The sequence below is a fragment of the Streptomyces griseoflavus genome (assembly GCF_014649995.1).
Classification (GTDB): domain Bacteria; phylum Actinomycetota; class Actinomycetes; order Streptomycetales; family Streptomycetaceae; genus Streptomyces; species Streptomyces griseoflavus.
In genome coordinates, this window is record NZ_BMUC01000025.1 from 1,822 (window position 1) to 58,201 (window position 56,380).

At 73.3% G+C, this 56,380-nt stretch carries 51 protein-coding genes and 1 pseudogene (1 of these 52 cut by a window edge); 28 read left to right on the forward strand and 24 right to left on the reverse strand.

Going from position 1 to position 56,380, the window contains the following annotated elements:
* Together IE172_RS35005 and IE172_RS32705 are read left to right on the forward strand one after the other, a co-directional pair.
* Positions 1–488, forward strand: a pseudogene (locus IE172_RS35005) (3-hydroxyacyl-CoA dehydrogenase); the annotation flags it as partial.
* A gap of 83 nt (positions 489–571) precedes the next feature.
* On the forward strand, positions 572–2,395 hold the full coding sequence (locus IE172_RS32705) for an AMP-dependent synthetase/ligase (RefSeq protein WP_190100988.1): 1,824 nt from the start codon (positions 572–574) through the stop codon (positions 2,393–2,395).
* Positions 2,396–2,465: 70 nt separating this feature from the next.
* Here IE172_RS32705 and IE172_RS32710 read toward each other — a convergent pair whose 3' ends face one another.
* Complete coding sequence (locus IE172_RS32710) at positions 2,466–3,605, reverse strand: acyl-CoA dehydrogenase family protein (RefSeq protein WP_190100989.1); 1,140 nt, start codon at positions 3,603–3,605, stop codon at positions 2,466–2,468.
* Positions 3,606–3,692: 87 nt separating this feature from the next.
* Here IE172_RS32710 and IE172_RS32715 point away from each other — a divergent pair, with 87 nt between their 5' ends.
* Positions 3,693–4,319, forward strand: coding sequence for a TetR/AcrR family transcriptional regulator (locus IE172_RS32715; RefSeq protein WP_190100990.1), 627 nt, complete (start codon positions 3,693–3,695; stop codon positions 4,317–4,319).
* 50 nt (positions 4,320–4,369) lie between these two features.
* On the opposite strand, the gene IE172_RS32720 is transcribed toward IE172_RS32715, so the two are convergent.
* Both IE172_RS32720 and IE172_RS32725 read right to left on the reverse strand, forming a co-directional pair.
* Positions 4,370–5,866: an aldehyde dehydrogenase family protein gene (locus IE172_RS32720; protein ID WP_190100991.1), complete on the reverse strand. Its 1,497-nt coding sequence runs from the start codon at positions 5,864–5,866 to the stop codon at positions 4,370–4,372.
* Entirely contained in the window at positions 5,863–6,756 is an 894-nt protein-coding gene (locus IE172_RS32725) for an oxygenase MpaB family protein (RefSeq protein WP_190100992.1), read from the reverse strand. The genes IE172_RS32720 and IE172_RS32725 overlap by 4 nt, the downstream gene beginning before the upstream one ends.
* Positions 6,757–6,967: 211 nt before the next feature.
* Here IE172_RS32725 and IE172_RS32730 point away from each other — a divergent pair, with 211 nt between their 5' ends.
* A complete protein-coding gene (locus IE172_RS32730) occupies positions 6,968–7,849 on the forward strand; it encodes an oxygenase MpaB family protein (protein ID WP_190100993.1) in 882 nt (293 codons plus the stop codon).
* Positions 7,850–7,877: 28 nt separating this feature from the next.
* Here IE172_RS32730 and IE172_RS32735 read toward each other — a convergent pair whose 3' ends face one another.
* The 5 genes from IE172_RS32735 to IE172_RS32750 form a co-directional block, all read right to left on the reverse strand.
* Entirely contained in the window at positions 7,878–8,756 is an 879-nt protein-coding gene (locus IE172_RS32735; RefSeq protein WP_190100994.1) for a pyridoxamine 5'-phosphate oxidase family protein, read from the reverse strand.
* 22 nt (positions 8,757–8,778) lie between these two features.
* Positions 8,779–8,913: a hypothetical protein gene (locus tag IE172_RS35200; protein WP_268253497.1), complete on the reverse strand. Its 135-nt coding sequence runs from the start codon at positions 8,911–8,913 to the stop codon at positions 8,779–8,781.
* On the reverse strand, positions 8,910–9,194 hold the full coding sequence (locus IE172_RS32740; protein ID WP_190100995.1) for a DUF1876 domain-containing protein: 285 nt from the start codon (positions 9,192–9,194) through the stop codon (positions 8,910–8,912). The genes IE172_RS35200 and IE172_RS32740 overlap by 4 nt, the downstream gene beginning before the upstream one ends.
* A 341-nt stretch (positions 9,195–9,535) precedes the next feature.
* Positions 9,536–9,790 carry a LapA family protein gene (locus IE172_RS32745; protein WP_229886686.1) on the reverse strand — a complete coding sequence of 85 codons (255 nt, stop codon included), beginning with the start codon at positions 9,788–9,790 and terminating at the stop codon, positions 9,536–9,538.
* A 114-nt stretch (positions 9,791–9,904) separates the two neighbouring features.
* Entirely contained in the window at positions 9,905–10,192 is a 288-nt protein-coding gene (locus IE172_RS32750; protein WP_190100996.1) for a metal-sensitive transcriptional regulator, read from the reverse strand.
* A gap of 87 nt (positions 10,193–10,279) precedes the next feature.
* Between IE172_RS32750 and IE172_RS32755 the strand changes: the two genes are divergently transcribed.
* Positions 10,280–10,867, forward strand: a complete 588-nt coding sequence (locus tag IE172_RS32755) for a rhodanese-like domain-containing protein (protein WP_190101042.1) — start codon at positions 10,280–10,282, stop codon at positions 10,865–10,867.
* A 78-nt stretch (positions 10,868–10,945) separates the two neighbouring features.
* On the opposite strand, the gene IE172_RS32760 is transcribed toward IE172_RS32755, so the two are convergent.
* Entirely contained in the window at positions 10,946–11,632 is a 687-nt protein-coding gene (locus tag IE172_RS32760) for a DUF4389 domain-containing protein (RefSeq protein ID WP_190100997.1), read from the reverse strand.
* A 475-nt stretch (positions 11,633–12,107) separates the two neighbouring features.
* On the opposite strand from IE172_RS32760, the gene IE172_RS32765 reads away from it, so the two are divergent.
* Both IE172_RS32765 and IE172_RS32770 read left to right on the forward strand, forming a co-directional pair.
* On the forward strand, positions 12,108–12,605 hold the full coding sequence (locus tag IE172_RS32765) for a flavodoxin domain-containing protein (RefSeq protein ID WP_190100998.1): 498 nt from the start codon (positions 12,108–12,110) through the stop codon (positions 12,603–12,605).
* Positions 12,606–12,770: 165 nt separating this feature from the next.
* Positions 12,771–13,673 (forward strand): universal stress protein, encoded by a 903-nt coding sequence (locus IE172_RS32770; RefSeq protein WP_190100999.1) that lies wholly within the window; start codon positions 12,771–12,773, stop codon positions 13,671–13,673.
* Positions 13,674–14,109: 436 nt separating this feature from the next.
* Here IE172_RS32770 and IE172_RS32775 read toward each other — a convergent pair whose 3' ends face one another.
* Positions 14,110–16,062, reverse strand: a complete 1,953-nt coding sequence (locus tag IE172_RS32775; RefSeq protein WP_190101000.1) for a PAS domain S-box protein — start codon at positions 16,060–16,062, stop codon at positions 14,110–14,112.
* Between the two features lie 369 nt (positions 16,063–16,431).
* On the opposite strand from IE172_RS32775, the gene IE172_RS32780 reads away from it, so the two are divergent.
* The gene (locus tag IE172_RS32780; protein ID WP_190101001.1) at positions 16,432–17,631 is read left to right on the forward strand and encodes an oxygenase MpaB family protein; all 1,200 of its coding nucleotides are present in this window, start codon (positions 16,432–16,434) and stop codon (positions 17,629–17,631) included.
* 152 nt (positions 17,632–17,783) lie between these two features.
* On the opposite strand, the gene IE172_RS32785 is transcribed toward IE172_RS32780, so the two are convergent.
* From IE172_RS32785 to IE172_RS32805, 5 genes are all read right to left on the reverse strand, one after another.
* Positions 17,784–18,980, reverse strand: coding sequence for a TetR/AcrR family transcriptional regulator (locus IE172_RS32785; RefSeq protein ID WP_190101043.1), 1,197 nt, complete (start codon positions 18,978–18,980; stop codon positions 17,784–17,786).
* 99 nt (positions 18,981–19,079) lie between these two features.
* Positions 19,080–20,174, reverse strand: a complete 1,095-nt coding sequence (locus IE172_RS32790; protein ID WP_190101002.1) for an NAD(P)-dependent alcohol dehydrogenase — start codon at positions 20,172–20,174, stop codon at positions 19,080–19,082.
* A complete protein-coding gene (locus IE172_RS32795) occupies positions 20,171–20,674 on the reverse strand; it encodes a DUF4334 domain-containing protein (protein WP_190101003.1) in 504 nt (167 codons plus the stop codon). Before IE172_RS32795 ends, IE172_RS32790 begins: the two co-directional genes overlap by 4 nt.
* 208 nt (positions 20,675–20,882) lie before the next feature.
* Positions 20,883–21,455, reverse strand: coding sequence for a DUF6328 family protein (locus tag IE172_RS32800; RefSeq protein ID WP_190101004.1), 573 nt, complete (start codon positions 21,453–21,455; stop codon positions 20,883–20,885).
* Positions 21,456–21,513: 58 nt separating this feature from the next.
* On the reverse strand, positions 21,514–21,822 hold the full coding sequence (locus tag IE172_RS32805; RefSeq protein WP_190101005.1) for a hypothetical protein: 309 nt from the start codon (positions 21,820–21,822) through the stop codon (positions 21,514–21,516).
* 139 nt (positions 21,823–21,961) lie between these two features.
* Here IE172_RS32805 and IE172_RS32810 point away from each other — a divergent pair, with 139 nt between their 5' ends.
* The 4 genes from IE172_RS32810 (at position 21,962) to IE172_RS32825 (ending at position 26,279) form a co-directional block, all read left to right on the forward strand.
* On the forward strand, positions 21,962–23,380 hold the full coding sequence (locus IE172_RS32810; RefSeq protein ID WP_190101006.1) for a DEAD/DEAH box helicase: 1,419 nt from the start codon (positions 21,962–21,964) through the stop codon (positions 23,378–23,380).
* 130 nt (positions 23,381–23,510) lie between these two features.
* Entirely contained in the window at positions 23,511–23,753 is a 243-nt protein-coding gene (locus IE172_RS32815; RefSeq protein WP_190101007.1) for a DUF5302 domain-containing protein, read from the forward strand.
* Positions 23,754–24,088: 335 nt separating this feature from the next.
* Complete coding sequence (locus IE172_RS32820; protein WP_190101008.1) at positions 24,089–25,123, forward strand: DUF6215 domain-containing protein; 1,035 nt, start codon at positions 24,089–24,091, stop codon at positions 25,121–25,123.
* A 196-nt stretch (positions 25,124–25,319) separates the two neighbouring features.
* A complete protein-coding gene (locus IE172_RS32825) occupies positions 25,320–26,279 on the forward strand; it encodes a DUF5996 family protein (protein WP_190101009.1) in 960 nt (319 codons plus the stop codon).
* A gap of 19 nt (positions 26,280–26,298) precedes the next feature.
* On the opposite strand, the gene IE172_RS32830 is transcribed toward IE172_RS32825, so the two are convergent.
* On the reverse strand, positions 26,299–26,688 hold the full coding sequence (locus IE172_RS32830) for an ArsR/SmtB family transcription factor (protein ID WP_190101010.1): 390 nt from the start codon (positions 26,686–26,688) through the stop codon (positions 26,299–26,301).
* 94 nt (positions 26,689–26,782) lie between these two features.
* On the opposite strand from IE172_RS32830, the gene IE172_RS32835 reads away from it, so the two are divergent.
* Both IE172_RS32835 and IE172_RS32840 read left to right on the forward strand, forming a co-directional pair.
* Positions 26,783–28,762, forward strand: a complete 1,980-nt coding sequence (locus IE172_RS32835) for a heavy metal translocating P-type ATPase (protein ID WP_190101011.1) — start codon at positions 26,783–26,785, stop codon at positions 28,760–28,762.
* Positions 28,759–29,046: a hypothetical protein gene (locus tag IE172_RS32840; RefSeq protein WP_190101012.1), complete on the forward strand. Its 288-nt coding sequence runs from the start codon at positions 28,759–28,761 to the stop codon at positions 29,044–29,046. Before IE172_RS32835 ends, IE172_RS32840 begins: the two co-directional genes overlap by 4 nt.
* Position 29,047: 1 nt before the next feature.
* Here IE172_RS32840 and IE172_RS32845 read toward each other — a convergent pair whose 3' ends face one another.
* Positions 29,048–30,244 carry a YncE family protein gene (locus IE172_RS32845; protein WP_190101013.1) on the reverse strand — a complete coding sequence of 399 codons (1,197 nt, stop codon included), beginning with the start codon at positions 30,242–30,244 and terminating at the stop codon, positions 29,048–29,050.
* 86 nt (positions 30,245–30,330) lie between these two features.
* On the opposite strand from IE172_RS32845, the gene IE172_RS32850 reads away from it, so the two are divergent.
* From IE172_RS32850 to IE172_RS32895, 11 genes are all read left to right on the forward strand, one after another.
* Positions 30,331–31,308, forward strand: coding sequence for an ABC transporter substrate-binding protein (locus IE172_RS32850; RefSeq protein ID WP_190101014.1), 978 nt, complete (start codon positions 30,331–30,333; stop codon positions 31,306–31,308).
* Positions 31,309–31,400: 92 nt separating this feature from the next.
* A complete protein-coding gene (locus tag IE172_RS32855; protein WP_229886689.1) occupies positions 31,401–32,546 on the forward strand; it encodes a FecCD family ABC transporter permease in 1,146 nt (381 codons plus the stop codon).
* On the forward strand, positions 32,543–33,550 hold the full coding sequence (locus IE172_RS32860; RefSeq protein WP_190101015.1) for a FecCD family ABC transporter permease: 1,008 nt from the start codon (positions 32,543–32,545) through the stop codon (positions 33,548–33,550). The genes IE172_RS32855 and IE172_RS32860 overlap by 4 nt, the downstream gene beginning before the upstream one ends.
* A 20-nt stretch (positions 33,551–33,570) precedes the next feature.
* Entirely contained in the window at positions 33,571–34,392 is an 822-nt protein-coding gene (locus tag IE172_RS32865; protein ID WP_190101016.1) for an ABC transporter ATP-binding protein, read from the forward strand.
* A 58-nt stretch (positions 34,393–34,450) separates the two neighbouring features.
* Positions 34,451–34,564 carry a streptamidine family RiPP gene (gene amiA / locus IE172_RS35205; protein ID WP_241270818.1) on the forward strand — a complete coding sequence of 38 codons (114 nt, stop codon included), beginning with the start codon at positions 34,451–34,453 and terminating at the stop codon, positions 34,562–34,564.
* A gap of 91 nt (positions 34,565–34,655) precedes the next feature.
* Entirely contained in the window at positions 34,656–35,510 is an 855-nt protein-coding gene (locus tag IE172_RS32870) for a hypothetical protein (protein ID WP_190101017.1), read from the forward strand.
* Complete coding sequence (locus tag IE172_RS32875; RefSeq protein WP_190101018.1) at positions 35,507–36,988, forward strand: CocE/NonD family hydrolase; 1,482 nt, start codon at positions 35,507–35,509, stop codon at positions 36,986–36,988. Before IE172_RS32870 ends, IE172_RS32875 begins: the two co-directional genes overlap by 4 nt.
* Positions 36,985–38,364, forward strand: a complete 1,380-nt coding sequence (locus IE172_RS32880) for a YcaO-like family protein (RefSeq protein WP_190101019.1) — start codon at positions 36,985–36,987, stop codon at positions 38,362–38,364. The genes IE172_RS32875 and IE172_RS32880 overlap by 4 nt, the downstream gene beginning before the upstream one ends.
* Positions 38,365–38,372: 8 nt before the next feature.
* Positions 38,373–39,527, forward strand: a complete 1,155-nt coding sequence (locus tag IE172_RS32885) for a nitroreductase family protein (RefSeq protein ID WP_229886691.1) — start codon at positions 38,373–38,375, stop codon at positions 39,525–39,527.
* Positions 39,524–41,263 carry an ABC transporter ATP-binding protein/permease gene (locus IE172_RS32890; protein ID WP_190101021.1) on the forward strand — a complete coding sequence of 580 codons (1,740 nt, stop codon included), beginning with the start codon at positions 39,524–39,526 and terminating at the stop codon, positions 41,261–41,263. Before IE172_RS32885 ends, IE172_RS32890 begins: the two co-directional genes overlap by 4 nt.
* Positions 41,260–43,029, forward strand: coding sequence for an ABC transporter ATP-binding protein (locus IE172_RS32895; RefSeq protein WP_190101022.1), 1,770 nt, complete (start codon positions 41,260–41,262; stop codon positions 43,027–43,029). Before IE172_RS32890 ends, IE172_RS32895 begins: the two co-directional genes overlap by 4 nt.
* A gap of 109 nt (positions 43,030–43,138) precedes the next feature.
* On the opposite strand, the gene IE172_RS32900 is transcribed toward IE172_RS32895, so the two are convergent.
* From IE172_RS32900 to IE172_RS32930, 7 genes are all read right to left on the reverse strand, one after another.
* Positions 43,139–45,319 (reverse strand): alpha-galactosidase, encoded by a 2,181-nt coding sequence (locus IE172_RS32900; RefSeq protein ID WP_190101023.1) that lies wholly within the window; start codon positions 45,317–45,319, stop codon positions 43,139–43,141.
* Positions 45,316–46,161 carry a DeoR/GlpR family DNA-binding transcription regulator gene (locus IE172_RS32905; protein WP_190101024.1) on the reverse strand — a complete coding sequence of 282 codons (846 nt, stop codon included), beginning with the start codon at positions 46,159–46,161 and terminating at the stop codon, positions 45,316–45,318. The genes IE172_RS32900 and IE172_RS32905 overlap by 4 nt, the downstream gene beginning before the upstream one ends.
* Positions 46,162–46,165: 4 nt before the next feature.
* Complete coding sequence (locus IE172_RS32910; protein ID WP_229886693.1) at positions 46,166–48,220, reverse strand: beta-galactosidase; 2,055 nt, start codon at positions 48,218–48,220, stop codon at positions 46,166–46,168.
* Complete coding sequence (locus IE172_RS32915; RefSeq protein ID WP_190101025.1) at positions 48,217–49,128, reverse strand: carbohydrate ABC transporter permease; 912 nt, start codon at positions 49,126–49,128, stop codon at positions 48,217–48,219. The genes IE172_RS32910 and IE172_RS32915 overlap by 4 nt, the downstream gene beginning before the upstream one ends.
* The gene (locus IE172_RS32920; protein ID WP_190101026.1) at positions 49,125–50,072 is read right to left on the reverse strand and encodes a carbohydrate ABC transporter permease; all 948 of its coding nucleotides are present in this window, start codon (positions 50,070–50,072) and stop codon (positions 49,125–49,127) included. Before IE172_RS32920 ends, IE172_RS32915 begins: the two co-directional genes overlap by 4 nt.
* A gap of 79 nt (positions 50,073–50,151) precedes the next feature.
* Positions 50,152–51,516, reverse strand: a complete 1,365-nt coding sequence (locus tag IE172_RS32925; RefSeq protein WP_190101027.1) for an ABC transporter substrate-binding protein — start codon at positions 51,514–51,516, stop codon at positions 50,152–50,154.
* 406 nt (positions 51,517–51,922) lie between these two features.
* Positions 51,923–53,389 carry a non-reducing end alpha-L-arabinofuranosidase family hydrolase gene (locus tag IE172_RS32930; protein WP_190101028.1) on the reverse strand — a complete coding sequence of 489 codons (1,467 nt, stop codon included), beginning with the start codon at positions 53,387–53,389 and terminating at the stop codon, positions 51,923–51,925.
* Between the two features lie 460 nt (positions 53,390–53,849).
* Here IE172_RS32930 and IE172_RS32935 point away from each other — a divergent pair, with 460 nt between their 5' ends.
* The 3 genes from IE172_RS32935 to IE172_RS32945 form a co-directional block, all read left to right on the forward strand.
* Positions 53,850–55,280, forward strand: coding sequence for an endo-1,4-beta-xylanase (locus tag IE172_RS32935; protein ID WP_190101029.1), 1,431 nt, complete (start codon positions 53,850–53,852; stop codon positions 55,278–55,280).
* A gap of 178 nt (positions 55,281–55,458) precedes the next feature.
* Positions 55,459–55,815, forward strand: coding sequence for a hypothetical protein (locus IE172_RS32940; RefSeq protein ID WP_190101030.1), 357 nt, complete (start codon positions 55,459–55,461; stop codon positions 55,813–55,815).
* Positions 55,816–55,827: 12 nt separating this feature from the next.
* Positions 55,828–56,380 carry the 5' end (the start) of a glycoside hydrolase family 43 protein gene (locus IE172_RS32945; RefSeq protein WP_190101031.1) on the forward strand. 977 nt of this gene lie beyond the right edge of the window, so only the first 553 of its 1,530 coding nucleotides appear in the window; its start codon is at positions 55,828–55,830; the stop codon falls past the right edge of the window.

The window sequence follows — 56,380 nt, forward strand, 5'->3', positions numbered from 1 at the left end:
AGGCCGTCGAGGAGGCCGGCGGCACCTGGACCGCCCACCCCGCCGAGGCCGTCATCGACCGGATGATCGACGAATTCGGCCGCCCCGGCCGCAGCGGCGGCGCCGGCTTCTACGAGTACGACGCGGACGGCCGCCGCATCCGCCTCTGGCCCGGACTGCGCGAGCACTTCACCGACCCGGGGCTGCGCGGATGCGACCTGACGGAACTCAGGGAACGGATGCTGTTCGTCGAAGCCCTCGACTCCGTGCGCTGCCTGGAGGAGGGCGTCCTGGTCTCCGTGGCGGACGCCAACATCGGCTCGATCCTCGGCATCGGCTTCCCGGCCTGGACCGGCGGCGTCCTGCAGTACATCAACGGCTACGAGGACGGCCTGCCCGGTTTCGTCGCCCGCGCGCGTGAACTCGCCACCCGGCACGGCGACCGCTTCACCCCGCCCCCGCTGCTGCTCCGCAAGGCCGAGCGCGGCGAGACCTTCACCGACGACTGACACACCCGCGCCCGCGCACGCCCCACGCCCCCACGCACTCGCCCCGCCACCCCCCGCTTCGCCCAGCCCGCCAGGAGGCCGTCATGACACCAGCCCCGCGCACCGACGGGGAACCAGCGACACCGCCCACGCTGCCGCTGCTCGTGGAACACAACGCCCGCACCCACCCGGACCTGCCCGCCCTGTCCTGGCGCACACCGGACGGCACGGGATGGACCACGCTCGACTGGGCGGGGGTCGAGGAGCACACCACCCTGCTCGCCGCCGGATACGCGGCCCTGGGCGTCGGCCGCGGCGACCACGTGCTGCTGATGATGGCCAACCGCTCCGAGCACTGGCTGTCCGACCTCGCCCTGGTCCGCCTCGGCGCCGTGCCCGTCAGCGTCTACGGCACCTCGGCACCCGAGCAGATCCGCCACATCGCCCGCAACTGCCGTGCCGCCCTGGCCGTCGTGGAGGGCGCCGCACAGGCCGGGGTGTGGGCGCCGCTGCTGGACGACACGGCCACCCCGCTGGCCCGGCTCGTCGTCGTGAAACCCGGTGAGGAAGGACCCCACCTGCCCTACGCGGCCCTGACCCGCGCACCCGTCCCGGAGTCGTTCGAGAAGTCCCTGGACACGGCCGGCCCCGACGACCCGCTGACCGTCGTCTACACCTCGGGCACCACCGGCGAACCCAAAGGGGTGGTCCTCACCCACCGGCAGGTGCTCGCCAACGCCGTCGCGCTGGACGCGGCGGTGGAACTGCCGCCGCACGTCGAGCACATCTGCTACCTGCCGTTCGCCCACATCGCCGAGCGCATGCTGGGCATCTACCTGCCCTGTCACCGTGCCTCGCACGTCTACCTGTGCGCCGACCCCACCGCCGTCGCCCAGGCGGTGCGCGAGGTGCGGCCCCGGCAGTTCTTCGGCGTGCCGAGGATCTGGGAGAAACTGGCCGTCGCCGTACGGGCCGGCCTGGACCTGCTGCCCGAGGAGCGGCGGCGGGGCGTGGACGAGGCCATGGAGGTGGCCCGCGAGCACGTCGGCTACCGGGAGCGGGGGGAGACCCCGCCGGCCGAACTGGAGGCGTCCTACGCCCAGGTGCGGGAGAAGGTGCTCCAGCCGGTGCTGGCCGCCGGCGGCCTCGACCGGGTGACGTGGACCGCCAGCGCCTCCGCGCCCATGCCGCTCGACGTGGTGCGGTTCTGGTCCGGTCTCGGTGTCGTGATCATGGACGCGTGGGGTCTGACCGAGACGACCGGCGTGGCCACCACCAACAGCCCGCGCACCGGTTTCCGGCTCGGTTCGGTCGGCCGGCCCGTCTCCTCCGTCGAGGTCCGGATCGCCGAGGACGGCGAGATCCTGGTGCGGGGCGACTCCGTCTTCTCCGGATACCTCCAGCCGGACGGCTCCGTGCGGTCGGCGCTGGACGAGGACGGCTGGCTCGCCACGGGGGACATCGGCCGGATCGACGACGACGGCTATGTGTGGCTCACCGACCGCAAGAAGGAGATGATCATCACCTCGACCGGGAAGAACGTCTCCCCGGCGCTGGTCGAGAACACCCTCAAGGAACACCCCCTGATCGGGCAGGCGCTGGTGCACGGCGACAACCGGTCCTACCTGGTCGCCCTGCTGGTGCTCGACCCGGAGGCCGCGCCCGCCTGGGCGGCCGCCCGGGGCGTCGACGCCGGGAACGGGGACCTGGCCGCCCTGGCCGCCCACCCCGCCGTGCGCGAGGAGGTCGACCGCGCGGTCGCCGCGGCCAACACCCGGCTCAACCGGACCGAACAGGTCAAGCGCTACCGGCTGCTGGCCCGCGAGTGGGGGCCGGCGACGGGGGAACTCACCCCCTCCCTGAAGATGCGCCGCCGCGTCATCCGCGACCGGCACGCGACCGAACTGGCGGACCTGTACGCCGACTAGGAGGACGCGCCCCTCGCGCCGACGGCCGGCCCGCGCGTTCCGCGGGCCGGCCGTCGCCGTCGTCCCCCCTCTACAGTCCGTAGCTCCGGCCGATGATGTCGCGCTGGATCTCGCTGGTCCCGCCGTAGACGGTGGAGACCACCGCGGCCCGCAGGTGCCGCTCCATCCCGTACTCGGTGGCGTAGCCGTAACCACCCATCATCTGCATGCACTCCAGGGCGACGCGCTTGGCCGTCTCGGTGGCCTTGAGCTTGGCCATCGACGCCTCCCGGGGGAACAGGCGGTCCGGTTCGGCGTCGCAGTCCGCCGCCACCTCGCGCACCAGCAGCCGGGTGCACTCGATCTCCGTCGCGAGGTCGGCGACCCGGTGCCGCAGCGCCTGGAAGCTTCCCACGGGCCGCCCGAACTGCTCCCGTTCGCCGATGTAGGCGACCGCGTCGTCGAACGCCCTGCGCGCCAGGCCCAGCATGTTGGCGGCCAGGAACAGCCGCTCGTGGTTCAACCCGGCCATCAACTGCCGCCATCCCGCGTCCACTTCACCCACCACCGCGTCGGCGGGCAGCCGGACGCCGGTGAAGAACACGTCGTTGACCTCCCTGCCGCCCATGGTCTCGATGCCGCGGACCTCCACCCCGGCGGTGTCCGCCGGCACGTGGAACATGGTCAGACCCTTGTGCTTGTCGGCGCCCGTACGGGCCACCAGCAGGATGCTGTCGGCGATGTGGGCGTTGGAGATCCAGGTCTTCTGGCCGTCGACCAGCCAGCCGCCGTCCGGCAGCCGCTCGGCGCGGCAGCGCAACGCGCCCACGTCGGATCCGGCGCCGGGTTCCGACATGGCGATGGCGAGCACGCTGCCGCGCGCCACACCGCCGAGCACCTCCCGCCGCTGCCGTTCGGAACCGAACCCCTCGTACGCCTTGGCGGTGATGACCGTGGTGACGAAGCCGCCCGCGGGGACCATCCCGTAGGAGGTCTCCTCCAGGAACACGCACGCGTCGCCCAGGCCGCCGCCCGCGCCGCCGTACTCCTCCGGCAGGCACACCCCGAGCCAGCCGAGTTCGGCGAGCATGCCGTAGACCTTCGGGTTGTGCGGCTCCCGGCCGTCCTGGGTCAGCGCGGCGCGCTGCTCCCGGGTCCCGCACTCACGCCGGGCGAAGTCCCGGACGGCGGCGGCGAAGTCCGACTGTTCCGCGGTGAGACGACTTCCCATGGTGCCTCCGAACACGAGGGGATACATGTGTATGGATAATGTTTCACTGTTTCTCGCTGGAGGTGGGCCGGTACCGTGAAAGACACCATGAAGACTTCTGGAGACGAATCCCCGCTCGCCCGTGCCCTCGCCCGGCCGGAGACGGAGGAACGGCTGGCGCGGCAGATTCTCGACGCCGCCCTGGAGCAGTTCACGATCTTCGGCCTGCGCCGCTCGTCGGTGGACGACGTCGCCAGACGGGCCGGGGTGTCGCGGGTGACGGTGTACCGGCGCTTCCAGAACAAGGACGGACTGGTCGAGGCGTGTCTGCTGCGCGAGGTCAGCCGCTTCTTCCGTGAACTGGACGACGCGGTCGCCCCGTTGCCCGCCATGCGGGACAGGGTTGTCGAGGGCTTCGTGGTCGCCCTGCGCCACACCAGGGCCCATCCCCTCTTCGGGGGCCTGCTGCGGCTGGAGCCCGAGGTGGTCCTGCCGTACCTGACGGTCGGCGGCGGCCCCGCCCTCACCGTCACCACCGACTATCTGACGTCCCACCTGCGGCGGGCCCAGCACAGCGAGGGCCGCCCGGACGCCGACCCGCGGCCGGTGGCGGAACTGATGGTGCGGGTCGCCGTCTCCTTCCTCCTCAACCCGGCCGGCTGCATCGAGCTGGACGACGAGGAGCAGTCCCGGGCCTTCGCCCGTCGCTACCTCGCCCCGCTGCTCGACGCCTGACCGGTGCCCGCGGGCCCGCACCGTGTCGCGCGGACCCGCCCGGCGGGTCCTCAGCGCCGGGTGTGCAGCCATCGCATGAGCGCCACCGCGCGGGCCTTCGCCGCGGGCGGGGTGGTGAACGACGTCAGGTCGACCGGTGGAGCGAACCGCCGGACCGTGACCGACTGGGGCGCGGTGAACGCCCGCAGCCCCTCCGCACCGTGGACACGGCCGAACCCGGAATCGCCCGATCCGCCGAACGGCAGGGCCGGTACGGCGGCGAAGCCCAGCACCGCGTTGACCGACACCGCGCCCGCCCGCAGCCGGGCCGCGATCGCCGCGCCGGTGCGGCGGCTGCCGCAGAACACCGCCGCGCCCAGCGCGTAACGGGAGGCGTTGGCGCGGCGCACCGCCTCGTCGACGTCCGCCACGGCGTTGATCGCCACGGTCGGACCGAAGGTCTCCTCGGTCATCGCGGGGGAGTCCTCCGGTACGTCGACCAGGACCACCGGCGCGACGAACGGCCCGTCCGGCGTCTCCACCGGGCCCAGTGGCGCCCCGGCTCCGGCCGCCACGGCGGCATCGACGTGCCGGCGCACCACCTCGTCCTGACCCGGCATCGTCATCGGGCCGTACGCCGCGTCCGGACCGCTCCCCGGCCGCAGCGCACGGGCCCGCTCCACCACCCGGCCGACCAGTTCCGCGTGCACCGTACGGACCGCGTAGACCCGCTCCACACCCGCGCACGTCTGGCCCGCGTTGCCCAGGGCGCCCCACACGATCGCGTCGGCGGCGGCGTCCAGGTCCGCGTCCGCGGTGACGAGGACGGCGTCCTTGCCACCGCACTCGGCGAGGAACGGGGTGAGCGAGCGGGCGCACTCCTCCATCACCTTGCGCGCGGTCCCCGGCGAACCGGTGAAGGCGAGCTTGTCGACCCCGGACGCGGCCAGCGCGGCGCCCGTCTCCGCCGCACCGGTGACCACGGTGAACAGGCCCGCGAAGTCGGGCACCGCCCGGTCGAAGAGGGCGGCGAGCAGCACCCCGGTGCCCGGGGCGTACTCGGACGGCTTGAACACCACCGCGTTGCCGGCCGCCAGGGCGTATCCGATGGAGCCCATCGGCGTGTAGACCGGGTAGTTCCACGGGCCGATCACCCCGACCACGCCGAGCGGCCGGTGGACCACCGACGCCGCCTGGTTCGCCGCGGGCAGCCCGGTGCGCACCCGTCGCCGGCGCAGGACCCGCCCGGCGTTGCGCGCCGCCCACGCCAAGTGCTCCAGGGTCAGCAGCAGTTCCAGCTCGGCGTCCCGCAGGGGCTTGCCGGTCTCCGCCGAGACGGACCGGGCCACCTCGTCGAGCTCCTCCGCCAACGTCCGCTTCCAGGCGAGCAGATGGGCGCGCCGGCGAGCGGCCGGAAGCGCCGCCCAGCGCGCCCCGGCCGCTCGTCCCCGGTCGACCGCCGCCGCGACGTCCCGCGGTCCGTGCACCGGATGGGCGGCGATCGTGGCTCCGGTGGCCGGTTCCCGGGTCGTGAACGTCGCCGTCGGCGAGTGGGTGGTGTCGGTCATCGTTTCTCCAGCGGTGAGGTCTCGTCGGCGAGCGGTTCGGCCGGCCTGCCGTGCGCCCAGTGCGGGCCCAGGTCGTCCAAGGTCCAGCCGAACGGATAGCTGCGGGGCCGGTGCCGGTACCCCCACCACGCGGGCCGGGCCGGCATGAGGCGCACCAGGGCGGCCCGGGCGCGCAGCACACGGTGGGCGGCGGCGCGCAGCGGACGGGGCTGCGGGTCGAACCCGAGGGCCGCGAGCAGCGGTTCGTCGAGCACGGCCAGCGTGAACCGCACGGCGAGCGGACGCAGCGGCCGCGGATACCAGGCGGCCATGACCCGCAACGTGGCCGCCGCCACCCGGCGGTTGGCGGGATCGTGGGCGTACATCTCCTTCTCGTAGGAGTCCAGGAGCCGTTCGAAGCCGGCGTAGTCGGCCGGCATGCCGGTGATGCCCATCATCGTGCCCATCCGCCGCCCCACCAGGGCGAGGCTCTCGGTCTCCTGCCAGGACAGGGGGCGCCAGCCGTAGCGGTCGATCCACCGCTTCGGCCCGACCACCGTGGTGGCCAGCACGTACAGGTAGTCCTCGTTCGGTATGCGGTAGCGGCCGTGGATCCGGTTGAGGTGCCGGGCGGTGGCCCGCCCGCGCGGCGAGTCCATGCCGTCGCGGATCATCTCGTGGGCGAACAGGATGGTGTCGTCGTACCGCTTCTGCCCGGCGCGCTCGAACTCCTGGGTGCGGTCGAGCAGCCGGGAGATGCGGGGGACGCCGAAGTCGCGCAGGAACGCGGCGGAGACGCCCTGGAGGTAGTCCCAGGGGAACTCGTACCGGGTGAGCAGCGCGAAGATCTCCTCGTGATCCTGTTGCGGGTCCATGGTCCGGATCCGGCGGAGCCGGGTGTAGCGGCCCATCGGTAGTGCCTCCTCATCGGTACGGGGGTGCGCCGGCGGAGGTCCTGGCGGCGGACGGCGGGGCCGGCTTGGCGTCGCCGCCCCGGCCGACGGACGATGGGAGGGGAGGCACGCCGTTCCCCGCTGTCGTCGAGAGTCGAAGATACAAAAACTATTGACTTGTTTCACGGAGGCGTCAATAGTCCGGACACGACGGAGAAACGGAGGCCCCATGACCCGCACACCGCACCCCTCCGACGCTCCGGCACCCGGTCCGGACACCGACCGCGACGAACCCGTCCCGTTCGCGCCGGGCGCCATCCTCTGGGACATCGCCGGTGACGTCCGGCTGCTCCTCTCCCTGCCCACCGCGCTCGTCCTCCAGGTCGCCCACCCGGCGGTAGGAGCCGGCGTGGACGAGCACTCCGTCTTCCGCACCGACCCCTGGGGCCGGGCCGCGCGCTCGCTGGACTCACTCCAACTCTGGGTCTACGGAGGCGAACAGGCGCTGGAGGAGGGCCGCAGGCTCCGCAGACTGCACCGGACCATCAGCGGCACCGACACCCGGGGGCGCGCCTACCACGCGCTGACCCCCGCCTACTACGCCTGGGTGCACGCCACCGCCTACCCCGTCTTCCTGCGGGCGGCCCAGTACTTCTCCCGCCCGTTCGACGAGACCGGCGAACGCCGCCTCTACGGCGAACTCCTCGACCTCGGACGCATCCTCGGCATCAAGCGGCGCGACATGCCGGCGACCCCGGAGGAGTTCTGGCCGTACTTCGACACGATGATCCGGGACGAACTGGAACGGACGGCCGTCGTCGGTGAACTGCTCGACCCGCGCAGGCCCGTCCCGCCGCCGGCCGGCGCGGGGCCGCTGCTGCGCCGCGGCTGGCCGGTGATCCGCCCGCCGCTGGGCCGGCTGCACGTCTTCGTCACGACCGGACTGCTGCCACCCGCCGCCCGGGACCGCCTGGGCCTGACGTGGACGGCACGCGACGAACGCAGACTGCGCCGCTTCGGCGCCGTGGTCCGCACGGTGGTCCCGATGCTGCCCGAACGTCTGCGCTACCTCCCCAGGGCCCGCGCGGCCCGCCGCGCGGCCCGCGCGTGACCCCGGAGTCCGGGGCCGGGCCCCGCCATCACGGCCCGTCCGAGGTGATGCGCCGTCCGGTGAGACGGGTGGGCCGGATCGACACCCACATCTCGCGCTCGCCCCCGGCCCACGGTGTGCTGTGGGCGCTCTCGGACAGGTGCCGTGCCTCCTCGGGGCCGGTGACGGCCCGTGCGGGGCCGACCGCCAGAACGCTCCAGCCCTGGCTCATGGCCTCGTCGAGCCGGTCGACCTCGAAGGCGACCTCCGATCCCACGGCGGCCGCCGGCACGGAGCCGGGGGCGGTCCGGAAGACGATCGAGTCGTCCACGACCTCGTAGTTGACCGGTACCACCGCGGGTCCCTCGGCCGTGGTGACCGAGACACGTCCGACACCGTGGGTGGAGAGCAGGGTCCGGCATTCGTCGGGAGCGAGGTCGCTCAGCCGCGGGTGCAGCAGCGCCAGGCCCTGGCCGGGCGGCAGGTCGGCACCGCCGCCCCGCAGCGCCCGGACATTGGTGCGCAGCGCCGCGGCCAGCCTGATGAGCGTCGCCGTGCTGGGGTCTGCGGGGTGCTCCTCCAGGTAGGCGAGGTAGTCCGGGGCCATCCTGGCCCGCCGGGCCGTCTCCTCCCGGCTCAGACCCTGGCGTTCGCGTTCGGCGGCCAGGCGCCGGCCGATGTCACCGGGATCGGGCGGGCCGGCGGGCGGCGGCGGCGCGGCCGCGCCGGCTCCGGTTGGATGTCCGGGAGGCCTCACGCGGGCATCGGGCCCGGGGAAGACGAGCGTCACGTCGTCCGTGTCCGACCAGCGCACGTCGTAGGGGGGTGTGCCGTCGTCGTGGTGCAGTCCGACGATCTCGCCGTCGCGCCGCGTGGCTCCGGTGGTCGGACTCTCGATGACGAGGTGGTCGCCGAGGTGGGCTCGCATGGTCGCCGCCCCTCTCCTTCTCTCAGCCGGTGGTGTCGGTGCGGTGCGGCCGGGCCTGGCGGACCTCGGGTCCGAGCGCCGGGCGGACGGAGCCGGGTGTCCGGCGGGCCGCCCGGCCCCCGCTGTGGGCCCGGGCCGGGGCGCGGCGGGTGGTCACATCGGCCATCCGACGGCCGGACGTGGGCTCGGCCGCCTCGCGCCCATGCCGTCGACGTCGCGCTCGGCGAGGTCCACGAGTTGCCGGCCCAGGTCCTGCATGGCCCTGCCCGCGGCCAGCTCGTCGCCGATCTCCGGCACATCGGGGTCCGCCGGGTTCCGGCGCGCGGCCCCGCGGCCGGTCAGCACGGCGGTCCCGGTGTCGATCACCACGCGGGCCTTGGTGGTTCCCCCGTCCTCGAAGAGGTGGAGGCGAGTCTTCCATTCCAGTGTGTGCGCCATGGCTGTCCTCCTCGGCTCGGGCGGACGGGTACGGCTCCGCGCGCCCCGCGGCCGCCGTCCGCCGCTCCACGAGGCGGTGCCGGCCGCTCGAAGTGCCTCGCCCGGGGTGCGACGGGGCGCGGACTGCCCGCGCCGCCGACGGCAGCTCCGGCCCGGCCGGACCGGCGGCGGAGTTCTCCCGGGCGCCGACGGCCGTCCCTGACGCGCCGCCCTTCGTACTCACCATTCTGTGCGCGGAATCCGGGCACGGCGCGTCGGCCGGGAACCCGACGTCCCCGGGATCGCGTGACGTACCGCCCGGCCGGGGACCCGGGGAGGCCGGAGCTTCGCGCGGGAGGCCGCTACCGGCGGGCGCGCCGGTGGGCGAGGAGCAGGCCGATGGCCATGCCCACGAGGAGGGTGACCGTGAGGACGCTCCACAGCGGGAGCGTGACGGTCGGGATCCACAGCCTGATGGTCACCGAGTTCGTGTTCGCGGCGATGAACCAGATGGCCACGCCGGCGAGCAGCACGGAGCCGATGGTGCGCAGCCTGACGTCCCGCCCCTTGACCGTCACGGTCGGCGGACCGTACTCGCGTGCGGGTTTCCGTGCCATAAGAGTCATTATGGGACGTTTGTGTGATGCGTGCGACCCGCGAAACGGCCTCCCCCACGTGCCCAGCGGTGCGTGACGGCGCGCGCCGCACCGGCCCTCGCCGCCGGACGGGCCCTAGGCCAGGGACAGGAACAGCCTCTCCAGCCGGGCGCGCATCTGCTCGCTGTCCTCGCCGTTCGCGCGACCCGACTCGATGTCCAGCACGCACTTCTGCAGCCCGGTCGCGATGATCGCGAATCCCGCCCGGTCGAGGGCGCGCGAGGCGGCCGCGAGCTGGGTGATGACGTCCTCGCAGTCGCGCCCCTCCTCGATCATCCGGATCACTCCGGAGATCTGCCCCTGCGCCCGCCGCAACCGGTTCAGCACGGACTTCAGGTCGGCGCCCTCGAGCTCCAGATCCACGACCACTCCTCATGTCCTACAATACCCCTAGGGGTACTGTACGTCGCGATTCGGTACCCGTCGAACATGAAGGATCACACAGCCACCATGACCAGCCCGCTCGCCCCGATCGTCCTCGAAACCGGCCAGGCCGGAGCCAGGCTGCACGAGTTCACCGTCATCGACGTGCGCACGCCCGGCGAGTACGCCTCCGGACACCTGCCCGGCGCCGTGAACATCCCGCTGGACCACGTCCGCCGGGCGCTGCCGGAGCTCCGGCACGCCGCCGAGCGCGGTGACCTCCTCGTCGTGTGCGCGTCCGGCGCCCGCTCAGAGAAGGCCTGCTCGCTCCTCGCCGACGAGGGCGTCCCCGCCGCCACGCTCGCCGGCGGCACCAGCGCCTGGGCGTCCGAGGGCCGGGACCTGCAGCGTCCCGCGGCGCGCGACAGCCGGGCCGGCTGGAGCATGGAACGCCAGGTCCGCTTCACCGCCGGGACCGTGGTGCTGCTCGGCCTCGCGCTCGGTCTGCTCGTGCACCCGGCCTTCCAGCTGATCGCCGCGGGCATCGCCGCCGGCCTGGTCTTCTCCGCCGTCACCGACACCTGCGGCATGGCCGTGGTCCTCGGCAAGCTGCCCCACAACCGCCCCCGCCCGGCCACCCTCGACGCCGCCCTCGCCGCCCTGCGCGGCCGGTGAGCCGCACCGGGGGCCGGCCGCTGCCGCTGCCCGTGTCCGGCGGTACACCGGGGGAGAGGCACCGGGCGCCGGCGGTGGTCAGGGTGACGCCTCCGGTTCCCGCCCGCCCTGGTCGAGCCGGAAGGGCGGGTACACGTCGGTGAGCAGGGCCGCGTAGGCGGCCACCCGCAGCACCCAGCGGTTCAGTCCGATCACCAGGTCGAACAGGCCGCGGGGGTAGTTGCCGGTGAACGCCAGGGCGATCCCGGCGAACAGGGCCAGCAGACCGATGAGGCCGCCCCCGAACCAGGCGGCACGGGTTCCGCCGAGGAAGAACGCCAGGACCAGGTAGTGCGGGACGGCCAGGAGCCACCACTTCACCAGGACGAGACCCCGGGAGAGCTCACCGGGGTACGTCAACTCCCAGCGCGTCGGGTAGTCGGGCACGTCGGCGAGCGTGAACGGCGGATAGCGGTCGGTGCCCAGCGCACCGTACGCGTAGTAGGCCACACGCCAGTTCCACCGCAGCACACCGGCGCTGAAGTCGAGCAGGGGCCGCGGGTAGCGGCCGGTGAAGAGGATCGCGAAGAAGGCCACCACGCTCACCCCCGCGAACGCCACCCACAGGAAGAACAGGACGACGTAGTGGGGGAGGGCGAGCAGCCACTTGACCAGCCACAGCCAGCGGGACAGCGGTGCGTCGGGCACCGCCGTCAGCCGGGCGGGACACGGCCGCGGCGTCCGCGGGGGAGGCGGCACGGCGGAAGGCTTGCTGTCGGTGCTCATGGGGACCGGTCCCTTCGGGCTCCGGTGACGATCACGAGCGACTCCGCGGGTGGTCGTCGTGCGGTGGGTCGGCGCAACCGGGGCGGGGCCCGTGCCGGCCGGACGGCGACTCACCGGGGCGCGTCGGTCACGGTGGCCGAGCCGATGCCCTCCTCCCAGTATCCGCGACCCCGCTCCTGGCGGGCAGGGGCGGAGCGGGGCACGGCAGAGGGCCGGTGGGCCCTGTGACGAGCGCGCCCGCCCCCGCTACAGTGTTCCCGCGCCGGCCTCCGGACACCGTCCTCCCCCCGTGGGACGGTGCCGGGGGCCGGTCGTGTCCCGCCCCTCCGCGCGCCTCCCCCGGCCTTCGGCGCGCCCGCACCCGGCCCGTTCCGGGCGGCACCGGCGGCACCCCGGTGATTACAGTCGTCGGGAGAGGCGCCGTGTCGCGTGGCCGCCCGCCGGTCGGACGGGCGGTGAGAGGAGGCGGACCGCCATGCCGAAGAACGTGCTGGTCGCCTACGGGACGACGAACGGATCGACGGCGGAGATCGCCGAGACCGTCGCCGGAGTGCTGCGCCGGGAGGGGCTGACGGCCGAGGCCCGCGAGGCCGGGTCCGTCAGGAGCGCGGTGTCGTACGACGCGGTCGTGGTCGGCGGCGGACTGTACGCCGGTCACTGGCACCGGGACGCCCGCCGCTTCGTCCGCCGCCACGGCAAGGACCTGGAGGGCCGCCCCCTGTGGCTGTTCAGCAGCGGACCGCTCGACGCCTCCGCGTCGGAGCGGGACATCCCGCCCGTGCCCTGGGTGCGCAAGGCCGTGGCCCGGCTCGACGCCAGGGACCACGTCACCTTCGGCGGATGTCTGCGCGAGGGCGCCGAGGGCTGGGTCGCCCGGATGATCCTCCGGAGCGGAAGGGGCGGCGACTTCCGCGACTTCGGCCGGATCGAGGAGTGGGCCACGCGGATCGCCCGCGAGCTGACGCGCGAGTGACGGCGCACCGGCGAGGGGGAGCGGCCCGGCGGCCGGTCCGGGCGGCCGCACCGTCGGGCGGGCGGCCTGCGTGCGGAAGGCGGAAGCGGGAGTGACGATGTTCTGGGAGTCCCCGCGCCGCGACCCGGTGACTCCGTGACCACGCCGGTGGGTGAAGTGAGGTGGATGGCCGTGTCCCGCACTCCTCGACGGGAGCCAGTGATCACCGTCGGTCTCGACGGCTCGCCCGAAAGCCTCGCCGCCGCCCGCTGGGCAGCGGCCGAGGCCGAGCGCCGCGACGTCGGGCTGCGCCTGCTGCACGCGTGGCCCGTGCTCGGACCGGAGCCTGCCGAGGGCCCCTCGGACAGCGACCCGTCCGACTGGGCGAAGCGCATGCTGGACCACGCCCGGACGGAGATCCGTACCCGCCACCCCGGCCTCGCCGTCACCGGCGACCTGGTCGAGGAAGAGGCCCCACAGGCCCTGCTGCGGGCCGCCGCGGAGTCGGAGATGACGGTGCTCGGCTCGCAGGGGATGGATCCCGTCGAGAGGTTCTTCCTGGGCGACGTCAGCATGTTCGTCGCGGCGCGGGCCGAGCGGCCGGTGGTCCTGGTCCGTGACGCCACGGACGGGACGGGCGTGCCGACGACGCCGACGGACGAGGGCGGCGACGTGGCGGTGGCGCTGAAACTCCACGGCCCGTGCGACGACCTGCTCGGGTTCGCGTTCGCCACGGCCGCCGCGCGCGGGGTTCCGCTGCGGGCCGTGCACGGCCGCGGTCTGCCCGTGAACGCCTACGTGCCGTGGGGCGTGGACCACGACGTCGCCGAGGAGACCGAGCGGGCCGCCAGGCGGGACATGGACCAGGTGCTGCGTCCCTGGCGTGAGGCGTTCCCGGCGGTGGAGGTGGTCGACGGCATCGGCCTGGTGAGCCCGGCGAAGGCGCTCATCGGCGCCGCGAGGACGGCGAACCTGCTGGTCGTCGGGCGGCGGCGTCGCCGCCGGGCCCTCGCACCCCGTCTGGGCCCCGTCGCCCACGCCGCCCTCCACCACGCCCACTGTCCCGTGGCCGTCGTCCCCCACGACTGAACCCTCCCTCGCCCGCGGGGACGACGCCGGGCGCGAACCGTCTCCGCGCCGAACCACCGGGCCCGTACTGGCTCGTGCTCCCGCCGCCCGGACGACCAACTCCCCGTGGCGTGAGCTTCGTTCGGTGCTGTTCACTCCCGCCGCCGCAACCGGCCCGCGACGGCGTGTACTCCACCGCCCCCGACCGCCCGGAGGAGGCGCCGTCTCTCCGAACGGCGGTGTGTGCGAGGGACGTTCGGACGGCCGACCGGGCCGGTCGGCCCCTCCGGCACGGGCCGGGGGAGCGGCAGATCGAACGTGCGACGAGAACGGAAACCCCAGGCGCGGCTCTCCCGGCGGGAACGAGCACCATGACAGTCCACGATCACCCAGAGCGGCACCCGGGATTCCGTCTGCCGGGCACCGGTCCTCTCCGCGTCCGCCGGGGACCGGACGTTCACAGCCGCAGGGTGAACCAGGTCGTCTTTCCCTCGTCGGTGGGTCGTACGCCCCAACTGTCGGCGATCATGCGGACGAGGTTGAGTCCGCGTCCGGACTCCTCGTCCTCGTCGGCACGCCGGGGCTCCGGGAGGAGCGGGCTGCCGTCACCCACCTCGACGGTGAGTTCGGCGGCCGTGCGGCACGCGTGCAGGGTGACCGGGCCGTGGGCGTGCCGCACGGCGTTGGTCAGGAGTTCGGACACGAGGAGTCGCGCGTCGTAGGACTGGTCGTGGCAGCCCCAGGCGGCCAGGGCCTTGCTGAGGAACGCACGGCCCTCCGGCACCGATTCGGCACGTGCGGGCAGGGTGGTCGTGGCGGACGCCAGGGGAGCGGCGGGCAGTTGTGCCAGCAGGAGGGTGACGTCGTCGTCGTGTCCCTCGGCGTCGGGCCGCAGGGTGGACAGGATGCGGTCGGCCACGACGTCCGGGGCGGGCGGTTCGGCGGTGAACAGCGAGCCGCAGGTGGCCGTGAGGGCGGCGAGGCTGTCCTCGATGTCGCAACCGGGCGTCTCGATCAGACCGTCGGTGTAGAGCACCAGGGTCGCGCCCGGCGGCACCGCCGCCGTGGCCTGCTCGTACAGGATGTCGCCCACCCCGAGCGGCGCGTTCACGGGCGCGGTCAGCGGCTGCGCCCCGGCACCGGGCACGGCGACCAGGACCGGGAGGTGACCGGCGGAGCAGAGGGTCACCTTCGCCTCGTCGGCGGCGACGACCAGGTAGCAGCAGGTGACCAGCTGGTCCGGCACGTCCAGATCCGCCACGCACGCGTCCAGGGCCTGCATCAGCCGCCGCGGCTGCATCCCCGTCTTGGCCAACGCGTGCGCCGCCGAGCGCAGTTGGCCCATGACGGCGGCCGCCTCCAGACCACGGCCCATCACGTCGCCGATCAACACGCCCACCCGGCCCGCGCCGAGCGGTATCAGGTCGAACCAGTCGCCCCCCACGCCGGCCCCCTGAGTGGCGGGGCGGTAGCGGCTGGCGGTGACCAGGCCCGGCACGGCGGGCGGTGTGCCCATCAGGCTGCGCTGCAGGGTGAGGGCGACGTGACGCTGCTGTTCGTACAGGGCCGTCAGCTCCGCCTCGGCCCGTTTGCGGTCGCTGATGTCGCGGACGATGGCGCACGCCCCTATGACCGTGCCGTCCGGCGCCCGCCTCGGCCACATGGTGACGTCGACGTCCAGCAGTTTCCCGGCCTTGGTGACGCGCAGCGTCTCGAAGTGTTCCACCTTCTCGCCGAGCCGCAGCCGGCCCAGGAGCGCGGCTATCTCCTCCCGGTGGTCGTCCGGGGCGAGCAGCGAGATGTGACGGCCCATCACCTCGGTGGCCGTGTACCCGTACAGACGCTGCGCGGCGGTGTTCCAGTAGGTGATGTGCCCGTCGAGCGTCTTGGCGAGGATCGCGTCCTGCGAGGACTCCACCAGGGCGGCCAGCTCGCTGATGCGTTCCTCGGCGGCCTTGCGGTCGCTCACGTCGCGGACGGCCGCGGAGATCAGCAGCCCGTCGGCGGTCTCCAGCGGGCTGAGACTGATCTCGACCGGGAACTCGCTGCCGTCGCGCCGCAACCCGTAGAGGTCGACACCGGCGCCCATCGGGCGTACCTGCCGGTTGTCGGCGTACGCGTCGCGGTGCAGCGTGTGATGGCCGCGCAGGCGGTGCGGGACGAGCAGTTCGACGGGCTGGCCGAGGAGTTCCTCGCGCCGGTAGCCGAACAGGGCCTCCGTCTGGGCGTTGACGAGTCTGATGGCTCCGGTGCCGTCCACGATGACCATGGCGTCCGGCGCCGCTTCCAGCAATCCGCGGAACCGTTCCTCGGCGGAGCCCGGTCCGCCGGTCCGCGGGGGAGCCCCTTGCGTGCCCGGTGCGGGACGCGCGTCGGGACGCGTGGCCGTACCGCCGGTCTTGTCGTTCATGTCCGCCCCAGCCGCGCCGCTGCCAGTGGTTCCGGGCCATCACAGCGCACCGTGCCGCGACACGTACCCGCTTGTCACCAAGTGTCGCAATCGGGTCGTGCGCGGTCCTGCGATGAACCGCTTGTGACCGCACGGGTGCGTCCGGGTGTCCGAGGGCCGGCGCCCGTGAACCGCGCCCGGGCCGGTGATCCCGGTCGGCGGCTGCCGCCGCCGTCCCTCCGTCACCACCATTGCCGACGGCGATGCACCCCGCTATGTTAATCGGAAATCACATCTGTGCGACGGGATCCAGCACGCGTCGGTCGCGCAAATGGCGTGTCTGCGAGAGCACCTGAAACCATCTGGACCATCAGGGAAGCAGGTAAGTCAATGGAGAACCTCAGCAGGCGGAAGGCGCTGACGCTCGGTGTCGCGCTCGGCCTCGTGGGTGTGGCGAACCCCGGCGCGGCGTGGGCGTCGACGGGCTCGCGGGCCGGAGCCGCCGCGGGGACCGGTCCGGAGTGGATCTGGGACGACGCGGCGGACCCGCTGATGGCGTCGATGCTCGACAAGGGGCACGTGCCGGCCATCAACCGCGCCTGGGCCTCGTGGGTGAACAACAACGACCCGCTGCCCGGCGGCCTGCCGGCCGAATTCGCCGCGTACCTGGGCCGGGTCAACCGGCTGCCCTCCTGGGCCGACCAGACCAAGCTGACCCGCGCCGCCGACTTCAACCGGCGCCGGGACACCTACCTCTTCATGCTGTACGGCCTCGGCAGCGGCATCATGAGCACCGTCATCCCGCGCGAGGCCAAGAGCGTCTACTGGTCCGCGGGCGGCGCCGACATGCAGGACCGCGCGGCCAAGACGTTCACGTTCGGCTACGACCTGTCGGAACTGGGAGCGTTCAAGCCGACGGGACAGTTCGTCGTCACGGCGAACAAGACGCGGGTGGTGCACGCCGCGGTGCGTCACCTGCTGCCGCAGTCGCCGCACTGGAGGGCGGTCGCCGACGAGACCGTCCCGATCAGCGCCGCCGACATCCTGGTCACCTTCCACAGCCTGGGCACCTACGTGCACCGCAAGCTGCTCGACTGGCGGATCCCCTACCCGGCCGCGGACCAGGAGGCGTTCCTGCACTCGTGGCAGGTCGCCGTCCACCTGCTCGGTGTGCCCTACGAGCACATCCCCCGGACCTGGGCGGAGGCCGAGCGGCAGTCGGCGCAGGTGCTCACCCCGATCCTCTCCCCGTCCACCGAGGGCATCAAGCTGGCCGAGGAACTGCTCGGTCTGACCGCACAGATCGACCTTGGCGTCACCCGCGGGTTCCTCAACGAGTTCGTGCGCTACGTCCTCAGCGACGAGGTCGGCGACTGGCTGGGCCTGAAGCGCGACTACGCCGCGGCTGCCCTGGTGCGCACGGCATGGCCGGCGTTCATCCTGTTCCGTGAAGGGCTGTCGCCCGTCATGCCCGCCGGCTTCTACATGCTCGACCAGTTCGTGCGCGCCCTGGCCATGCTGTTCCTCAACAAGGGCTCCTCCGGAACCACCACCCCCATCACGATCCCCACCGGCAACAGGCCGGCCTGAGCCGTCGGCCGGATCACGACGCGTACCCGCCCCGCGGCAGCCGATCGAGGGGCGGGCGTCCGGGGCGACGCGCGAGGGAGGCAACGGAAGACCGGGGCGGGAACCGCGCGGCGCGGTGCCCCCGGCGGCCGCCGTGTCCCGGCGACGGCTGCTCAGAGCCCCAGTGCGCCCACGGCCAGAGTGGTCACGGCCTCACGATGGGCGGGGCTGTCCTCCCACCGCACCCTGCGTCCCGCCTCGACCACCACGCCGAACCCCGCGTGCACCAGCACCCGCGCCTGGCGCGGGTCGAGTTCCGGTCGGGCCAGCCGCAACTGCTGCTCCCAGACGGCGATGTACTCCCGCTGAGCGAGGACGACGGGCCGCCGTGAGCCGGTCGGCAGGCCGGCGAACTCGGCCTCGGCGACACTGTTGAGCTCGGTGTACTCGAAGCAGTAGGCCACGTGCGTCGCCGCCAGGGCGACGATGGCGTCGTGCGGTCCCGGCACCTCCCGCAGGCTCCGCTCCACCGCCTGGGTGAGCAGTCCCGCCGCCTGGAGGCATGCCGCCGCGAGGATGTCGGTCTTGCCGGGGTAGTGCCGGTACAGCGCGGACGGGGTCAACCCCACCGCCTCCGCGATCTGTCCGTTCGTGACGTTGGCGAAACCGTCCCGCGCGAACAGCGGGACGGAGGCAGCGAGGATCTCCGCGCGTCGCGTGCGCGGCACCGGCCGGGCGGGCAGTTCGACGGCGTGCGCCGAGGGCCGACCCGCCGCCGGATCGGTCACGGCGACATCCAGCGCGGACGCCAGCAGCAGCTTCTCGGCCCGGCGCGCGGCGATGGAGGTGTGATGCATCGTGATGGATCCGATCGCACCGAGGGCCGCCATGGCCCGCAGGCGCCCGTCGGGCAGTGGGTGTTCGCGCTGCACCGCCTCGTCCACCCGCTCGACGAGCCGGCCGAACTTCACCTTCAGACACCGGCGGTCCTCGCGGTCGAGGTACCGGGCCTCCCACCGGTACACGCCGCCCGACGCGCGGTGAGCGACGGTGACCCGGGTGACGGCGGTGAGCACCTCCGCCAGGGACGCCTCGGCCGGCACCTCGTCGAGCGCGGCGACCAGGCCGTCCACCATGACGTGGGCGCACGCGGCGAACAGGGCGTACTTGTTGGGGAAGTGCCGGTACAGAGCGGTCGCGGTGATGCCCACCCCGGCGGCGACCTCCTCCATGGACGCCTTGTGGTAGCCGCGTTCGCTGAAGACCCGCCCGGCCGCGTCGAGGATCAGTTGCTTGCGGTTGCGGGGCCGGGTGGCCGCGGCCCGATCGGCGGTCGCGGCCGAGCGGGCGGACGGGGAGGCGGGGGCCATGCGGTCAGTCAATCACAGACCGTCATGAGGCCGGGTGCCTCGCTCGGACAGGACCGCGGGAGGTGAGGGAGGGATCACTCCGTGGAGGTGGCGGCGGGATCACTCCGTGAAGGTGAGGACCGGCTTGACCACGCCGCCGCCCTGCATGGCGGCCACGGCGGCGCCGATCTCCTCGAACGGGAACGTGGTGACCAGCCGGTCCAGGGGGAGGAGCCCACGCCGGTACAGGCCGATCAGCTCGGGGACGAAGCGGCCGGGATCGGAGTCCCCCTCGAGCACCCCGTGGACCCGGACGCCCTTGGCGAGCAGGCCCATCACGTCGAACGTCACCTCGGCGCCCAGGCCGAGCAGGGCGAGTTCCCCGCGCGGACGCAGGGCACCGACGGCCCGGCGGGCCATCTCCGGACGGCCGGTGGTCTCGACGACGTGGTGCGCGCCACCGCCGGTGAGGTCGCGCAGCGCCGCCACCAGACCGTCCCCGGGAGCCAGGGCGGCCTTGGCGCCGAGCCCGGTGGCGAGGGCGCGGCGGGAGGCGACCGGGTCGACGGCCACCACCGGGTCGCAGCCCGTGGCCACCGCCGCCATCAGGGCGCTCAGCCCGACCCCGCCCGCGCCCATGACGACCAGCGAGGAGCCCGGCGCGGGACGCAGCCGGTTCAGCACGGTGCCCGCGCCCGTCTGGCCGCTGCAGCCGAGCGGCGCCGCGACGGCGGCCGGCAGGTCGGGGGGCACGGGGAGCACGCCGCGCTCGTGGACGACGGCGTGCGTGGCGAAGCTGGACTGGCCGAAGAAGCCGGCGTGCAGCGGTTGTCCGTCCAGGGAGAGCGGGGTGGTGCCGTCGGGGCGCCCACCGGAGAAGTTCAGTGCCTGCGCGGCGTGGCAGTAGGCCGGGTGGTCCGCCGCGCACTGTTCGCAGACGCCGCAACTGGCGAAGGTGAGGCAGACGTGGTCCCCCGGTGTCACGGCGGTCACCTCCGCGCCCACCGCCTCGACCCTGCCGGCACCCTCGTGACCGAACACCATGGGGGTGAGGTGCCGGGGCCAGGTGTCCCGCATCCCCACGTCGGTGTGACAGATGCCGGCCGCGGTCATCCGCACCAGCACCTCGTACGGACGCGGCTCCTCCAGGTTCGCGTCCCGGACGGTGAACGGGGCGCCCGGTGCCCCGGCGACAGCGGCGCGGACGCGCCTCACGACCCCTCTCCGGCGCGCGTCCCCGGGGCCCCGGGGACGCGCTCGAGGAAGAAGTAGTAGAAGGGGCCCTCCGGCGGAACGCCCTTGGCGTTCATGATCCCCATCAGCGTGGTGTCGTCCACCCGCTTGAAGTGGTCGAAGACGGGCTGGCCGTCGTAGACCATCGTGGCCGTCGTCTCGCCGCGGAACTCGACGGTCCACAGGCTGGCCTCGCCCTTGCCGAGTTCGCGGTTGGAGTACAGCCCGCCCTCGGCGTCGCGGCACATCAGCGGCTTGACGTCGTCCACGGCGGTGAACGTCTTGCCGTACCAGCCGGCCTTGGCCAGCATGCCGTTGAGGGGGTGTCCCGTCGGGAACTCGCCGCCCTGCCACTCGCCGAGGATGTCCTCGGGCCGGACGGTGGCCAACGCCGCCCAGATTTCGTCGAGTTCGGCGGGATCGACCGGGCCGTCCTGCTCCCGTAGCCGGCGGAACCGCTCGCGGGCCTCGAGCACGTCCATACGGAATCCTCTCCTCGGTGCGGGACTCTGCGGCAACGGTGCCTTAGCGTTCGTTCAGCAAAGGCCGGTCGCCAGGCCCCTGCTGCGGCCCACTCTTCCGTCGTGAAGCCCCAAAAACAAGGGGACGTACGGGAGTTCACCGCCCGCCGATAGGGGCCTAGCGAACGCTCAGTATCCGGTCAGTGGCCCGACCCGCCCCGCGAGGCGCTCAGGAACGCCGTGCGACGGTGCCGCGACGGGCGGCGCGGCGCCGCAGCAGCAGCGGCAGCACGTACCAGCACAGGCCGAACCACAGCATGACCGCGCCGACGAGGATCTCGGCGAGGATGCCGGGAATCACCACGCGCAGGATCAGCAGGAGCGTGCAGCCGATGGTCAGCGCGAGGAGGACCATGCCGCACATCATCAGGCGTCCGGCGACCTCCACCACGTCGTCCTTCATGCGCTGGCCGGACAGGAAGCGGTGGATGGAGACCGGGGCTATGAGGGATCCCGTGGCCGCCGCGCCGAGCACCACGGTGATGACGTAGACGACCCGGTCGAACGTCTCCAACTCCCGGAACAGCGGAGTGAACGCCACGCTGAGCAGGAAGCCGAAGAGGATCTGCACGCCCGTCTGAGTGACCCGCGTCTCCTGCAGGATCTCGTTCCAGCGCCGGTTGACCCGTTCGCGGGCCGTCTCGGGCGGTTCGGTACCGTGTCCCGGTCTGTGCTGGTCGTCATGTGCGCAGCAGGCGGTGTCTTCCCCCGCCGTGTCGACCGGCTGCTCCGTCATCGTCATGGCATCCTCCCAAGGCCCAGGCAGACCGCTTGCCCCGTGCGGGCCACTTCCATGCAGGTCACGGGCGTGGGTTCGTGCGGTGCCACCGTGGCCGGGCGTCGTCGCCGCGGCGTCCCGCGACGGAGGCGCAGCGACGGCACAGACGCTGGACACGGTCCGCGGCGCCGCCGGATTCGGGAAGGACGTCCTGCCAGACCACGTGGGAGAAACGGACCAGTTGCGAGCGGCTCAGGGACAATCCGCACACGGTCTGGTTCAGGCCCGGCTCCCAGGCGTGCACCTCGCCCGCCGGCAGCCTGCGGCGGCCCTCCTCCTCGTCCGTCCACTGACCGGTGGCGGCCACGGCGTACCGTTTCACGCGTGCCATGAGGGTTCACCTCCTCGTGTTATTGTCCTGCGTTCGCGTGGTCGTCGCGGTGGGCGAGGGTGCGGTCCGGTTCCGCCAGGTGGGGGCTGTTCGATCCTGCCGGGCCTTCCTCGGTACGTACTCCTGCGGAAGGCCCTTCATGAAGCATCCCGATGACTCCGGAACCACTCACGGCGCTCCCGCCGCCCCCGGAGCCACGACCCCGGCGCCGCCCCCGGCCGTCTCCTTCGCGGACCTGGGCCTGCCCGCGGGGGTCATGCGGACACTGACCGGACACGGAGTCCGCGAACCCTTCCCGATCCAGGCCGCCACCCTGCCCGACGCCCTCCAGGGGCGCGACGTCCTCGGCCGCGGGCGCACCGGATCGGGCAAGACGCTCGCCTTCGGCCTGCCGCTGCTGACCCGCACGGCCGGGCGGCGCGCCGAACCGAAGCATCCCCTCGCCCTGATTCTCGTGCCCACGCGGGAGCTGGCCCAACAGGTCACCGAGGCGCTGACCCCCTACGCAGAGGCCCTGCGGCTGCGGATGGCCACGGTCGTCGGCGGCATGTCGATGGGCCGGCAGATCGCCGTGCTGCGCGCGGGGGCGGAGGTGGTCGTCGCCACCCCTGGACGCCTGCACGACCTGATCGAGCGCAACGCCTGCCGCCTGGGCCGGGTGAAAATCACCGTGCTCGACGAGGCCGACCAGATGTGCGACCTGGGATTCCTGCCGCAGGTCGTCGAGGCGCTCGACCAGGTGGCCCCCCACGGCCAGCGGATGCTGTTCTCGGCAACCCTGGACCACGACGTCGACGAGCTGGTCCACCGCTACCTCCAGAACCCCGTCGTCCACTCGGTGGAGGAGGCCGCGGGCACGGTCACGACGATGGAGCACCACGTCCTGGTCGTCCACGGCCCCGACCGCTACGCCGTCACCACGGAGATCGCCGCCCGTGACGGCCGCGTCCTGCTGTTCCTCGACACCAAGCACGCCGTCGACCAGCTCACCCGGCATCTGCGGGCGGCCGGCGTGCACGCCGCGGCCCTGCACAGCGGCAAGTCCCAGCCGCAGCGCACGCGGACCCTGGCGCAGTTCAAGGACGGCCAGGTCACCGCAGTGGTGGCGACCAACGTCGCCGCCCGTGGCCTGCACGTCGACGACCTCGATCTCGTGGTCAACGTCGACCCGCCCACCGACCCCAAGGACTACGTGCACCGGGCGGGCCGCACGGCCCGCGCCGGTGGGTCCGGCCGCGTGGTCACGCTCGTGTCCGGGGACCGGCGCCGCGAGACGAGCCGGATGCTGGCCGAGGCCGGCATCGAGGCGACCGTCACCAAGGTGCGCTCCGGCGAGGCCGGGTTGAGCCGGATCACCGGCGCCAAGGCCCCCTCCGGCGTCCCCCTCGACGGCGGGCCCGCCGTCCCCGGACCCAAGAACACCAACGCTCCCTTCCGTGGCCTGGGAACCAGCAAGGGCACCCCGCGCGGTGCCGCCGGCGGCACCTCCCGCAAGGCCGGCGAAGCCCGCAGGCTCGCCGAGGCCCGCAAGGCCGCCCGCGTACGCCGCGGCGGCTGAGAACCGTACGGCCCCTCCACGGAGCCCAGGGACAAGGCGCCGAAACGGGACAGAATGCCGTGGACGGTGCCCCGCACCGCCCACGGCATGACAAGCTGTGCCCGCCCACCCCCGAACCCAGGAGGTCACCATGACCGCAGAGCCCACACCCGCGGAAGGTTCTGAGCCGGCCTCCCCCGAGACGCCCCCTCTGGCGCCGGACACCGACGGCAACTACGACCTCAAGCGCAAGTTCCGTGAAGCCCTGGCGCGCAAGCGCGGTGCGCAGGCGGAGGCGGCCGACGCGGCCGCCAACCCGAACGCGTCGAAGGTCCGCGCGGCACACGGCCCGGCCGGGCAGCAGCGGTCGTTCCGGCGCAAGAGCGGCGGCTGAGCCGTCGGTTCCGGGGGCCGGCCGCCTCGCCGGCCCTCCGGGCGCCCGGTGTCCGTGGCCCCAACGGTCGCTGTCACGTGACCGTCGCCACCCCGATACCGAGGGCGCCTCGACGGTGACACCGGGGGCGAGTTCGACCAGGCGCAGGCCCTCGTCGGTGACGTCCAGGATGCACAGACCGGTGATGATCCGCTGGACGACCTGCCTGCCGGTGAGGGGCAGGGAGGGCTCCTCGGCGATCTTGAAGCGATCCTGTCCCGATCACGGTTGAGTACCGGGCCGGAACTGTGGCCTCCACCACAGCCGACGCGATCTTGGACTGGTGTGATCGCAGGATGCTCGGTTTCCTCCTCCGTCTCCTGCCCTTCTGGGTCCGTGAGCCACTGCTCATCGTGGTCGGCTCCGTTTTCGGCGTACGCATCATGTACCTCGCCGTCGTCGAAAGGGCGTGGGTACCGGCCGTCATCGGCGCGGCGTTCCTGGTGTTCACCGCGGTGCGTGTCCACACGGTGGTCCGGGCCCTGCGCGCACGCCGGACCCCGGGCCCGACGGCCGCCACGGACGCGGCGGTGCCCGACGCTGCTGCCCAGCCCCAGCCCCAGCCCCAGCCCCAGCCCCAGCCGCAAGCGCAAGCGCCGCAGCGTCGCGCCCCGGCTGCTGCGGAGAAGGAACCCAATGCCTGGGGTCAGGCCGTCGCGGCGGTGGCCGTGTTCGCGGCCCTCGCGGCCGCCGTGTGGCTGGGCCCGCGGCTGATGCCCTCCGACAGCGGCGACGGCGCCACGCCGCGGGCCGCCTCGTGCCCGAGCGGGAAGGGCGAGGAACTGCCGAGCGCCTACCGGCAGACGTCCCGGGCCGTCACCGGCGAGGAGCTGTGCCGGGTGCTCGGCCGGGCCGACCTGGCCCGGCTCCTGGGAACGCCCGCCGAGACCGCGACCACCATGTCCGGCAGCAGCGGCACCGCCCCCCTGACCGACGGGAAGGTCGCCCAGCCGGAGGCTCAGGTCCAGTTCGACACCTACACCGTGAACGTCTCGGCCACGTACAACGAACTGACGATGGCCCAGTACGTGAAACTGATGGAGTTCGGGGACGAGACGGACGTCCAAACGCTCTCGGTGCTCGGCCGGCCCGCGGTCCTCTTCTCGGACCACACCATGAAGATCGAGATCGATCCGGGCAGCGGCGGATCCGGCGGACCCGTAGAACAGGGCCCTTTGGCCAGAACGCTCTCCGTGGCCCTCGACGGCAAGGACGCCGGCGGCTCCTGCGACATCACCGTGTGGAGCGCCTCCGGCACCCTCCCGGACGACAGCGCCCTCCTCGGCATCGCCGAGAAGATTCTCCCGGCGCTCCCCGAACGCACCGTGTGACGGGGTGCTCGGGGAGCACACCGGCGCCCGGGCGCCGCGGCGCGTCCCGGCGGACCCCGTGGTCCCGAGCACACCGCCGGCACCCCGTCGGCCCTGCGGGTGCGAGGAGATGCCGTAGCGCGCGAGCGGTGGTCTGATGGCAGCCAAGGGTTCGTCCGGCCCTTCAGGAGCGCTGGGCGGGAGGGGAAGGATGACCATGGAACTGTTCCCACCGATCCCGCTGGCCGAGTGGCGCGACACGAAGGAGACCCTTCACCGGTTCGCGCAGATCGTCGGGAAGATCCGCCTCGCCGCCAGTGCGCAGCGCAACCACTGGTGGAACGTCCCGCTGCATCTCACGGGACGCGGTACCACCACGCGCCCCATGGGGCAGGTCGACGGCAACCCGGTCTTCGCGATCGACTTCGACTTCGTCGCGCACCAGCTGGTGATCTCGGTCCTGGACGGGCGGCAGGTCTCCTTCCCGCTCGTCGGCCAGTCCGTGGCCTCCTTCTACCGCGCGGTCATGGACTCGCTGGACTTCCTGGGCGTCCGGGTGCGGCTCGCCGTACCCCGGCCCTTCGACCTCCCCGACTCCGCCCGCCCCTACGCCGAGGACACCGAGCACGCGGCCTACGATCCCGGGCACGCCAACCGCTACTGGCGGGTCCTCAGTCAGGTGGCGTCCGTCCTGGAGGAGTTCGCCGCGGAGTACTCGGGCAAGGTCAGCCCGGTGCACCACTTCTGGCACACCTTCGACCTCGCCCACAGCCGGTTCTCCGTGCGCGGTGTCGAGCAGCCCCCGGACGCCGACCCGGTCACGAGGGAGGCGTACTCCCGCGAGGTGATCAGTTTCGGCTTCTGGTTCGGCGACGACGGCTTCCCCGACCCCGCCTTCTACTCCTACACCGCTCCGGAACCGGCGGGCCTGGCCGAGGAGCCGCTGCGTCCCGAGGCGGCCCGCTGGTTCGACCGGGGCGGCAGCCACCTGGCCGTGCTCCCGTACGACGAGGTGCGCACCGGGTCCGACCCGCGTTCGGCCGTGCTCGCCTTCTACGAGAGCGCCTACCGGGCCGGCGCGCGGCGCGCCGGCTGGGAGATCGAGCGGATGGCGTGCCCCGGCGGGGTGACGGACCCGCGCCAGCGGGGCCACCCGTCCGGCGACACCTCGGGCTGAGGCCCGCGCGCCCCGCTGTTCATCGCCCGCCGGCAGGGGCGGCGGGGCCGGCCGGGGTGTCGTGCAGGCCGAGGCGCAGGTGCTCGACGTGGTAGAGCGCCTGGTCGAGGAGCTCGGCGACGTGGTCGTCGTAGAGCGAGTACACGATGGAGCGGCCCTGCCGCTCACCGGTCACCAGGCCGAGGTTGCGCAGGAGCCGGAGCTGGTGGGAGCAGGCGGAGGCCTCCATGCCGACGGCTTCGGCGAGCTCTCCGACCGCGCAGGGACCTTCCTGGAGACGGGCCAGGATGTAGAGCCGGGAGGGCGTGGCGAGGGCCTGGAGGGTGGCGGCGACGTCGGCGGTGCCGACCGCGTCGAGGCGCGTACGCGTGGTGGCGCTGCTGGCGGAGGTGTCGCGTCCGTGGCCCATGTCCCCATCATAGCGACGACGCATGAAGACCTGTTCAGATGTTCATGTACGGTGGGGAGGTAGCCCCGTCCCGCCCGTGAAGGGTCGTCCCGTCATGTCCTCCGTCCTGGACCAGCGCTCCGCCCCGCCCGCCGGCGCCCCGCGGCCGGCACCGCCACGGCGCCGCACCCGCCTGCTCGCGCTGCCCGAAGCCCGCTGGGCGTTCGCGGCGTCGGTGCTGTTCCTCCTCGCCCTGCCGGTCCACCTGCTGAACGGCCCGGCGTGGCTGTGGGGCACCCTGTTCGCCGCGACCTACGTCACCGGCGGCTGGGAACCGGGCCGGCAGGGTGTGAAGGCCCTGAAGGACAGGACGCTGGACGTGGACCTGCTGATGGTCGTCGCCGCGCTCGGGGCCGCCGCGATCGGCCAGGTCCTCGACGGCGCGCTGCTGATCGTCATCTTCGCCGGCTCCGGCGCCCTGGAAGCGGTCGCCACCGCCCGCACCGCCGACTCCGTGCGGGGTCTGCTGGACCTCGCCCCCACCACCGCCAGCCGGCTCCTGCCGGACGGCACCGAGGAGACGGTGGACACCGGGCGGCTCGCGGTCGGGGACACCGTCCTGGTCCGGCCCGGCGAGCGGATCGGCGCGGACGGCCGGGTCGTCGACGGGGCCAGTGAGGTGGACCAGGCCACCATCACCGGCGAACCGCTCCCGGTGACCAGGCGGAGCGGCGACGAGGTGTTCGCCGGCACCGTCAACGGCACGGGCGCCCTGCGGGTGCTGGTCGGGCGCGACCCGTCGGACTCGGTGATCGCCCGGATCGTGAAGATGGTCGAGGATGCCTCCGCGACCAAGGCCCCCACCCAGTTGTTCATCGAGAAGATCGAACAGCGCTACTCGATCGCCATGGTCATCGCGACCCTCGCCGTCTTCGCCGTCCCGCTCGCCTTCGGCGACACCCTCTCCTCGGCGCTGCTGCGGGCCATGACCTTCATGATCGTGGCCTCGCCGTGCGCGGTGGTGCTCTCCACCATGCCGCCGCTGCTCTCCGCCATCGCCAACGCCGGCCGCCACGGCGTGCTCGCCAAGTCCGCCGTCGTCATGGAACGCCTCGGCGAGGTCGACACCGTCGCCCTGGACAAGACCGGCACCCTCACCGAAGGCACCCCCCACGTCACCGACATCCGCCCCCTTCCCGGCAGTGGCCTGGGGAAGGACGAACTCCTCGCGCTGGCGGCCTCCGCCGAGCACCCCAGCGAGCACCCCCTCGCCCGGGCCGTGGTCACCGCCGCCCGCGAACGCGAACTGCCCCTCGCCGACGCCGCCGGCTTCGCCTCCACCCCGGGGCAGGGGATCTCCGCCACCGTCGACGGCCGCAGGATCGTGGTCGGCGCGCCCGACCGGCCGGCGGACGGTGACACCGCCCACCGGCCCCACCAAGAAGTGGTGGCCGGACTCGAGGCGGCCGGCCGGACCGCGGTCGTCGTCCTGCGCGACGGCATCCCCGTGGGCGTGCTGGGGATCGCCGACCGGCTGCGGCCGGACGCGGCGGCCACCGTCGCCGCCCTCACCCGCCTGACCGGCCGCACTCCGGTCCTGCTGACCGGCGACAACGCACGCGCCGCCGAACGCCTGGCCGCCGAGGTCGGCATCACCGACGTCCGCCCCGGACTGCTGCCCCAGGACAAGGTCGCCGCCGTCGAGGAGTGGCAGGCCCGGGGGCGCAAGGTGCTGGTCGTGGGCGACGGCGTCAACGACGCACCCGCGCTGGCCGCCGCGCACTGCGGGATCGCCATGGGCAGGGCCGGCTCCGACCTCGCCCTGGAAACCGCCGACGCCGTCGTCGTCCGTGACGAACTCGCCGCCGTCCCCTCGGTCGTGCGGCTCTCCCGCACCGCACGCCGTCTCGTCCTGCAGAACCTGGCCATCGCCGGGGCGTTCATCACCGTCCTGGTCGCCTGGGACCTCATCGGCACCCTCCCCCTGCCCCTCGGCGTCGCCGGACACGAGGGCTCCACCGTCATCGTCGGCCTCAACGGCCTGCGCCTGCTGCGCGCCGCCGCCTGGCCCCGGCCCACCGAGGACACCGTATGAGCCGGCGCACCCGCCGGGCGGCCCCCGCACCGGGTGTCGCCCGGCCCACCGCCACCGTCTGCCGAGGCTGCTGCCGCGGCACCCCCGAGGCGCCCGGCCCGGACCGCACCGCCCGGCTCCGCGCACTGCGCCGGGCCCTCGACGGCACGGCGACCGTACGGGTCACCGACTGCCTGGGCGCCTGTGAGCGCGCCGACGTGGTCGTCGTCCAGCCCTCCGCGGAAGGCCGCGGGAGCGGCGGCCGCCCCTCCCGCCGCGTCCGGGCCGAACCCCACGAGGAGTGAGTCACCGCCCCACGGGATCACCGTCGGCACCGTCGTCCCGGACGCGCAGTGCCAGATGGCCACCGTGGTGCAGTGGTGTGCCGAGACGCGGCCGGGCCGCCTCGTGGCCGGTCCGCGCATCGACGAGGTGCACCTCGCCGTGGCCGCCCCGGCTGACGGCGACCCAGTCGGAGCCCGGTGAGGCGGCCACCGCCCGGCGCTGGACACCCTCCCACGGGGTGCCGCCGCGACGCGGAGCCCCGTCCATGGCCGGCAGGGGCGAGCGGCGGACGACGTCGTCGGCGCCGAGGAGGATCAGCTCGTCGCCGTCGGGATGGACCCGGGTGAAGGCGGTGTGGCGCCGGGCGAGGGCCAGCCGGAAGACGAGTCCGGGACCGAGGTCCGTGAGCCGCGTGCGGCCCGTCCGCGGATCGTGGTGCCACGCCTGGTTGGTCCATTCCGGCCAGCGCAGCGGGTCCGGGGCGCCGCCGCGCAGCGTGCTCCACAACGCCTGCCGGCGGGTGTCGAGCCGGAGGTACCAGCCCCGGGCGGGCGCTCCCCACGGAACGACCGGCTCGGCGGCGAGCGCGTCACCCTGTCTCCGCGCCCGGTGCACCCCCTCGCCCGTGGCCGCGAACACGTGCTGCGAGCCGGGCACTTGGGCGTCCCCGTGTCCGTCGTCCGGCAGCGGCAGGACCGCGTGAGGGGTGACCACGGGGCAGCCGGGCGGGGAGCCGAGGAGGTCCGCGAACCGGTGGACGGCCAGCGCCCCGGGCTCCCGGTGCCGCAGCACCACCAGCGGGTCGGCGTCGCCCAGCACCGTCACCCCCGGTTCGCCGGCGCGCGTGCGCACCCGCGCGGTCTCCCCGGTGGCCAGGTCGACGACCGTCAGCAGGTCCGACCACGGTGCGGCGTTCCTGCCGAGGCCGGTGGTGACGGCCAGCCGGCGACCGGAGGGGTCGCAGGCGAGGTGCTCGGCGGGCACGGCGACGGGGACCGCGCGTTCCACGAGTTCCTCCGCGTAGGGGTTCAGCACGAGCAGTTCTCCGCGACGGTCGTCGACACAGGCCGTCCGCCCTCCGGGGAGCGCCAGGAACCCGGCGTGCTCGGAGAGATGACGACCGGTGAGACGTCCGACGACCGTGCCGTCCGGCACGGTCAGCACATGGACGGATCCGGCCACGTGGTCGGAGACGAACAGGACGGGTGTGGCGGGCATGGGACCTCCGGGAAGCGACTTGATGAAAACGATTATCATGTATCTTCAGTGGCGTTCCCGGTACCTGACAAGAAGCGAGGGCGTCGATGCTGCGCTCACCGTCCGCATTCGTCCGCAGTGGGATCGCCGCCGCGGCGGCGGGGTTGCTCCTGGCCGGCTGCGGCCCGGCCTCCGAAGAACCCGCGAGTGACAGGGCCAGGCCCACGGAGAGGACGGAGGTGACCGTCCAACCCATCAAGGCCACGACGGAGTTGACCGACACGAACGGCGTCGAGCTCTCCCTGAAGAAGCAACCCGAGCGGATCGTCTGCCTGTTCGCCCTGTGCGACGACATCCTGACGGAACTGGGCATCGTGCCGGCGGCCACCAACAGCGCGCTGCTCGCCCACCCCGAATTCCTGGGGGAGGCGAAGGCCGAGGAGGTCGACGTCATCCCCGGCGGGTTCATCGCCCCGGAGGTCGAGGCGATCCTCTCCCACAAGCCCGACCTCGTGATCGGCCTGGGGGACACCCACGGCAAGCTCGCCCCTGCGCTCGAGGGCGCCACCACGTTCTGGGCCATGCAGCCCGAGACGTGGGAGGACGGCGTGGGGTACCTGCGCGACGTCGCCGCGCTCACCGGCCGCACCGCCGAGGGGGAGAAGGCGGAGCGGACCTTCCGCGCGAAGCTCGCCAAGGCCGAGAAGGCGCCGAGCGGCAGGACCGCGCTCATCATCTACGGCAGTGACGAGAACTTCGGTGTCGCGACACCGGAAGGCGACGTGACCGCCAGCCTGTTCCCCGGCATCGCCGACTACCCGTGGAAGTCCCGCGGGGTGGAAGGCAGTTACAGCCTCGAAGAGATCCTCGCCCAGGACGTCGACGTGCTGTTCGTCGAGACGATGAGCTTCGGCGACGCGGACGGCACGCTGTCGGAGAAACTGGCCGAGAACCCCCTCTGGGGCAAGATCCCGGCCGTGCGCAACGGTGACGTCCACGAAGTGGACGCCGAGGTGTGGGCCAAGGGACGCGGCACCCGTTCGCTGGGCATCGTCCTCGACGAGGCCACGGCCGCGCTGCGGTGAGGGCGTCCCGCTCGGTGCCCGCCGCGGCCGACCGGGCCGCGGCGGGCGGACAACCGCCGCCTCGGGGTGCGCGGCGGTGGCAACCGCTGCTGGTGGTCGCACTGCTGGCCGCCTCCGCCGTCTGCGCGCTCAGCCTCGGCACCCCCTACGTCCCTCCCCACCGGCTGGTCGCCGCGGCGACGGCTGGGGACACCACCCTCGCCGGGATCGTCGTGACCGAACTCCGCGTGCCCCGCGTGCTGCTGGCATTCGTCGCCGGAGCCTGTCTGGGGGCGGCCGGACTGGTGCTGCAGGAGGCCCTGCGCAATCCCCTGGCGGTGCCGGAGATGCTGGGCGTGTCCTCCGGGGCCGCGCTCGGGGTGGCCGCACCGCTGGTGCTGACCCTCTCGCTGCCCGCCGCCGTCCAGCCCCTGCCGGCCATCGGCGGCGCCGCGCTCGGCGGCGGGCTGACCCTGCTCGTCGCGGGGCTGGGCCGCAGTCCGTCGGCCGTGCTGCTGACCGGCGCCGCAGTGGCGGCCGGGTTGCAGGCCGCGCTGCTCGTCCTGATGGTCATGGCCGATCAGCTCGACCTCCAGCTGATCTACCGCTACCTGCTCGGCTCCCTCTCCGCCCGTACGTGGGACGACGTGACGGGTCTGTGGCCGTGGCTGGTCCTCGCGGCGCCCGCCCTCGTCCTGTGCGCGCCGGTGCTGGCGGTCATGCGGCTGGGCGACGAGGACGCGGAGGCGCTGGGGGTACGGGCCCGTCACGCCCGGCTGGCCGCGCTGGCCGTCGCCGTGGTGCTGATCGCGCCGGTGACGGCGGTGTGCGGTCCCGTCGCATGGGTGGGGTTCCTCGCTCCGCACCTGAGCCGTTGGTTCGATCCGGGGGCGGGGGCGGTGCGCTGGCTCCCGTGGTCCGCGGCCTGGGGCGCGGTCGTCGTGATGGCCGCCGACGTCCCGGCCAGGCTGGCCCTGGCGCCCGTGGAGACACCGGCCGGTGCCTGGACGGCCCTGCTGGGGGTGCCGGCCGGTGTCGCGCTGATGCGGTCGGGGGGCCGCCGCCGGGCCGCCCTGCGGGCACCGGCCGCGGCGGGTGAGCCACCGCCCGGACCGCGCGGGACGGCGTCCGGTGCGGCGGGCGACGTCCCCCGTGCCGGGGCTGAGAAGCACGCTCGCGGGGCCGGCCCCGAGCGCGGCGGGCCCGGGGGTACTCCCTCGCGCGCCGTTCGGACGACCGGAACGGAGGGCCCGCGATGACGCGGCGCTTCACGGCGCTCGCGGCGCTGGCCGCGGTCTGCGCCTGTGTGGAACTGGTGGCCGGGCGCGGCATGTCGCCGGGTGTGGTCTGGGACGTCCTCAACGGTGGCGGTGACGCGACGGAACGCCACATCCTGTTCCGGCTGCGCCTGCCCCGGCTGCTGGTGGCCCTCTGTGCGGGTGCCTGCCTGGCCGTGGCGGGGCTGGTCCTGCAGTCCGCCCTGCGCAATCCCCTGGCCGGGCCGGAGGTGACGGGCGTGACCCCGGGGGCGGTGCTCGGCGCCGTCACCGCGACGGCCCTGGGGCTCGCCGGGTGGGAATCGCCCCTGGCCGTGGTCCTCGCCGCGTGCGCGGGCGGGTGTGCCGGGGCGGCGCTGCTGTGGCTGCTCGCCGGCCGCGGGCGCGGTGATCCCGCGCAGACCGCCGTGCACGGGGTGCTGGTGTCGGCGGTGCTCGGCGGACTCACCGCCATGGTGCTGCTCGTGGAGCCGGGCGAACTCGGCAGCGTGGTCCAGTGGCTGGTGGGCACCACGGAGGGCCGGGTGTGGGAACACTGGCATCTGCTGTGGCCGTGGGTGCTCCTGTGGGGAACCGCCGCCTGGCTGCTGGCGGGGCCGCTGACCCTGCTGCGCTGCGGGGACGACATCGCCCTCGCCGCCGGCCTCTCCGCCCGCCGGGCCCGGACCCTGGCCCTGCTGTGTGCGGTGGCGCTGACGGCGGGCGCGGTGGCCGCCGTCGGGGCGCTGGGCTTCGTCGGACTGCTCGTTCCGCACCTGGCCGTGGCCGTCTTCGGCGCGGACCTGCGCAGGAGCCTTCCCGGTGCCGCCCTGGCGGGCGCGGTGGTGGTGTGCGGGGCCGACGCGGCGGCGCAGTCGTCCTCGCGGCTGCTCGCGGCGGTGCTCGACTCGGACCGGCTCACGCTGCCGGTCGGAGCGCTCACCGCCGGTCTCGGCGCCGCGTTGTTGCTGGTCGTCGTGCGCCGCGCGCCTGACCGTACGTTCTGACGTCGAATCGAGGACAGAGTATGACCGAGTCCGTGGGGATCCACGTCGAGGGGGTCCACTTCGGTTACCCCGGACGGCCCGTGCTGCGGGGCGTCGACATCACCGTCCGGCCGGGCGAACTGACCGCGCTCATCGGGCTGAACGGCTGCGGCAAGTCCACCCTGCTGCGGCTGGCCGCGGGGCTGCTGCGACCCGGCGAGGGGCGGGTGCTGCTCGGCGGTGACGACCTCGCCCGGCTCTCCCGGCGCGCCACGGCGCGAAGGGTGGCGCTGCTGCACCAGTCCGCCCCGGCGGTACCGGGCATGACGGTACGTCACCTCGTCCGTCAGGGACGGTACGCGGCGCGCGGCCCGCTGGGCATGCTGCGCGAGGGCGATGATCCCGTCGTGCGCCGGGCGTTGAGGGACGTCGGAGTGGAGGGCTGGGCCGACCGTGACGTCGACGCGCTGTCCGGCGGTGAGCGGCAGCGTGTCCGGCTCGCGATGGCGCTCGCCCAGGACACCCGCGTTCTCCTGCTGGACGAGCCCACCACCTATCTGGACCTGCACCACCAGCTCGACGTGCTGCGGACCGTGGTGCGCCTGCGCGAGGAACGCGGGCTCACGGTGGTGATGGTGCTGCACGACCTGGCCCACGCCGCCCGGTTCGCCGAACGCGTCGTCGCCCTGCGGGACGGACGGGTCGTGGCCGACGGGACACCGCGGGAGGTCGTGACACCCCGCTTGCTGGCGGACGTGCTGAACGTGGCGGGACGGGTCGGCCGGGACCCCGAGGGCGGCTGGCCGGTGTGTTACCCAGATCACCCTCTTCCAGCTATGGAATATGAAAATCAGATTCATTAAGGTGAGGGTCACGGCGCTCGACCGAACGCCGTATCTCCCTTCGGATGATGGAGAGTTCATGGACAACGAGCAGGTCTTCGCACCGATCGCCGACCCGGGTCAGCTGGCCCACGACTCGGCCTCCCACTCCAACGCCCTCGTCGAGAACCCCTTCGAGGACACCGAGGAGTAAGCAGGGCCTCACCGCCCTCGACCGTGGGCCCGCCCGATGCCTTCCGGGCGGGCCCACACCCGTCCCACCCCCCGTCGCCAGGAGGAACACCGTGTCCCGCAGCCGTCTCGCACCCGGTGTCGAGCTCGTCACCGTGCCCGGGCGAGGACTCGCCGTCCGCACCCCGGAAGGGGAGTTCCTGGGCGTCAGGCCCGGAGACGCGGACGAGGAGGCCCTGCTCTCCCTGCTCGCGGGCGGCGGCACCGCCCCGGCGGACGAGGAACTGAAGCGCGTGCTGCGGGCCTTCGAGGAAGCCGGCTACCTGACGGAGGGACCGCACCGGCCTGCGTGGCCGGCCGGCCGCCGCGACGTCCGCGTCCTCGGCGACCCGGTGCTGACCGCACCGCTCTGCGCACACCTGGCCGCCCTGGGCGCACGGCCGCGCACGACTCCGGCCGCGCCCCCGTCCGACGGATCACCGACGCGGATCGAGGACCTGCTCGACGGCGACCCCGGCGCGGTCGTGTGGTGCCTGGACGGGCCCGTGCCGGACGGACTGTGGGACGCCGCCGACCGGTTGCCCGAGCACGGCGTCGCATGGCTGCGCTGCCACCGCGAGGGCCGGCAGGCGTACGTCGAACCGGTCGCCGCCGCACCGGGGGACGTCACGTCGGCGCACGTCCGCTCCCGCCGGCTCGCCGCCACGCCCGCCCACCGCGAACTCGCCGCCTACTGGAGCGGTCCGCGTACCTCCGGCGCGCCGGCCGGGCTCTCCGTGACCGCCGCCGCGCTGCTCGCGGCGCTGCTCGCGGACGACCTCGGCCGGTGGGCCACCGACGCCCCCGCTCCGGCCGGCCTCCCGGCGCGGCGGCGCCTGCGACGGGTGGACCTGCGCACCCTGACCGTCACCGAGCACCCCGTCCTCCCGGTACCCCCCGTCGCACCGACACCGAAGAAGAGCCGATGACGGCGTTCAGCACGACGGTGGGGGAACTCGTCACCGACATCCGGCTCCCGGCCGGTGACGGACCGTTCCCGGCCGTCCTGGTGCGCACCCCCTACGACCGGACCCGGCACGCCGCCGAGGCGCGTGGCTGGGCCCGCCGCGGATTCGCCGCCGTCGTGCAGGACGTGCGGGGCCGGTTCGCGTCGCCGGGGGAGTGGCACCCGTACGCGCACGAGGCCGCCGACGGAACGGCGGCCGTCCGCTGGATCCGGCGGCAGCCGTGGAGCGACGGCCGGCTGGTGGCCGTCGGCGCCTCCTACGCGGCCCACTGCGCCCTCGTCCTCGCCCTCGACGTGCCCGGGGCCGCCCGGCCCGACGCCGTCGTCGCGGCCGTACCGGCCCTCGGCCCGGCGGAGACGGCGCGCGAGGTGTCCGGAGTGGAACGGCTGCTGTCCCGGGCCGGATGGTGGGCCGCCCACGGCGACCGGCGGGACTCCGACGAACGCGCGCTGGCCAGGGCCCTCGCCGCCGACCCCGGACTGCTCACCCACCTGCCCCTTGCCGGCCTCCCCGAACGGCTGGGCCGCAGCCTGCCCTCCTGGGCCGGCCTGTGGCGGCACCACGACCGCGGCCGCCTCGTGGCGCGAGCCGCACGGGCCGGCGTGCCCCTGCTCCTGGCCGGCGGCCACCACGACCACTTCACCGAGGACACGGTGGCTCTGTGGCGCGCCTGGGAAGGACCCTCCGCCCGGCTGCTGCTGGGCCCCTGGGGACACTCCCTCACCGCCGCCCCCGGCCCCGACGCCGGCCCCGCCCACCGGCTGAACCTCGGCGAACTGTACGCGCGCTGGGCCCGCCGCGCCCTGGCCGGCGCACTCGCCCCCGGCCGGCACGGCGCCCAGGCTCTCGGCGGAGCCGACCTGTGGCTGGCAGCGGGCACCGAGGGCGGACCGCGCCCGGCCGGCATTCGGCCCGTACGCGGTTTCGCGTTCACCGCCGACCCCCGCCGGCCCGTCCGCTCCGACGACCTGACCGTCCCCGCCGACGGCCCGCCCGACCGCTGCCTGCTGCTCACGCCGCCACTGCCGGAACCGCTCGACGTGGTCGGCCCCGTGAGCGTGCGCCTGCGGGCCACCGCCCACACCCCGTCCGCGGACTGGGCCGCCCGGCTCGTCGCGCTCACCCCGCGAGGGACCGCCGAGCGGCTGGCCGTCGGCATCGCCCGACACGCCCAACCGGTCGGCCATCAGTCCGCGTTCACCCTCGGTCTCGGCCGGATCGCCCGCCGGCTGCCGGCCGGCACCCGGCTGCGCCTGGAGATCGCCGGACACCACTTCCCGGCCCACGCCCGCAACCCCCACACCGGCGACGACCCGGTCACGGCCGACCGGCTGCTCGTCTCCCGGCGGGAGATCGCCCCGGACGGCGTGACGCTGACCCTGCCCGTCCTCCCCTCCCGCCCCACCCCCGTCGACCCGACCGAGGAGATCCTGCGATGACGACCCTGCCCCTGGAAGCCCTCGTCGACCCCCTCTGCGGCATCGTCCGCAAGGTCGAGCCCGTCGAACACCCGGCCGGCGCCCCACCCCGCTACACCGCGCTCACCGCCGAGATGGCGGACGCCCGCCGGCACGGCCTGTGGCCCGCCGACCGGGTCTCCCTGGGCACCACCTTCGGCGACCCCGGGCAGGCCCGCGTCGCCGTGATAGCCGAAGGGATCGAGCGGTACTGCGGCAACCGCGTCCCGCCACCCGGCCATCCGGACGCCCCCGTCCGCGCCACCGCCGGCGAACTGACGGGCAAGGGCCTGCGCCTGTACGGCCCCGGAGACCTGCCCGCCTACGCCGCATGGCAGTACGCCCGCGAGAAGTACCCGTACCGCCCCCTCGGACCCGACACCCCGGCCCTGTGGACGCCCGGCACCGAACGGCTGCCCGGCGGGACCACCGCCGAGGTCTGGGCGCCCGTGTCGCTCACCCACCTCAACTGGCGCCAGGGCGACCTGCGCGAACTGCCCCGCACCCACCACCTGAACTACGCCGGGATCGCCACCGGGCAGGGCCTCGACGACGCCGTCGAGCGCGGCCTGCTGGAGATCGTCGAACGCGACGCGCTGGAACTGTGGTGGCACCTGGACGGCCCGGCCCGGGGCATCGACCCGGCGAGCGTGCCCGGCCTCGCCGACGACCTGGCCGGCTGCGCACTCGACCTCCACATCGTCGAGATGCCCTCGGAGTTCGCCCCCTGCATGGCCGCGCTCGTCCACGACCCGCGCCTCGGTCTGTACGCCGCCGGGTTCGCCTGCAAGTACGACCCGGCCGAGGCCGCCCGCAAGGCCGTCCTCGAAGCCGTCCACACCTGGGTCTTCACCCAGGGCCTCACCGACGCCGATGGGTGGGTCTTCCAGGCCGTCGAAGCGGGGCTGCTGGCGCGCGGACTGTACCTGGAGCACCGGGCCGACGGCCGCTACCTCGACGCGTGCGGCGAGCAGTTCGAGCACGTGCGGGACCTGGGGGCGCACGTGCAGGTGTGGCTGGACGAACGGATGGCGGCCGAGGCCCGGCGTTTCACCGCCCCCGCCCTCGGAACCGTGTCCGTCGACGCGGTCGGGCCCGGCAGCCGGGAGCGGCTGGAGAGCGCGCTGCGCGCGGGCGGTCACCGTGTCATGACCTTCGACCTCACCACCGAGGACGTGGCAGAGACCTCACTGCGCGTCGCCCGGGTCCTCGTCTCCGGACTCCTGCCCAACGCCCCCGCCGCCTTCGGCTACTTCGGCTGCCCGCGCCTCGCCGAGGCCGCCGTCGCACGCGGATGGCGCACCACCCCGCCGAGCGCGCCGGAGGACTTCACGCTGGCGCCTCCGCCCCACATGTGAGGGCCACGGTGGACACCTTCCGCGAGGACCGCCCGGCGGACCTCGTCGCCGCTCTCGCCCGCGCCCGCTCCCCGGAGCGTCCGGGCCCCGACACGCCCCCCGGAAGCCCGGTCCGGCCCCGGCCGGGGCCGTCGCTCCCGATCCCCCAGGCCGGCCCCGCCTCCCTCGACCTGCGGGCCCTGCTCCGCCTGTCCCTGGCGGCCTCGGACGCCTCCGGGCGCCTCAGGCCCGCGCCCTCGGCGGGCGCCCTGCACCCGGTGGACGCCGAACTCCTCGTGGGCACCGGCTGCTCCCTGCCGCCCGGCCGCTACGGCTACGACCCGCTGCGCCACCGCGTCCACCACCTGGGCCCGCCCCCCGACGACACACCACCGGGCGTGACGGCCGCACTCGACGTCACCGCACGGCGCACGGTCTCCCACTACGGCCACCGGGCCTGGCCCCTGCTGCTGCTGGACACCGGGCACGCCGCGGCGGCTCTCGTCCTGGCAGCCCGAGCCCTGGGTACGGGCGAGCCCGAGGCACGGCTGGACGGACTCACCGAGAACCCCCTGGCCGTCGTGCGCGTACCACCGCCCGACGCGCGGAACCGGACCCACCGGGCGGACGGCCCCCGCGCCCCGGAACCGTCCGGGGACACACCCACCCCGGCCGAACTGCTGACCCGCCGCAGCACCCCACCGCCGCTGCCGGGCGCACCCTCCCACGACGCACTGCGGGCGGTCCTGGCCGCCGCCGAACGGGCCGCGGCCGACGCCCCGTTGCGCTGGAGCGCCGCGGTCGGCCCGCCACGGGCCGGCCTCGTGGCACCGGCACCCGACGGCACGTCCCTGCGGCGGTACGCGGCGGGGGAGGCCCGCCCGACGCTCGCCGCCTGGGCCGCGGGCCAGGCGTGGATCGCGGACGCGGGCGCCGTCCTGATCGCCCACGGCTGCCCCACGGACGCCGACGCCGCACACGTTCGCCGCGCCCACCTGCGGGCCGGCCACGCCGTCCACCTGGCCCACGTCGCCGCCCTGCGCCACGGGCTGGCGGCCCGGCCCGTCGGCTCCTGGCAGCAGGCGGACCTGGGCGCCGCCCTCGGGGCCCGGCCGGACCGCGACTGGGTCGTCCACGCCCTGGCCCTCGGCACCCGCCACGCCGACGAGGAGAACCGCACATGATCGTCCACCCCGAGCTGCGCCGCGCCGCGGGGAGCGCGCGACGCCCCCTGCTGGCGGCCACCCTCCTGCAGGGCGCCGTCACCCTCACCCACCTGGCGCAGGCCGCGCTGCTGGCGCTCGGGCTCGCCGGCCTGTCCCGCGGCGACACCGGCCGGCTCCCGTGGCTGCTGGCCGGGGTGTGCGCCGTCGTCGCCGTGCGCGCGGGACTCGCCGTGTGGCAGCGGCGCACCGCCACCCGTGCGGGGGCCCTGGTCAGGGTGGCCCTGCGGGACGAACTCCTGGTCCGTCTCGGCCGTTGCGGACCCGCGTACGTCACCACCGCACGGGCCGGAGCCGTCCGCACCACGCTCGTCGACGGGGTGGAGGGCGTCGACGCCTACGTCTCCCGCTACCTGCCCCAGCTCCTGGTCACCCTCACCGTGCCGCCCCTGGTCCTGGCCGCCCTGGCCGCGGTCGCGCCGTGGAGCCTTCCCGGCCTGGTCCCCGCGCTGCTCCTGGCCCTGGCCGGGCCGCGCGCCTGGGACCGGCTCCTCACCACCCGCGGCAAGGAACACTGGGACACCTACGAAGGGCTGGGCGCCGACTACCTGGAGGCCCTTCAGGGCATGCCCGCCCTGCGCGCCGCCGGCGCCGTCGGACGCACCCGCGCACGGCTGGAGGAGCGCTCCGCCGCGCTGCACCGGGCGACCGTGGCCAAACTGCGGGTCTCCCTGGCCGACACCGGCATCACCGACCTGGCCGTCCAGGGCGGCACCGCCGCGGCGGCCCTCCTTGCCTGCTGGTCGGCCTCGACCGGTGCCACCACGGCGACCGGCACCTACCTGACGCTGCTGCTGGCCTCCGAGTGCTTCCGGCCGGTCCGCGACCTGGCCCGCGAGTGGCACGCCGGGTACCTGGGGGCGTCGGCCGCCGACGGGCTCGCGGCCCTGCGCACGGCCGAGCCGGCGGTCCCCGACTCCGGCACGGTCCCGGCGCGCCGGCAGGACCCGCCCGAACTGCGCTTCCACGACGTCCGGTTCACCTACGACGGCGCACCGGCCCCCGCCCTCGACGGAGTCTCCTTCACCGCGCGGCCGGGACGGACGACCGCGATCGTCGGCCCGTCCGGCGCCGGCAAGTCCACGCTGCTGGCCCTGCTCCTGCGCCACCACGACCCCCAGGAGGGCCGGATCACCCTCGACGGGCGCCCCACGACCGAGTACGCGCTCGACTCGCTGCGGCAGGGGATCGCCGTCGTCTCCCAGGAGACGTACCTCTTCCACGCCACCGTCGCCGACAACCTGCGTCTGGCCCGGCCGGACGCCACCGACGACGAACTGACCAGGGCGGCGCGCGTCGCCGGTGTCCATGACGAGATCACCGCCCTCCCCGACGGCTACGCCACCGTCCTCGGCGAACGCGGCGCCACCCTCTCCGGCGGCCAGCGTCAGAGGCTCGCGCTCGCCCGGGCCCTGCTGGCCGATGCCCCGGTCCTCGTCCTCGACGAGGCCACCAGCTCCGTCGACGAACGCCGGGAGGCGGACATCGTCCGGGAGCTGACGAACGCCGCGAGCGGCCGGACGGTCCTGGTGGTCGCCCACCGGCTCGCAGCCGTCCGGCACGCCGACCGCATCGTCGTCCTCGACCACGGACGGGTGGACGCCGTCGGCGGGCACCCCGACCTGGTCGAGGCCGGCGGCGTCTACGCCCGGCTCGTCGAGGCCGGCCGCACCCCCACAGGAGAACGCGCCGCATGAGCACCGCCACCGCCACTTCCGCCGCCCCCGTCACCGGCGAAGCGGACGCACCCGCGCGAGGCGCGCTGCGCGCTCTCCTCCCCGCCCTCGCCGCACACCGCGCCATGACCGCCCGCACCGGTGCCGCCGCACTCCTCGAACAGGGCTCCCTCGTCGCGCTGCTGACGCTCGCCGCGCACACCGTGGGCACCGCCGTCATCGAGGGGCGCGCGCCGTCGGCCGGCACCGTCACCACGCTCGCCGCCCTCGTCCTGGTACGCGCCCTGATGACCTGGCGGGAGATGGACCTCTCGCACGACCTGGCCTACCGGGTGCTGGCCGCACTGCGGGTACGCGTCTTCGACGGACTCGCCCGCAGCGCGCCCGCCCGGGTCGCGGGCCGCCGCAGCGGCGACCTCGCCGCCACCGCCATGGCCGACGTGGAGGCCCTGGAGTTCTTCTACGCCCACACCACCGCCCAACTCCTCGCGGCCGGAACGGTCTTCACCGGCGGATCCGTGGTCCTCGCCACGGTCGAGCCGTGGCTGCTGGCGCCCGTGCTGCCGGTCGCGGCCCTCCTCGCCGCGGCGCCCTTCGCGGACGCCCGCGTACGCACCGCACGCGGCGGCCGCACCCGGAGGGCCGTGGCCGGGCTGTCGGCCGACACGGTGGAGACCGTCGACGGGCTGCGTGAACTCCTCGCGTTCGGGGCCCTGGCCGAACGCCGCCGGGGACTGGCGGAGCGTGGGCGGCAGGTGGGCGCGGCCCAGCGCGCCGAGGCGACCTGGGAAGCCGTCGCCGCCGCGGGCCGCGACCTCCTCATCGTGGCCGCGGTCGTCGGCGTGGTCGCCGCCGCCGCGCAGTCCGTGACCTCCGGCCGCCTGCACGGCGCGTGGGCGCCGGCGGCGATGGCCCTGTCCCTGTCCGTCCTCGGCCCGGTCGCGGAGTCGGCCCGCGCCCTCAGCCGGGCCGTGGCGCTGCGCGCCGCGGCCTCCCGCGTCGGCGCGGCCGTCAGGGCTCCGGCTCTCGCCCCGCCGCCCACCGCACCGCGCCCCCTGCCTCCCGGGCCGCTGGGTGTCCGACTGCACCGGGTCAGGTTCGACTACGGCGGCGGCACCGTGCTGGACGGCGTCGACCTCACCGTCCCCCCGGGGACGACACTCGCCCTCGTCGGCGCCTCCGGTGCCGGCAAGTCGACCTGCGCCCACCTGCTGGCCCGCTTCTGGGACCCGTCCTCCGGCGCGGTCCGGCTGCTGCCCGCCGACGGCGAGCCCGTGGACCTGCGGGACGTGGACGACGCGGAACTGCGGCGCGCGGTGGTACTGGTGGGACAGGACACGCCCCTCTTCCACGGCACCCTCGCCGAGAACCTGCGGCTCGCCGCACCCGAGGCCGACGACCGGGCGCTGGCCGAGGCGGCACGGCTGTGCGGAGTCGACCGGATCGCCCCGATGGACACCCTCGTCGGAGAGCGGGGCGCCACGCTCTCGGGGGGCCAGCGGGCCCGCGTCGCCCTGGCCCGCGCCCTGCTGGTCCGGCCGCGGGTCCTCATCATGGACGAGTCCACCGCTCACCTGGACAACACCGGCGACGCCGAACTCGCCACCGCGCTCCGGCGGGAGGCGCGCACGACGATCGTCATCGCACACCGCCCGGCCGCCATGCGCCGTGCCGACCGCATCGCCGTCCTCGAAGGGGGCCGCGTCACGGAGGAGGGAACCTGGGAGGAACTCACGAGCCGCCCCGGCGGCGCCCTCAGCCGTGTCCTCACCACCTCCCCCTCATGAGCACGGCACTTCGCCCGGGGGGCCGAACCCGGGGAGGTGCCGCGGGCGCGCACGAGCACCCGGCTCCGAGGGCCCCGGAAGCGCCGTTCACCGAGGCCGGCTCTACGCCTCAGACCCGCGGTGCGATCCGCCGGACCTCGATCAGCGCGAGGCTTTCCGGATGCAGCGTCGGCGCCTGGACGCCGAGCGCGGACAGGACGCGGCCCGGCAGTTCGACGCCCTCGGGCGTCCACCAGGGGAGCGGGCTGGTGACCGGGCCGCGGGTCGCGTCCCCCGGCGGCAGCGGCGTCACGGTGTAGCGCGCGTCCTCCGCCAGACCGGGCAGGCGCACGCGGCCCGTCGGCATCTGCACGCTCGTGGCCCTCTGCACCACCGCGTACACGGCGTGGGACCGGTCGGGGGCCACGACGCCGTGCACGAGTACGGCAGGATCGTGGGAGTCGCCGTGGACCACGGTTCCCCCGTGCAGCAGCGGCCGGAGCCGCTTGTGGACCGCGATCCACTCGGCGAGCCGGCGGCGCTCGTCGGGCGTCGCCAGGGTCAGGTCCCACTCGATGCCCAGGTGGCCGAAGAACGCGGTGCCGGCGCGGAAGTCGAGGCCGTGCGTGCGGCCCGTGGTGTGCGCGGCGGGGGCGCCGACGTGCGCGCCCATCAGCTCGGGAGGCAGCAACAGGCCCGTCCAGAGCTGGATCTGCTGCCGTTCCAGCGCGTCGATGCAGTCGCTCGTCCACACCCGGTCGCTGCGTTCGAGGATGCCCAGGTCCACCCGGGCGCCGCCGGACGAGCACGACTCGATCTCCAGCCCGGGACGGCGCCGGCGCAGCTCGTCCATCAGCGCGTACACCGCGGTGGTCTGCGCGTGCACCCCGGCCACGCCGGACGGGCCGCTGCCCGCGTCGATGAGGTCGCGGTTGTGGTCCCACTTGAGGTAGTCGACGGCGTACTCGCCCACCAGGGCGTCCAGGCGTTCGAGCACGTACGCGTACGCCTCCGGCCGGCCCAGGTCGAGCACCTGCTGGTGCCGGGCCTCCGGCGGCATGCGCCCGGCAGCGGACAGGATCCACTCCGGACGGGACCGGGCCAGATCCGAGTCGGGGTTGATCATCTCCGGCTCGACCCAGAGACCGAACTGCAGTCCGCGGGAACGGACGTGCTCGACGAGCGGATGCAGCCCGTCCGGCCAGATCTCGGGGTCCACGTACCAGTCGCCCAGGCCGGCCCGGTCGTCGCGACGGCCGCGGAACCATCCGTCGTCCAGGACGAACCGCTCGGCTCCGACCTCCGCCGCCGCGTCCGCCAGGGCGGTCAGGGTGCCGAGGTCCTGCCGGAAGTAGACCGCCTCCCAGGTGTTGAGCGTCACGGGTCGCAAAGTGGCCGGGTGGTGGGGGCGCTGCCGCAGGTACGTGTGGAAGCGTGCCGCCATGTCGTCCAGACCCCGGCCGTACGAGCCCAGCAGCCACGGGGTCGTGTACGCGGCACCGGGACCGAGGCGCATCTCGCCCGGCAGCAGCAGCTCGCCACCGCCGAGGAGGCAAACCCCGGAGTTCGTCCGCTCGGCGAAGGTGCGGTGGTTGCCGCTCCACGCGACGTGCAGGCTCCACACCTCACCGCCGCGGAAGCCGAAGCCCCGCTCGCCCACCGCGTGCAGGAGGGTGGCGTCGACTCCGGTACGTCCGCGCCGGTTCTCCCGCAGGTGTGTGCCGAGGGTGAACTCATGCCGTTGCGGGGACCGTTCACGCAGGTGGCGGCCGGTCAGGTCGAGCACCTCGGCGGCGTGGGCGGGCACCGGCAGGGCGAGCTGCAGCGCGTCCAGCGTGTAGGGGCCCTCGCCCTGGTTGGTGAGGCGCGCACGCTGGCGGACGAGACCGGAGGGAGTCAGCTCCAGTTCCCACCGCAGGCCGAGCCCGGCCTGTTCGTCCGTGGCCTCGACCGTCAGTGAGCGGGGGCCCGGGAACCGCAGTTCCCGCACGGTGAAGGAGCTGGAGAAGGCGGCGCCCTCGCGGTGGCCGGAGAGTCCCGGGGTGCCGAGCCAGCCGGCCGACTGCTCGGGCAGCACGCTCACGGGCACCGGGACGTCGGGGACGCTGGTGCCCAGCTCGGCGACGCTCGCCGTGGCGAGGGTGGCGAGGGCGGCGAGGTCGCCCCCACCGCCCGGGGTGTCCCCGCCCAGGTCTCCGAGGTCGGCTCCCCAGTGCAGTACCCGTGGGAGGCGGGGCCCCGCGCAGTCGAGGACCAGGCTGGTGCCCCCCGAACGGAGATGGAGCAGGTGGGAAGAACGGTCGATGGTCACGTGCGTGCTCCTTCGATCGGTCGGGGAGGGGCGGGAGGACGACGGGAAACCGCCCGCGGTGAGGAGCGGGACGGCTTGGCCACGATCAGTTCGCCGACGCCGTGTTCCAGCACGTCACGGCCGTGCCGGTCGATGCCCGAGTCGGTGATGAGCACGTCGGCCGCCCCCAGCGGGGCGATGCCGGCCGGGCCGGTCGTGTTCCACTTGGTGTGGTCGGCCAGCACCACGGTGCGTCGCGCCGAGCGGCACATCGCCCGGTTCGTCTCCGCCTCCTCCGGGTTCGGCGTGGTGAAGCCGCTGCGCGCGTCCATGCCGTGCACCCCCATGAACAGCACGTCGACGTGGAGCGTCCTCAGCGCGGTGACCGCTACCGGCCCCACCAGCGCGTCGGAAGGGGTGCGCACACCACCGGTGAGCACCACCGTCCGCCCCCGCCGCCGGTGGATGTGCAGGACCTGTGCCACCTGCACACTGTTGGTGACCACCGTGATGTCCGGGACGTCCACGAGGTGCCGGGCGAGCGTCCACGTGGTCGTCCCCGCGGTCAGGCCGACCGCCGAGCCCGGAGTGACGAGCCGGGCGGCCGCGGCCGCGATCGCCTCCTTGGCCGGCACCTGCCGGGACCGCTTCTCCGTGAACGCCGGCTCCGCGGTGCCGTCGTGCGCCGCAGTGACCGCGCCGCCGTGGACCTTGTCGAGCCGGCCCCGCCGCGCGAGCGTCTCCAGGTCGCGCCGGATCGTCATGTGGGACACGTCGAACCGCTCGGTCAGCGCGCTCACCCGTATCGATCCGTGCTCCCGGACGAGCTGGGCGATGTTCTCCTGCCGCTGCCTGGCGAGCACCGCGTCACCCACCCGCCGGGCGGGAGCCGCGTTCCCGGATCACCGCGACGTCGCCCCCGCGGACGACGATCCCGCCGTCGGCGGTGGCGCCGCTCAGCAGGTCGGTGCCCGCCGCCGGGACGGACACGTCGAGCGGGGAGTGGTTGATCAGGAACAGGTACGTGGCGTCCGTGCCGCGCCTGCGGACCGCCTCGACCCCGGCCGGGACCTCGGCCGCGGCGGTGACCCCGGCCTCCCGGCAGACCCGCGCCAGCAGCGTGCGCAGCGCTTCCGCGTCCGGACGCGTCGCCACGTACCAGGACACTCCGTCACCGTGACCGTGCCGCGTGACCGCCGGGTGCCCGGCGACCGGTCCGCCGGACGACGGGTCCGCCGCGAACGACAGGACCGTCTCGGCTCCCCGCGGTTCGACGAGTTCGGTCCACAGCGTCGCCCCCGAGCCGTCGGAGAGCCGGACCGTCTCCGCCTCCCGGAGCGGGAAGAACTCGTCCACCCGGATTCCCAGCATGTCCCGGTACGCCCCCGGATGGCCGCCGAGGCGGACGTGGTCGTGCTCGTCCACCACACCGCTGAAGAAGCCGACGGCCGCGTGCCCGCCGTCCTCGACGAACCCGTTCAGCGCCGCGGCGTGCGCGTCGCTCGTCAGGCAGAGGCTGGGGACGAGGACCAGCCGGTGGCCGCTCAGATCGCTGCCGGGGTGCACCAGGTCGCAGGTCACGCCCAGCGACCACAGCGCCTCGTACCAGGCGCGGACCAGGTCGAGGTAGCGCAGGTCCTGTGAGGGGGTGGCGTCCATCTCGAGGGCCCACCAGGCGTTCCAGTCGAAGAGGAGCGCCACGTCCGACACCACGCGGGTGCCGCGCACCTCCGCCAGGGCCTTCAGGTCCCGGCCGAGAGCGGTCACCTCGCGCCAGGTCCTGGTGTCGGTGCCGCCGTGCGGGAGCATCGCGGAGTGCCACTTCTCGGCGCCGGCCCTCGACTGGCGCCACTGGAAGTACAGGACGCCGTCGGCGCCGCGCGCCACGTGCGCGAGGCTGTTGCGCCGCATCTGCCCCGGCGTCTTCGCGACGTTGCGGGGCTGCCAGTTCACCGCGGAGGTGGAGTGCTCCATCAGCAGCCACGGAGCGCCGCCGCCCATGCCGCGCGCGAGGTCGGCGTCGAGGGACAGCCCGATGTGCGCCTCGGGGTCCGCGGCCGTGAGGTACTGGTCGACCGAGACGAAGTCGCACGCCTCGGCGAGGGAGAACCCGTCGACCTTCTTCTCCAGGGTGACCAGGAGGTTGGTGGTCAGCGGCACACCGGGGGAGAGGCGGCGTACGATCTCCGCCTCGCGCCGGTGCAGCGCCAGCAGCGCGTCCGAGGAGAACCGCCAGTGGTCCAGCCGCTGGGTGGGGTTCGCCACGGCCGCGGTGGCGCGGGGCGGCATGACCTCCGCCCAGTCGCCGTACCGCTGGCTCCAGAACGCCGTTCCCCACGCCTCGTTGAGTCCGTCGAGGCCGCCGTACCGCTGTCGCAGCCAGTCCCGGAAGGCCTCGGCACTGGTGTCGCAGAAGCAGTGCGCGTTGTGGTTGCCCCATTCGTTGTGCAGGTGCCAGAGGACGAGCGCCGGATGGTCGCGGTACCGCTCCACGATCCGTTCGGCGAGACGGCCGGCCGCCTCGGCGTACGCGGGGCTGCTCGGGCAGAACGTCTGCCGCGAGCCGTGCGTCAGCCGGACGCCGTCGGAGGTCACCGGCAGCGCGTCGGGGTGGCGCACCGAGAACCACGGCGGCGGGGACGCCGTGGCCGTCGCCAGGTCGACGGCGATGCCGTTCGCGTGCAGCAGGTCCATGACCTCGTCGAGCAGGCCGAACTCGTAGGTCCCCGGGCGCGGTTCCAGGAACGCCCAGGAGAAGACCCCGACGGTGACGAGGTTGACGCCGGCCTCACGCATGAGGCGGACGTCCTCCTCCCACACCTCGCGCGGCCACTGCTCCGGGTTGTAGTCGCCGCCGTAGGCGATGCCGCCGAGCCGGTCGGACAGCTGCTTGAGCGCGTCGTTGTCGAGCGCGTTGTTCACGACTTCACCGCTCCCGCCGCGAGGCCGGCCTTCCAGTAGCGCTGGAGCACCAGGAAGGTGATGACGATCGGGACGACCGAGACGAGCGACCCGGTGAGGCTGAGGATCTGCAGCGACGGGTCGCGGCTGACCTGGGACTGCCAGGTGAACAGGCCCAGGGTGACCGGGTAGAGGCGGTCGTCCTGGAGCATCACCAGCGGCAGCAGGAAGTTGTTCCAGATGACCACGAACTGGAACAGGAAGATCGTCACCATGGCGGGCGACATCAGCCTCACCGCCATGGTGAAGAAGGTACGCAGCTCTCCGGACCCGTCGATGCGGGCCGCCTCCAGGAGTTCGTCGGGCACGGAGGCGGCCGCGAAGATGCGTGAGAGGTAGACGCCGAACGGGCTGACGATGCTCGGCAGGAACACCGCCCAGAAGGTGTTGGTGGCGCCCACCTCGGCGAAGAGCAGGAACAGCGGCAGCGCGAGCGCCGTGGCCGGGACCAGCACTCCGCCGAGTACCACGGAGAAGAGGAACTCCCGCCCGCGGAAACGGTATTTGGCCAGGGCGTAGCCGGCCATGGCGGACAGCAGCGTCCCGACGGCCGCGCCCGCCCCCGCGTAGAGGAGGCTGTTGAACAGCCAGGGCAGGAAGACGCCGTCCTGTTTGGCGAACAGTGCCCGCAGGTTGTCGGCCAGGTGGAAGTCGGTGAACCACAGGCCGAACGTGCCGACCAGGTCGCCCTGGCTCTTGGTGGCCGAGACGACCAGCCAGAACACCGGAAGCAGCATGTAGACGGCGATCACGGCCAGGAAGCCGGTGGCGACGGCCACCGAGAGACGGCTCTCCCGCGGGCCGCGCGACGCCTGCTTCGAGGCCGGCGCGGGTGCGTGGGCACCCGCGGTGTCGGTGAGGAGGCTCATGACCCGTCCTTTCGACCCGTGAACTTGAGGAACGCGAACGACAGGACGAACGTGGCCAGCGCCAGCGTCACCGACATGGCGGCGGCCTCGCTGTAGTTGTCCGACGAGGCGAGCGAGTAGGCCGCCAGGTTCGGGGTGTAGGTGCTGGTGACGCTGGTGGAGATGGAGCGCAGCACCTGCGGCTCGGTGAACAGCTGCAGGGTCCCGATGATCGAGAAGACGCCGGTCAGCATGAGCGCCGGACGCAGGATGGGGATCTTGATGCGCCAGGCGATCTTCGCCTCGCTCGCCCCGTCCATGCGCGCCGCCTCGTAGATGTCGCCCGGGACGGCCTGCAGCGCGGCGTAGATGATCAGCATGTTGTACCCGGTGTAGGTCCAGGTGACGATGTTGCCGATGGACCAGAGCATCATCGACGAGCCGAGGAAGTCCGGTGCGGATCCGACCTCGTCGAGCAGCTCCACGACGGGCGAGAGGCGGGGGTCGTAGAGGAAGGCCCACATGAGCGCCGCGATCACGCCGGGGATGCCGTACGGCACGAAGTAGGCGATGCGGAAGAAGCGCTTGAGGCGGGCCACCGTGGAGTCCAGCAGCAGCGCGAGCACCAGGGCCAGCAGCAGCATCACAGGGATCTGCACCAGGCCGAAGAGCAGCACCCGGCCGACGCCGGCGAGGAACTCGCTGTCGCCCAGGACTTCCTTGTACTGGTCGAGGCCGGCGAACACGGTCGTCTTGCGGCCGAAGGTGCCGCCGGTGCGTTCGGTTTTGAGCAGGCTCTGGTAGAAGGCGTATCCGACCGGAACCAGGGTGAAAAGAACGAAGGGTATGAAGAACGGCAGGAGGAAGACGGCGGGCGCCCAGTTCCGTTTGCGGCGCGGCGGAGCGGGGGCCGTGGTGGTCTTCGTCGGTGGCGCCGCTGTCGCGGCCGTCCGGTCGGCGGTCATGGCGTGGTCTCTTCCCGGGCTTCCTTGACGAGGGGGAGAGGACCGGCGGGCGTGGTGACGCGCCGCCGGTTCCCGTCACTTACTTGGCGACCTCGAGGGACTGCTTCTCCAGGGAGTCCACCGTCTTGGTGTCCGTCTGGGCGAGCGCGTCCTTGAGCGTCCCCTTGCCGCCGAGGGCTCCCGCGATGCCGTCGCCCATGAAGCGGTAGGTGTCGGTCATCGTCGGGCCGAAGGTCCAGTCCGTGGTGACGTTCTTGGAGGCGTCCGCGAAGACGTCGAAGATCTTCTGGCCGCCGTAGAAGTCCACCGGCTGCTGCAGGGCCTCCAGGTCGAGCCCCTTGACGGCCGCGGGGTAGAGACCGCCCTCACGGTTGAGGATCTCCAGTGCCTTCGGGTCGGTGTTCAGCCACAGCGCGAACTTCGCGGCCTCGTAGGGGTGCTTGCTCCTGCCGAGGACCGCCGTCGTCGAGCCGCCCCAGTTGCCGGCCTTGTTCTCGCCCGCGGACCACTGCGGCATCGGCGCGACGCCCCACGTGCCGGAGGTCGCCTTCGCGTTGTCGCGGATGGTGCTGTAGCCCCAGGCGGCGCTGACCCAGGTCGCGATCTCACCGTCGTTCCACGCCTTGTAGAGCGCCGGGGAGAAGCCCTGCAGGTCGGTCGCCACCAGCTTCTCGTCGATCATCTTCTGCCAGTAGTCCGCCACCTCGCCGGCGGCCGGGCTGTCGACGTCGACCTTCCACGCGTCGCCGTCCTGGCCGAACATGGTGGCGCCCTTCTGCCACAGCAGGCCGCTGAACCAGTTCGGGTCGGTCTGCGAGAAGTGCGTCATGTACGCCTTGGGGTCGGCCTCCTTCAGCTTCTTGGCCGCCCGGTAGTACTCCTCCCAGGTCTTCGGGACGGATATGCCGTGCTTCTCGAACAGGTCCTTGCGGTAGAAGAGGGCCATCGGTCCGGTGTCCTGGGGCACCGCCCAGACGCCGTCCTCGCCGCCGGAGCCGAAGGTCACCTGCGACCAGGTCCACTTGACGAAGTCGTCCTCGGCGTCCTTGACGCCCGCGCACGCGGCGATGTCGGTGAGGCCCTCCTGGAGGCGGAAGCTCGCCAGCGAGTCGTACTCGATCTGACCGAGGTCGGGGGCGTTGCCCGCCTTCAGGGCGTTCGACATGTTCTGGTAGGTGCCGGCGTTGCCGTTCGGGGTCGACTTGACCGACACCTGGATGTCCGGGTTCTGGCGGTTCCACTCGGCCACGGCCTTCTCGACGCCGGGGATCCACGACCAGTACGTCAGCTCGACCTTGCCGTCGCTCTTCTCGCACGTGCCCTGGCCGCCCGAGGCGCTGTCCTTGGAGTCGGAGCTTCCACATGCCGCCGTGGCGAGCAGGGGGAGAGCGGCAAGGGCCACCAGAGCCCGGCGGAGCGCGGGGCGTTGAGTCCGCAGTGACATGGCGTCTCCTCAGGTGCGTGCCGCTCTGCTGCGTGTCTCGGAGCGGCCGGGTTGCGCACACAGTGACTGTTAACGACTCGTAAAGTCAACACAGTCCATCGGGAGATCACGGAACCAAACATAAAACGTTATCGAGGTGATGGGGGTCACGGGCAGTGGTCTCTACCAGCGGGAGTTGGCTTTGCCGATCGCGGGACGGGATTGTCGAACGTTGTCAGAGAACGATTCAGTGAATGTGCAGAAGTGAACCACGTCGGCCGTCGAGTCCTCGGCCGGGGCCGCGGGCAGAGGCAGGGGCGGGTGCCGTCATCGCGCCGGGCCGTTCGCACAAAGGTGTGGCGGGCCCGGCATTCCGCCGAGCCCGCCACACCGGCCCCCTCTCGGGAGCGGGACCTCCGTCGTGCCGTCAGCGTCGCAGGGTCAGCAGACCCGGACGGTAGGGCAGGAGGCCGTAGTCACCGCCGGAGTTGGGGCTGCGTCCCTGGTAGAGCAACTGCAGGTTGCAGGGGTCGACGGTCATGGTCTGATCGGCACTGGTGCGGATCAGTTCGCCGTGACTGATGTCGTTGGTCCAGGTGGCTCCGCTGTTGGCCTTGCCGGCGAAGGGATTGCTCTCGGTCGCGGCCTGGGGCGTCCAGGAGCCGTTGAGGCTGGTGGCCGTGAACGAGCGGAAGTACCGGCCCTGCGAGCCGATCGCCTCGACGATCATGAGGTAGCGGTTCTGGCCCTGCAGCTTGTACACCTGCGGCGCTTCGAACAGGTTGTTCGTGGTGTCGCTCATGACCACGGTCGAGGTCGAGCCGAAGCTGCCCGGGAAGTTCCCGATCGGCATGGAGGCCCGGTAGATCTTGCCGTTGTCGCCGGCGAAGAACAGGTACATGTTCGTGCCGTCACCGATGAGCGTCTGGTCGATGGGTCCCGTTCCGGAACCGGAGATGCTTCCGGAGAAGAGCACCTGCTCGGACGACCAGCCGTTCGGGTTCGTGGGGTCGGTCGAGGTCCGGTAGGAGAAGGCGGTCCCGCCCCACTGGTAGGCGAGCACCCAGATGTTCTTCGGCGCGAAGTGGAAGAGCGTGGGTGCGACGGTCGAGTTGGACATGGCGTTCTGGCCGGCCGAGGCCATCTCCGGCCAGTTGGTGAACAGGCCGAAGTTCATCGAGCCCCACCTGGTCCCCGTGTCGTGCGTGGTCGCGTAGACGAGTTGCCTGCCGTTGTAGGGGGCGACGGTGAAGTCCTTGAGCGAGACCCACCCCTGCCTGGGCTGCGCCAGGGCGCCCGTCGACGTCCAGCGGTAGCTCGACGGGAGGTCGCACGAGCCGGGGGTCTCGGAGCCGACCTTGACGAGCTGCCACTGCTGGTTGGCGCCGCCCCAGTCGTCGTACTGGACGATGTTCGCGTTGTCGGCGGTGGAGGCGCCCTGCACTTCGAGGGCCTTGTCGCTGTGGCGCGAGACGAGCCGTACGTAGCCGTCCGGGCTGTCGACCAGCCGCCACTGCTGGTTGGTGCCGTTCAGGTCGGACCACTGGACGATCGAACCGCCGTTCGCGGTGGACCAGTTGTGGACGTCCAGCACCTTGCCCGAGTGGCGGGACTTGAGACGGTAGTAGCCGTTCCCGGAGTCGACGAACTGCCACTGCTGCTGGTTCTGGTCGTTCCTCGTCCACTGGGTGATGCGGGCGCCGTCGTCGGTCGCCAGGTTGTAGACGTCCAGCGCCTTGCCGCTGTTGCGGTTGACCAGCACGTACGAGGCGTTGGTGTCCACGGTCGCGGCCTCGGCGGGCTGGGCGCCGAGGAAGGTGGCCAGCAGCAGCAAGGGTGCGAGGACGCCGAGTAAGCGTCTTGGGCGGACCGGGGACGGTTGGCGGAACCACATCAGAGGGCCTCCTTGAAGGTGGGGGGTGAGGTGACGCCGATGCACCACGGAGCGGCAGCCGAACCGGGCGAGTACGCGCTCGAATGTTTCGAAGTGATCCCGGATGTGTGACGCCACAAGTTAGGGAGGCGTGACCCTCGGGTCAAGCGCTGTCACCGGATCCGACGGGCAAACAGTTCCGCCAGCCGGGCGCGAAAAGCCCGTAATCCGAGGGGAAGGTCGCAGGTGGAGCGCAATATGGGCTGCCGGTCCAGGTGTCCGGTCGCATCGACTGAGCAGCGAAAGTTTCGAATAAGGATCGGAAACTCTTCTTGTCGAAAGGGTTGACGAGTCATCGTCAACCCCTCGACCATCCTGTCTGGTGAGCCGACCGTGGACCGAAATGTCGAACAGAGTCGCGCACGACTGCATGACCGCGGTGTCCGGTGATCCCGTCGATTCCTACCCTGGAGGCACAGCAATGGGCTCCTATGCCCTTCCCGGACCCGCCGTCCGGCGGCAGATCCGCGTACTCCTGCTGGCGCTGGTCGCCGGCGTCCTCGGTGTGGTCGCCGCACTGGTCGCGCCGCCGCCCGCGCAGGCCGCCGAGAGCACACTCGGCGCCGCGGCGGCACAGAGCGGCCGTTACTTCGGCGTCGCCATCGCCGCGAACAGACTGAGCGACTCCACGTACGCGACGATCGCGAACCGCGAGTTCAACTCGGTGACGGCCGAGAACGAGATGAAGATCGACGCCACCCAGCCGCAGCGGGGCCAGTTCAACTTCGCCGCCGCCGACCGCGTCTACAACTGGGCGGTGCAGAACGGCAAGGAGGTGCGCGGCCACACCCTGGCCTGGCACTCCCAGCAGCCCGGCTGGATGCAGAGCCTCAGCGGCAGCGCGCTGCGCCAGGCGATGATCGACCACATCAACGGCGTGATGGCCCACTACAAGGGCAAGATCGCGCAGTGGGACGTCGTGAACGAGGCCTTCGCCGACGGAAGCTCGGGAGCCCGGCGCGACTCCAACCTGCAGCGCACCGGCAACGACTGGATCGAGGTGGCCTTCCGCGCCGCGCGCGCCGCCGACCCGTCCGCCAAGCTCTGCTACAACGACTACAACGTCGAGAACTGGACCTGGGCCAAGACCCAGGCCATGTACAACATGGTGCGGGACTTCAAGCAGCGCGGTGTGCCGATCGACTGCGTCGGCTTCCAGTCCCACTTCAACAGCGGCAGCCCCTACAACGCCAACTTCCGCACCACGCTGCAGAACTTCGCCGCCCTCGGCGTCGACGTGGCCGTCACCGAACTCGACATCCAGGGCGCCTCGTCCACGACCTACGCCAACGTCGTCAACGACTGCCTGGCCGTCTCCCGCTGCCTCGGCGTCACCGTCTGGGGCGTGCGCGACAGCGACTCCTGGCGGGCGGGGGACACTCCGCTGCTGTTCAACAACGACGGCAGCAAGAAGCCGGCCTACACCGCCGTCCTCAACGCCCTCAACGGCGGCTCCACCACGCCGCCCGGGGACGGGAACACGATCAAGGGCGTCGGTTCGGGCCGCTGCGTGGACGTGCCCAGCGCCAGTACCACCGACGGCACCCAGGTCCAGCTGTGGGACTGCCACACCGGTACCAACCAGCAGTGGACGCTCACCGCCGCCGGTGAGCTCAGGGTCTACGGCGACAAGTGCCTGGACGCCGCCGGCACCGGCAACGGAGCCAAGGTCCAGATCTACAGCTGCTGGGGCGGCGACAACCAGAAGTGGCGCCTGAACTCCGACGGATCCATCGTCGGTGTCCAGTCCGGCCTCTGCCTCGACGCGGCCGGCAACGGCACCGCCAACGGCACCCTGATCCAGCTCTACTCCTGCTCCAACGGCAACAACCAGCGCTGGACCCGCGCCTGACAGGGCCCGCACCACGACATCGCCGATGACCGCGAGGGCCGCCGCCGTGACGGCGGCGGCCCTCGACGGCGGAAACGGCCGGGTGGGCGTCACGACGGTCCGGTCCCGCGAGCGGTGCGCGGATCGGGGTGCCGTGCGATGCCGCGCCCTGCCGGCCCGTATGTGCAGAATCGTTGGTGTGGAAGCGCACCAGTCACCGCGCAGGACCCGGGACGGGCACTTCGTCCTCATCGGGGGAAGGAGATGGCGGGCGACCGATCCGTCGGTTCCCGAGGAGATCGCCGCCCGCCTTCGACGCCACCTCATGGCGGCCCGTCGCGCGGTGCGCTCCGCGAAGACCGCGGGTGACGCACGGGCCGAGCGGGCGGCGCGTGCCCGCGTGCACCGGGCGAAGACCGCGCTGGGGGAACGCGGCACCCCCTGGTGGGACCAGCCCGAGGACGAACGCCGACGACGCTGGGAAGAAGGGCTCGCGCACCTCGACGCGCAGGCGCGGAGCCGAGGTCGCACGCATGACGACAGAGGGGGCGCCTGAGTGGTCGAGCGCATGTATGACAATCCCGTGATCGGCGGGTTCCACCCCGATCCCAGCGTGTGCCGGGTCGGTGACGACTACTACCTGGTGTGTTCGAGCTTCGAGTACGTCCCCGGGCTGCCGCTCTTCCACAGCAGGGACCTGGTGCACTGGGAGCAGATCGGCAACGTGCTCGACCGGCCCGGACAACTGCCGCTGCCCCTCCCCGGCGCCAAGGCGTCCGGCGGCCTGTACGCCCCCACGATCCGCCACCACGACGGGCGCTTCTGGGTCGTCGGCACCAATGTCGACGGTGGCGGCAACTTCGTCGTCTCGGCCGATCGGCCCGAGGGGCCGTGGAGCGACCCGGTGTGGATCGACCTGCCCGGTATCGACCCCGACCTGGCGTGGGAGGAGGACGGCACCTGCTGGTGCGCCTTCTCCGGCTCCGAAGGGGGCATCAACATGGCCAGGATCGACCCGGTCAAGGGCCAGGTGCTGGAGGGCCCTCACGCCACGTGGTCGGGCAGCGGCCTGAAGTACCCCGAGGCACCGCACCTCTACCGCATCGGCGACTGGTGGTACC

What these genes read in the sequence shown, in the direction of transcription:
- IE172_RS32785 (WP_190101043.1), bottom strand. Translation starts at nt 18,980, where the DNA reads ATGGCCCCCGCCTCCCCGTCCGCCCGCTCGGCCGCGACCGCCGATCGG.
- IE172_RS32800 (WP_190101004.1), bottom strand. Translation starts at nt 21,455, where the DNA reads ATGACGATGACGGAGCAGCCGGTCGACACGGCGGGGGAAGACACCGCC.
- IE172_RS32860 (WP_190101015.1), top strand. Translation starts at nt 32,543, where the DNA reads ATGACGCGGCGCTTCACGGCGCTCGCGGCGCTGGCCGCGGTCTGCGCC.
- IE172_RS32770 (WP_190100999.1), top strand. Translation starts at nt 12,771, where the DNA reads ATGGCCGTGTCCCGCACTCCTCGACGGGAGCCAGTGATCACCGTCGGT.
- IE172_RS32895 (WP_190101022.1), top strand. Translation starts at nt 41,260, where the DNA reads ATGAGCACCGCCACCGCCACTTCCGCCGCCCCCGTCACCGGCGAAGCG.
- IE172_RS32875 (WP_190101018.1), top strand. Translation starts at nt 35,507, where the DNA reads ATGACGGCGTTCAGCACGACGGTGGGGGAACTCGTCACCGACATCCGG.
- IE172_RS32920 (WP_190101026.1), bottom strand. Translation starts at nt 50,072, where the DNA reads ATGACCGCCGACCGGACGGCCGCGACAGCGGCGCCACCGACGAAGACC.
- IE172_RS32815 (WP_190101007.1), top strand. Translation starts at nt 23,511, where the DNA reads ATGACCGCAGAGCCCACACCCGCGGAAGGTTCTGAGCCGGCCTCCCCC.
- IE172_RS32830 (WP_190101010.1), bottom strand. Translation starts at nt 26,688, where the DNA reads ATGGGCCACGGACGCGACACCTCCGCCAGCAGCGCCACCACGCGTACG.
- IE172_RS32880 (WP_190101019.1), top strand. Translation starts at nt 36,985, where the DNA reads ATGACGACCCTGCCCCTGGAAGCCCTCGTCGACCCCCTCTGCGGCATC.
- IE172_RS32915 (WP_190101025.1), bottom strand. Translation starts at nt 49,128, where the DNA reads ATGAGCCTCCTCACCGACACCGCGGGTGCCCACGCACCCGCGCCGGCC.
- IE172_RS32765 (WP_190100998.1), top strand. Translation starts at nt 12,108, where the DNA reads ATGCCGAAGAACGTGCTGGTCGCCTACGGGACGACGAACGGATCGACG.
- IE172_RS32835 (WP_190101011.1), top strand. Translation starts at nt 26,783, where the DNA reads ATGTCCTCCGTCCTGGACCAGCGCTCCGCCCCGCCCGCCGGCGCCCCG.
- IE172_RS32935 (WP_190101029.1), top strand. Translation starts at nt 53,850, where the DNA reads ATGGGCTCCTATGCCCTTCCCGGACCCGCCGTCCGGCGGCAGATCCGC.
- IE172_RS32720 (WP_190100991.1), bottom strand. Translation starts at nt 5,866, where the DNA reads ATGACCGACACCACCCACTCGCCGACGGCGACGTTCACGACCCGGGAA.
- IE172_RS32805 (WP_190101005.1), bottom strand. Translation starts at nt 21,822, where the DNA reads ATGGCACGCGTGAAACGGTACGCCGTGGCCGCCACCGGTCAGTGGACG.
- IE172_RS32840 (WP_190101012.1), top strand. Translation starts at nt 28,759, where the DNA reads ATGAGCCGGCGCACCCGCCGGGCGGCCCCCGCACCGGGTGTCGCCCGG.
- IE172_RS32780 (WP_190101001.1), top strand. Translation starts at nt 16,432, where the DNA reads ATGGAGAACCTCAGCAGGCGGAAGGCGCTGACGCTCGGTGTCGCGCTC.
- IE172_RS32820 (WP_190101008.1), top strand. Translation starts at nt 24,089, where the DNA reads ATGCTCGGTTTCCTCCTCCGTCTCCTGCCCTTCTGGGTCCGTGAGCCA.
- IE172_RS32825 (WP_190101009.1), top strand. Translation starts at nt 25,320, where the DNA reads ATGGAACTGTTCCCACCGATCCCGCTGGCCGAGTGGCGCGACACGAAG.
- IE172_RS32925 (WP_190101027.1), bottom strand. Translation starts at nt 51,516, where the DNA reads ATGTCACTGCGGACTCAACGCCCCGCGCTCCGCCGGGCTCTGGTGGCC.
- IE172_RS32930 (WP_190101028.1), bottom strand. Translation starts at nt 53,389, where the DNA reads ATGTGGTTCCGCCAACCGTCCCCGGTCCGCCCAAGACGCTTACTCGGC.
- IE172_RS32865 (WP_190101016.1), top strand. Translation starts at nt 33,571, where the DNA reads ATGACCGAGTCCGTGGGGATCCACGTCGAGGGGGTCCACTTCGGTTAC.
- IE172_RS32730 (WP_190100993.1), top strand. Translation starts at nt 6,968, where the DNA reads ATGACCCGCACACCGCACCCCTCCGACGCTCCGGCACCCGGTCCGGAC.
- IE172_RS32810 (WP_190101006.1), top strand. Translation starts at nt 21,962, where the DNA reads ATGAAGCATCCCGATGACTCCGGAACCACTCACGGCGCTCCCGCCGCC.
- IE172_RS32705 (WP_190100988.1), top strand. Translation starts at nt 572, where the DNA reads ATGACACCAGCCCCGCGCACCGACGGGGAACCAGCGACACCGCCCACG.
- IE172_RS32725 (WP_190100992.1), bottom strand. Translation starts at nt 6,756, where the DNA reads ATGGGCCGCTACACCCGGCTCCGCCGGATCCGGACCATGGACCCGCAA.
- IE172_RS32890 (WP_190101021.1), top strand. Translation starts at nt 39,524, where the DNA reads ATGATCGTCCACCCCGAGCTGCGCCGCGCCGCGGGGAGCGCGCGACGC.
- IE172_RS32735 (WP_190100994.1), bottom strand. Translation starts at nt 8,756, where the DNA reads ATGCGAGCCCACCTCGGCGACCACCTCGTCATCGAGAGTCCGACCACC.
- IE172_RS32745 (WP_229886686.1), bottom strand. Translation starts at nt 9,790, where the DNA reads ATGGCACGGAAACCCGCACGCGAGTACGGTCCGCCGACCGTGACGGTC.
- IE172_RS32775 (WP_190101000.1), bottom strand. Translation starts at nt 16,062, where the DNA reads ATGAACGACAAGACCGGCGGTACGGCCACGCGTCCCGACGCGCGTCCC.
- IE172_RS32710 (WP_190100989.1), bottom strand. Translation starts at nt 3,605, where the DNA reads ATGGGAAGTCGTCTCACCGCGGAACAGTCGGACTTCGCCGCCGCCGTC.
- amiA (WP_241270818.1), top strand. Translation starts at nt 34,451, where the DNA reads ATGGACAACGAGCAGGTCTTCGCACCGATCGCCGACCCGGGTCAGCTG.
- IE172_RS32760 (WP_190100997.1), bottom strand. Translation starts at nt 11,632, where the DNA reads ATGAGCACCGACAGCAAGCCTTCCGCCGTGCCGCCTCCCCCGCGGACG.
- IE172_RS32845 (WP_190101013.1), bottom strand. Translation starts at nt 30,244, where the DNA reads ATGCCCGCCACACCCGTCCTGTTCGTCTCCGACCACGTGGCCGGATCC.
- IE172_RS32755 (WP_190101042.1), top strand. Translation starts at nt 10,280, where the DNA reads ATGACCAGCCCGCTCGCCCCGATCGTCCTCGAAACCGGCCAGGCCGGA.
- IE172_RS32740 (WP_190100995.1), bottom strand. Translation starts at nt 9,194, where the DNA reads ATGGCGCACACACTGGAATGGAAGACTCGCCTCCACCTCTTCGAGGAC.
- IE172_RS32795 (WP_190101003.1), bottom strand. Translation starts at nt 20,674, where the DNA reads ATGGACGTGCTCGAGGCCCGCGAGCGGTTCCGCCGGCTACGGGAGCAG.
- IE172_RS32715 (WP_190100990.1), top strand. Translation starts at nt 3,693, where the DNA reads ATGAAGACTTCTGGAGACGAATCCCCGCTCGCCCGTGCCCTCGCCCGG.
- IE172_RS32850 (WP_190101014.1), top strand. Translation starts at nt 30,331, where the DNA reads ATGCTGCGCTCACCGTCCGCATTCGTCCGCAGTGGGATCGCCGCCGCG.